51 protein-coding genes and 1 pseudogene (1 of these 52 running past the window's edge) are annotated in these 55909 nt (G+C 59.8%); 28 read left to right on the top strand and 24 right to left on the bottom strand.

Going from position 1 to position 55909, the window contains the following annotated elements; translation table 11 throughout:
* Nucleotides 1–3: 3 nt before the first annotated feature.
* Nucleotides 4–2235, bottom strand: a complete 2232-nt coding sequence (locus ACYZT0_RS13270) for a C1 family peptidase (RefSeq protein ID WP_462046219.1) — start codon at nucleotides 2233–2235, stop codon at nucleotides 4–6.
* Between the two features lie 375 nt (nucleotides 2236–2610).
* Here ACYZT0_RS13270 and ACYZT0_RS13265 point away from each other — a divergent pair, with 375 nt between their 5' ends.
* Nucleotides 2611–2979 carry a DUF427 domain-containing protein gene (locus ACYZT0_RS13265; protein WP_462046218.1) on the top strand — a complete coding sequence of 123 codons (369 nt, stop codon included), beginning with the start codon at nucleotides 2611–2613 and terminating at the stop codon, nucleotides 2977–2979.
* A gap of 67 nt (nucleotides 2980–3046) precedes the next feature.
* On the opposite strand, the gene lldD is transcribed toward ACYZT0_RS13265, so the two are convergent.
* Nucleotides 3047–4189: an FMN-dependent L-lactate dehydrogenase LldD gene (lldD, locus tag ACYZT0_RS13260; RefSeq protein ID WP_462046217.1), complete on the bottom strand. Its 1143-nt coding sequence runs from the start codon at nucleotides 4187–4189 to the stop codon at nucleotides 3047–3049.
* 471 nt (nucleotides 4190–4660) lie between these two features.
* Between lldD and ACYZT0_RS13255 the strand changes: the two genes are divergently transcribed.
* Complete coding sequence (locus ACYZT0_RS13255) at nucleotides 4661–4963, top strand: hypothetical protein (protein ID WP_462046216.1); 303 nt, start codon at nucleotides 4661–4663, stop codon at nucleotides 4961–4963.
* 67 nt (nucleotides 4964–5030) lie between these two features.
* Here ACYZT0_RS13255 and ACYZT0_RS13250 read toward each other — a convergent pair whose 3' ends face one another.
* Nucleotides 5031–6653 carry an MFS transporter gene (locus ACYZT0_RS13250; protein ID WP_462046215.1) on the bottom strand — a complete coding sequence of 541 codons (1623 nt, stop codon included), beginning with the start codon at nucleotides 6651–6653 and terminating at the stop codon, nucleotides 5031–5033.
* Between the two features lie 80 nt (nucleotides 6654–6733).
* Nucleotides 6734–8383, bottom strand: coding sequence for a GMC family oxidoreductase (locus tag ACYZT0_RS13245; RefSeq protein WP_462046214.1), 1650 nt, complete (start codon nucleotides 8381–8383; stop codon nucleotides 6734–6736).
* Nucleotides 8384–8503: 120 nt separating this feature from the next.
* Here ACYZT0_RS13245 and ACYZT0_RS13240 point away from each other — a divergent pair, with 120 nt between their 5' ends.
* Nucleotides 8504–9400 carry a LysR family transcriptional regulator gene (locus tag ACYZT0_RS13240; protein ID WP_462046213.1) on the top strand — a complete coding sequence of 299 codons (897 nt, stop codon included), beginning with the start codon at nucleotides 8504–8506 and terminating at the stop codon, nucleotides 9398–9400.
* A gap of 89 nt (nucleotides 9401–9489) precedes the next feature.
* Here the strand turns inward: ACYZT0_RS13240 and ACYZT0_RS13235 are convergent, their stop codons facing one another.
* On the bottom strand, nucleotides 9490–10587 hold the full coding sequence (locus ACYZT0_RS13235) for a DNA alkylation repair protein (protein ID WP_462046212.1): 1098 nt from the start codon (nucleotides 10585–10587) through the stop codon (nucleotides 9490–9492).
* Nucleotides 10588–10617: 30 nt separating this feature from the next.
* A complete protein-coding gene (locus ACYZT0_RS13230) occupies nucleotides 10618–12426 on the bottom strand; it encodes a monovalent cation:proton antiporter-2 (CPA2) family protein (RefSeq protein ID WP_462046211.1) in 1809 nt (602 codons plus the stop codon).
* Nucleotides 12427–12583: 157 nt separating this feature from the next.
* Here ACYZT0_RS13230 and ACYZT0_RS13225 point away from each other — a divergent pair, with 157 nt between their 5' ends.
* Entirely contained in the window at nucleotides 12584–12892 is a 309-nt protein-coding gene (locus tag ACYZT0_RS13225) for an RcnB family protein (RefSeq protein WP_462046210.1), read from the top strand.
* 12 nt (nucleotides 12893–12904) lie between these two features.
* Here ACYZT0_RS13225 and ACYZT0_RS13220 read toward each other — a convergent pair whose 3' ends face one another.
* Entirely contained in the window at nucleotides 12905–13978 is a 1074-nt protein-coding gene (locus ACYZT0_RS13220; RefSeq protein ID WP_462046209.1) for a diguanylate cyclase domain-containing protein, read from the bottom strand.
* A 185-nt stretch (nucleotides 13979–14163) separates the two neighbouring features.
* Here ACYZT0_RS13220 and ACYZT0_RS13215 point away from each other — a divergent pair, with 185 nt between their 5' ends.
* Nucleotides 14164–14502 (top strand): FKBP-type peptidyl-prolyl cis-trans isomerase, encoded by a 339-nt coding sequence (locus tag ACYZT0_RS13215; protein ID WP_462046208.1) that lies wholly within the window; start codon nucleotides 14164–14166, stop codon nucleotides 14500–14502.
* Between the two features lie 200 nt (nucleotides 14503–14702).
* Here ACYZT0_RS13215 and ACYZT0_RS13210 read toward each other — a convergent pair whose 3' ends face one another.
* Complete coding sequence (locus ACYZT0_RS13210) at nucleotides 14703–15602, bottom strand: LysR family transcriptional regulator (RefSeq protein ID WP_462046207.1); 900 nt, start codon at nucleotides 15600–15602, stop codon at nucleotides 14703–14705.
* A 139-nt stretch (nucleotides 15603–15741) separates the two neighbouring features.
* Between ACYZT0_RS13210 and ACYZT0_RS13205 the strand changes: the two genes are divergently transcribed.
* Nucleotides 15742–16356 carry an FMN-dependent NADH-azoreductase gene (locus ACYZT0_RS13205; RefSeq protein WP_462046206.1) on the top strand — a complete coding sequence of 205 codons (615 nt, stop codon included), beginning with the start codon at nucleotides 15742–15744 and terminating at the stop codon, nucleotides 16354–16356.
* Between the two features lie 174 nt (nucleotides 16357–16530).
* On the opposite strand, the pseudogene ACYZT0_RS13200 reads toward ACYZT0_RS13205, so the two are convergent.
* Together ACYZT0_RS13200 and ACYZT0_RS13195 are read right to left on the bottom strand one after the other, a co-directional pair.
* Nucleotides 16531–17190 (bottom strand): annotated as a pseudogene (locus tag ACYZT0_RS13200) (pyridoxal-phosphate dependent enzyme); the annotation flags it as partial.
* Nucleotides 17191–17264: 74 nt separating this feature from the next.
* Nucleotides 17265–18386 (bottom strand): cytochrome P450, encoded by a 1122-nt coding sequence (locus ACYZT0_RS13195; RefSeq protein ID WP_462046205.1) that lies wholly within the window; start codon nucleotides 18384–18386, stop codon nucleotides 17265–17267.
* 82 nt (nucleotides 18387–18468) lie between these two features.
* Here ACYZT0_RS13195 and ACYZT0_RS13190 point away from each other — a divergent pair, with 82 nt between their 5' ends.
* Nucleotides 18469–19233 (top strand): ArsR/SmtB family transcription factor, encoded by a 765-nt coding sequence (locus ACYZT0_RS13190; protein ID WP_462046204.1) that lies wholly within the window; start codon nucleotides 18469–18471, stop codon nucleotides 19231–19233.
* Here ACYZT0_RS13190 and ACYZT0_RS13185 read toward each other — a convergent pair.
* Nucleotides 19230–19838, bottom strand: a complete 609-nt coding sequence (locus tag ACYZT0_RS13185; protein WP_462046203.1) for a LysE family translocator — start codon at nucleotides 19836–19838, stop codon at nucleotides 19230–19232. The two genes, ACYZT0_RS13190 and ACYZT0_RS13185, sit on opposite strands and share 4 nt — an antisense overlap.
* Before the next feature lie 105 nt (nucleotides 19839–19943).
* On the opposite strand from ACYZT0_RS13185, the gene ACYZT0_RS13180 reads away from it, so the two are divergent.
* From ACYZT0_RS13180 to ACYZT0_RS13170, 3 genes are all read left to right on the top strand, one after another.
* Complete coding sequence (locus ACYZT0_RS13180) at nucleotides 19944–20843, top strand: LysR substrate-binding domain-containing protein (protein WP_462046202.1); 900 nt, start codon at nucleotides 19944–19946, stop codon at nucleotides 20841–20843.
* Nucleotides 20844–20922: 79 nt separating this feature from the next.
* Nucleotides 20923–22143, top strand: a complete 1221-nt coding sequence (locus ACYZT0_RS13175; RefSeq protein ID WP_462046201.1) for a putative DNA modification/repair radical SAM protein — start codon at nucleotides 20923–20925, stop codon at nucleotides 22141–22143.
* Nucleotides 22140–22982, top strand: a complete 843-nt coding sequence (locus tag ACYZT0_RS13170; RefSeq protein ID WP_462046200.1) for a TIGR03915 family putative DNA repair protein — start codon at nucleotides 22140–22142, stop codon at nucleotides 22980–22982. Before ACYZT0_RS13175 ends, ACYZT0_RS13170 begins: the two co-directional genes overlap by 4 nt.
* A gap of 56 nt (nucleotides 22983–23038) precedes the next feature.
* On the opposite strand, the gene ACYZT0_RS13165 is transcribed toward ACYZT0_RS13170, so the two are convergent.
* The 5 genes from ACYZT0_RS13165 to ACYZT0_RS13145 form a co-directional block, all read right to left on the bottom strand.
* A complete protein-coding gene (locus tag ACYZT0_RS13165) occupies nucleotides 23039–24058 on the bottom strand; it encodes a branched-chain amino acid aminotransferase (protein ID WP_462046199.1) in 1020 nt (339 codons plus the stop codon).
* 235 nt (nucleotides 24059–24293) lie between these two features.
* Complete coding sequence (gene lpdA / locus ACYZT0_RS13160) at nucleotides 24294–25676, bottom strand: dihydrolipoyl dehydrogenase (protein ID WP_462046198.1); 1383 nt, start codon at nucleotides 25674–25676, stop codon at nucleotides 24294–24296.
* 18 nt (nucleotides 25677–25694) lie between these two features.
* The gene (locus ACYZT0_RS13155; RefSeq protein WP_462046197.1) at nucleotides 25695–26969 is read right to left on the bottom strand and encodes a dihydrolipoamide acetyltransferase family protein; all 1275 of its coding nucleotides are present in this window, start codon (nucleotides 26967–26969) and stop codon (nucleotides 25695–25697) included.
* On the bottom strand, nucleotides 26970–28028 hold the full coding sequence (locus ACYZT0_RS13150) for an alpha-ketoacid dehydrogenase subunit beta (RefSeq protein ID WP_048394689.1): 1059 nt from the start codon (nucleotides 28026–28028) through the stop codon (nucleotides 26970–26972).
* A 1-nt stretch (nucleotide 28029) separates the two neighbouring features.
* The gene (locus ACYZT0_RS13145) at nucleotides 28030–29265 is read right to left on the bottom strand and encodes a thiamine pyrophosphate-dependent enzyme (protein WP_462032247.1); all 1236 of its coding nucleotides are present in this window, start codon (nucleotides 29263–29265) and stop codon (nucleotides 28030–28032) included.
* Nucleotides 29266–29450: 185 nt separating this feature from the next.
* On the opposite strand from ACYZT0_RS13145, the gene bkdR reads away from it, so the two are divergent.
* Nucleotides 29451–29936 carry a Bkd operon transcriptional regulator BkdR gene (bkdR, locus tag ACYZT0_RS13140; RefSeq protein ID WP_008149727.1) on the top strand — a complete coding sequence of 162 codons (486 nt, stop codon included), beginning with the start codon at nucleotides 29451–29453 and terminating at the stop codon, nucleotides 29934–29936.
* Between the two features lie 130 nt (nucleotides 29937–30066).
* On the opposite strand, the gene ACYZT0_RS13135 is transcribed toward bkdR, so the two are convergent.
* Nucleotides 30067–30930 (bottom strand): MBL fold metallo-hydrolase, encoded by an 864-nt coding sequence (locus ACYZT0_RS13135; protein ID WP_462046196.1) that lies wholly within the window; start codon nucleotides 30928–30930, stop codon nucleotides 30067–30069.
* A gap of 162 nt (nucleotides 30931–31092) precedes the next feature.
* Here ACYZT0_RS13135 and ACYZT0_RS13130 point away from each other — a divergent pair, with 162 nt between their 5' ends.
* The 5 genes from ACYZT0_RS13130 (at nucleotide 31093) to ACYZT0_RS13110 (ending at nucleotide 38464) form a co-directional block, all read left to right on the top strand.
* A complete protein-coding gene (locus tag ACYZT0_RS13130) occupies nucleotides 31093–31899 on the top strand; it encodes a sulfite exporter TauE/SafE family protein (RefSeq protein ID WP_462046195.1) in 807 nt (268 codons plus the stop codon).
* Nucleotides 31900–32107: 208 nt separating this feature from the next.
* Nucleotides 32108–33292, top strand: a complete 1185-nt coding sequence (locus ACYZT0_RS13125; protein ID WP_462046194.1) for a porin — start codon at nucleotides 32108–32110, stop codon at nucleotides 33290–33292.
* 155 nt (nucleotides 33293–33447) lie between these two features.
* Nucleotides 33448–34611, top strand: a complete 1164-nt coding sequence (nosP, locus tag ACYZT0_RS13120) for a nitric oxide-sensing protein NosP (protein ID WP_462046193.1) — start codon at nucleotides 33448–33450, stop codon at nucleotides 34609–34611.
* Complete coding sequence (nahK, locus tag ACYZT0_RS13115; RefSeq protein WP_462046560.1) at nucleotides 34580–37174, top strand: hybrid sensor histidine kinase/response regulator NahK/ErcS'; 2595 nt, start codon at nucleotides 34580–34582, stop codon at nucleotides 37172–37174. The genes nosP and nahK overlap by 32 nt, the downstream gene beginning before the upstream one ends.
* A gap of 120 nt (nucleotides 37175–37294) precedes the next feature.
* Nucleotides 37295–38464: an IS4 family transposase gene (locus ACYZT0_RS13110; RefSeq protein WP_462041955.1), complete on the top strand. Its 1170-nt coding sequence runs from the start codon at nucleotides 37295–37297 to the stop codon at nucleotides 38462–38464.
* Nucleotides 38465–38595: 131 nt separating this feature from the next.
* Here the strand turns inward: ACYZT0_RS13110 and ACYZT0_RS13105 are convergent, their stop codons facing one another.
* The 6 genes from ACYZT0_RS13105 to ACYZT0_RS13080 form a co-directional block, all read right to left on the bottom strand.
* The gene (locus ACYZT0_RS13105; RefSeq protein ID WP_140679198.1) at nucleotides 38596–39258 is read right to left on the bottom strand and encodes a response regulator transcription factor; all 663 of its coding nucleotides are present in this window, start codon (nucleotides 39256–39258) and stop codon (nucleotides 38596–38598) included.
* Nucleotides 39259–39314: 56 nt separating this feature from the next.
* On the bottom strand, nucleotides 39315–39872 hold the full coding sequence (locus tag ACYZT0_RS13100; RefSeq protein ID WP_462046192.1) for a PQQ-dependent catabolism-associated CXXCW motif protein: 558 nt from the start codon (nucleotides 39870–39872) through the stop codon (nucleotides 39315–39317).
* Nucleotides 39873–40038: 166 nt separating this feature from the next.
* A complete protein-coding gene (locus ACYZT0_RS13095; protein ID WP_462046191.1) occupies nucleotides 40039–40830 on the bottom strand; it encodes an ABC transporter permease in 792 nt (263 codons plus the stop codon).
* Entirely contained in the window at nucleotides 40827–41567 is a 741-nt protein-coding gene (locus ACYZT0_RS13090; protein ID WP_462046190.1) for an ABC transporter ATP-binding protein, read from the bottom strand. Before ACYZT0_RS13090 ends, ACYZT0_RS13095 begins: the two co-directional genes overlap by 4 nt.
* Entirely contained in the window at nucleotides 41564–42523 is a 960-nt protein-coding gene (locus ACYZT0_RS13085; protein WP_462046189.1) for a YVTN family beta-propeller repeat protein, read from the bottom strand. Before ACYZT0_RS13085 ends, ACYZT0_RS13090 begins: the two co-directional genes overlap by 4 nt.
* A gap of 39 nt (nucleotides 42524–42562) precedes the next feature.
* A complete protein-coding gene (locus tag ACYZT0_RS13080; protein WP_462046188.1) occupies nucleotides 42563–43747 on the bottom strand; it encodes an ABC transporter substrate-binding protein in 1185 nt (394 codons plus the stop codon).
* 158 nt (nucleotides 43748–43905) lie between these two features.
* On the opposite strand from ACYZT0_RS13080, the gene ACYZT0_RS13075 reads away from it, so the two are divergent.
* A complete protein-coding gene (locus ACYZT0_RS13075; protein WP_462046187.1) occupies nucleotides 43906–44028 on the top strand; it encodes a hypothetical protein in 123 nt (40 codons plus the stop codon).
* A gap of 122 nt (nucleotides 44029–44150) precedes the next feature.
* Here ACYZT0_RS13075 and ACYZT0_RS13070 read toward each other — a convergent pair whose 3' ends face one another.
* The gene (locus tag ACYZT0_RS13070; protein ID WP_462041955.1) at nucleotides 44151–45320 is read right to left on the bottom strand and encodes an IS4 family transposase; all 1170 of its coding nucleotides are present in this window, start codon (nucleotides 45318–45320) and stop codon (nucleotides 44151–44153) included.
* A gap of 306 nt (nucleotides 45321–45626) precedes the next feature.
* Here ACYZT0_RS13070 and pedF point away from each other — a divergent pair, with 306 nt between their 5' ends.
* The 11 genes from pedF to pqqE all read left to right on the top strand — a co-directional run.
* A complete protein-coding gene (pedF, locus tag ACYZT0_RS13065; protein ID WP_462046186.1) occupies nucleotides 45627–46088 on the top strand; it encodes a cytochrome c-550 PedF in 462 nt (153 codons plus the stop codon).
* A gap of 3 nt (nucleotides 46089–46091) precedes the next feature.
* Nucleotides 46092–46967, top strand: coding sequence for a substrate-binding periplasmic protein (locus ACYZT0_RS13060; protein ID WP_462046185.1), 876 nt, complete (start codon nucleotides 46092–46094; stop codon nucleotides 46965–46967).
* Complete coding sequence (locus ACYZT0_RS13055; RefSeq protein ID WP_462046184.1) at nucleotides 46967–47728, top strand: quinoprotein dehydrogenase-associated SoxYZ-like carrier; 762 nt, start codon at nucleotides 46967–46969, stop codon at nucleotides 47726–47728. Before ACYZT0_RS13060 ends, ACYZT0_RS13055 begins: the two co-directional genes overlap by 1 nt.
* A 16-nt stretch (nucleotides 47729–47744) precedes the next feature.
* On the top strand, nucleotides 47745–48683 hold the full coding sequence (locus tag ACYZT0_RS13050) for a quinoprotein relay system zinc metallohydrolase 1 (protein WP_462046183.1): 939 nt from the start codon (nucleotides 47745–47747) through the stop codon (nucleotides 48681–48683).
* Between the two features lie 254 nt (nucleotides 48684–48937).
* Nucleotides 48938–50713: a PQQ-dependent methanol/ethanol family dehydrogenase gene (locus ACYZT0_RS13045; protein ID WP_462046182.1), complete on the top strand. Its 1776-nt coding sequence runs from the start codon at nucleotides 48938–48940 to the stop codon at nucleotides 50711–50713.
* Nucleotides 50714–50936: 223 nt separating this feature from the next.
* A complete protein-coding gene (exaC, locus tag ACYZT0_RS13040) occupies nucleotides 50937–52457 on the top strand; it encodes an acetaldehyde dehydrogenase ExaC (protein ID WP_462046181.1) in 1521 nt (506 codons plus the stop codon).
* Nucleotides 52458–52681: 224 nt separating this feature from the next.
* Nucleotides 52682–52753: a pyrroloquinoline quinone precursor peptide PqqA gene (gene pqqA / locus ACYZT0_RS13035; RefSeq protein ID WP_003253598.1), complete on the top strand. Its 72-nt coding sequence runs from the start codon at nucleotides 52682–52684 to the stop codon at nucleotides 52751–52753.
* Between the two features lie 55 nt (nucleotides 52754–52808).
* The gene (gene pqqB, locus ACYZT0_RS13030; RefSeq protein ID WP_462046180.1) at nucleotides 52809–53723 is read left to right on the top strand and encodes a pyrroloquinoline quinone biosynthesis protein PqqB; all 915 of its coding nucleotides are present in this window, start codon (nucleotides 52809–52811) and stop codon (nucleotides 53721–53723) included.
* Between the two features lie 131 nt (nucleotides 53724–53854).
* A complete protein-coding gene (pqqC, locus tag ACYZT0_RS13025; RefSeq protein ID WP_462046179.1) occupies nucleotides 53855–54607 on the top strand; it encodes a pyrroloquinoline-quinone synthase PqqC in 753 nt (250 codons plus the stop codon).
* Nucleotides 54604–54876, top strand: a complete 273-nt coding sequence (pqqD, locus tag ACYZT0_RS13020; protein ID WP_462046178.1) for a pyrroloquinoline quinone biosynthesis peptide chaperone PqqD — start codon at nucleotides 54604–54606, stop codon at nucleotides 54874–54876. Before pqqC ends, pqqD begins: the two co-directional genes overlap by 4 nt.
* A protein-coding gene (gene pqqE, locus ACYZT0_RS13015) for a pyrroloquinoline quinone biosynthesis protein PqqE (RefSeq protein WP_462046177.1) crosses the window boundary here: on the top strand, nucleotides 54854–55909 show its 5' portion. The gene runs 87 nt beyond the window's last position; 1056 of the gene's 1143 nt are visible here — the first part of the coding sequence; its start codon is at nucleotides 54854–54856; the stop codon falls past the right edge of the window. The genes pqqD and pqqE overlap by 23 nt, the downstream gene beginning before the upstream one ends.

Here is a 55909-nt window from a genome sequence, read left to right as displayed (position 1 = left end):
TCCTCAGTAGTTCAGGTTAACCACGGGTTGGTCCAGCTTCGCGTCGGGTTCTCGTCTGAGAATGGTCAGCAAGGCTGCGGTAATGACGTTCACATCATTGTCGAACCCATCGTGGGAGGTGTCCGCTTTGGTGCCCGCGCCGTAGTTCATTTTCGGATCGTTGAAGATATGCAGGGTTTTCGCGAATGCTTCGGGAAGCCCACGGCCTGTTACGGCAAAACCGGCCGGAATGGTGTTACCCCAGTAAAACTGGTTCCACTGCTCGGTCATGTTTTTGGCGGCAATGTTCCACTCCGCCAGATCGGGATCGCTGAAGTCCTGGAAGTTCTTGTCCAGACTCTTGGCCATGCCCAGCAGTGGCATGCGTTGCAGTTCTTCATAGGCACGAGAGACGAGGTACAGCAGCGACTTGTGGTACACGCCGATGACGTCGTCATCCTGTTCGCGGTTGTCGGACATCATGTAGAGGTGGAAGTCCTTGCGCTTGAGTCCTCCACCTTCGATGACTTTGCGGTAGGTCTGGTTGGCGAAATCGAGGGTGCAGGCCGGGGCCATCAGCGTCGATGTTTCGATGGCCAGGCCTCTGGCCCACAGCAGTTGAATCAAGTGGCCATTGATTAAGGACCCGGCGGAATGACCGATCAGATGAAGCTCGACGTTTTTCTTGCCCATGTCGGCGACCAGTTTTTTCAGGTTCTCCGCCATTTCCACTAGTCCGCGCGGGGTAAAGCCTGCCACTGAGGCGGCAGCGGCGTTCTGCTTCATCTGGCTCCACTGATCGCCGCCGAGTTTTTTGGTGGCCAGTTCCACCGTGCGATCAAAGCCTTCCAGGGCCTTGTCCTTGATGGCCTTCAACACATCGCTGATGCCACCCGCCTCGGGAAACAGACCCGGGAGGGCGTCCTGGACGATGTCGACAAACGTCTCCAGCGCCCCGGTGCGCCAGGTGACAAACAGTGGATAGACGCCGTTTTCAAGAAAGTAGGGCGCCATCGCACAAATTCGATTGATGGAGTCCTGCTCGGAATTGAGCCCGCCGTGGGCAATGATGGCGATGCGCAGCACGGCGGGTTTGTTTGCCGCCGGCAGCTTGTCGTACCAAGCACGAGGCGTCTCATAGACGATTCGCTTGACGCCCGCGCGGACGTTTTTGACGTCGGTGAGTCGGGGGCCGATGCTGCCGTTGTTTTCCATCACGACGGTCAGTCCATACGCCTGATCCATGGTCAACAGGGCAAGCCCTTTGCGATCGGTATCGCGGGCACCGGCGGTGAACAGCGAGAAACCTTCGCGCTTGGCGCTGGAGCTCGACAGCGCGTTACGAAACGCTGATTGAACATCGGCCCGGGAGCGTGAAGGGCGCGCGTTGTGCGATAACGCGCCGTGTTCGATCGGCACACCGAGGGCGACGGTCCAGGCGTCGGTGCCGTTGGCCAGCCAGTCCTCGAATGTCAGGATGGCGAAGCCCGAGTATCCCCAGGCGGTTGACCAGGAATTCTGCACGATGAACCCCTGGCGGGTGTACCCGATCAAGGCAAAGGCGTGGCCGCCCTGGCGGGTTGTCGGCCATTTGATAACGGGCAGCTGAGACATGCTCTGAAAGACCGCCGGCGGACGTTTTTTGCCTTTGGGCTGCAGCAGTGCCCAACCCTGATGCACATTGGCGCAAACGTACAGCGCGCCCGCTTCGTACAGGGCCGCCATCATGGCGGTGATGTCGTCTTTCTCGACGCGGTAGTAAACCCCCAGCGGCCGGGTCACGGCGTCCATGGCCCAATCCTCGGCGGGTGCTTCAAACGCCGGAACCGATCCGTCGGACTTGACGGTATAGGGCCACAATTCCTCTGCGCAGACACCGTGCTTATGCCATCCCTTCAGTGCGCCGCGACAACTGGAACCGGTGTAGTCCTCTCCTGGCCATTCGTCATAGAGTTTGGCCAGGTGATAAAGCTGACGCGGGCTCGTCTTGATGGAGGCCCGGTCCCGCAGCCACAACAGATAGTTGACCACCGCCGCCAGCCCGAACCCTGTGCACGCGCCTTCGTTGCCCTGGTAGAGAATCATGCCTTTGCCCAGGTACGCCGAGAGCTCGGTGGCAATGTCTTTGTCTGCGGGCCAGGAGGGCGGAAGTGACTGGACGCGTGGGGTGAATATCCGATCACGCAGATCCAGGCGATCGGGACGGGCATCCAGGGTGATGATTTTCTGGTCGAGGGAAAACTGTGTGGCGGGCATGTGGGGACCCTCACGTTTCTGAGACTCGACCCCCACGTCACGACTGCTTGACTGCGCAGCAGGGGTGTCAACGGTGCTATTGATCGTAGACGATGTTTCGCTCCATTTGAGCCGTTGGTCTGTTCATCATCGATGTGCCCGTTGGACCAGCGGTTGAGACCTTTGCCGACAATTCGCAGGACGCTGGTTTCACGGGCCCGAGGGGGCTTGTCGGAACGCCGCACCGCCCCGTTCGGCTGCGAAGCAGTCGGGGTTGCGAAATCTGGGTTATACCTGACAGTTCGCAGTCTCAGATTTTGGGGCCGCTGCGCAGCCCAACGGGAGCAAGCTCCCTCGCCACAGGAGAGTGGGCTCCCGATAATCCAGGAGAATCCGATGAAAAGCTCCGGTCCTAGTCCTGTCATCACCATCGCAGAGCAGCCGGGCTGCCTGCTTGTAAAGTTTCACGGTATTCAGGTGGCCGCGTCCGCACGGGCGCTGGTGTTGCTCGAGGCCAACTATCCTCCGGTGTATTACGTACCCCGGGAGGACATCGATGAAAAGTACTTTGCCCGCACCGATCACACGAGTTATTGCCCCTACAAGGGCGATGCCAGCTATTTCAGCCTGCAAATCCCGGGACATGAAGGCGCTAATGCGGTGTGGAGTTATGAAGACCCAAAACTGTCGGTAGAACAGATTCGGGGCTACATGGCGTTTTATCCCGATCAAGTGATTTTTGAGGTTCTCAAAGACGTCGAGTGATGGCCGCGTTTCAGACATCTACGAAAACGCCGCGCATTGGCGCGGCGTTTTAAGTCAGGCATTCAGTTCATCGGACAGCATCCACCAGCGTGGATTCATCAATCTGACTAATCGAGGTCACCCCGGTCAAGGTCATGGCGACGCGCATTTCCTTGGCGAAGATATCCAGCATATTCTCCACTCCGCGTTGACCATCGGCGGCCAGTGCATAGGCCATGGAACGCCCCAGCAATACGCCTTTTGCTCCCAGCGCCAACATCCGTACGACATCAAGCCCCGAGCGGATTCCCGAGTCGACCAGCACCGTCAGATCATTACCGATGGCTTGCATGATGGGCGGCAATGCCTTGGTGGTGGAAAGCACGCCATCCAGCTGTCTCCCACCGTGGTTCGACACGACAATGCCATCCGCGCCAAAGCTGACCGCGTCCCTGGCGTCCTGAGGATCGAGAATGCCTTTGATGATCATCGGGCCTTTCCAGAAATCACGAATCCACTCCAGATCGCTCCAACTGATCGAAGGGTCGAAGTTATTGGCCAACCAGCCCATGTAGTCTTCGAGTGTCACGGCTTTGCCAAGGTACTTCGAGATATTGCCCAGGTCGTGTGGACGCCCCATGACACCGACGTTGAATGCCCAGTCGGGTTTGGTCATGGCCTGAAGCATTCGCCGCGATGATGCAAAAGGACCTGACATGCCCGAGTGTGCGTCCCTGTAGCGGGCGCCGGGCGTGGGCATGTCCACGGTAAACACCAGGTTCTGCACCCCTGCGGCCTTCGCACGTTCCAGTGCATTTTTCATGAAGCCCCGGTCTTTCAACACATACAGTTGAAACCAGATGGGTTGTCGGGTTTGAGCCGAGACCTCTTCGATCGAGCACACCGATACCGTTGATAGGCAGAGTGGGATGCCTTTATTTTCCGCCGCTTTGACAGCCTGCACTTCACCACGACGGGCGAACATGCCCGTCAGTCCTACCGGGGCCAATATGATCGGCATTGAAAGTCGTTGGTCGAAGAGGGTGGTTTCCAGGCTCAAGGTTTCGACGTTTTTCAGAATGCGCTGACGAAGGCTGATGCCAGTCAGATCAGCGCTATTGGCCCTCAGCGTATGCTCTGCATAAGCCCCGCCATCAATGTAATCAAACAAAAAACGCGGGAGTTTTTGGCGTGCTGCCTCGCGATAGTCAGATGCGGATGAAATGATCATGATGCCTCGGTCGGGTGAGTGGCGGGGCGGTGGTTGCGTCGAGCGTCGGGTCAGATTAACGAAAACGACCTGCATTGCGGTAATGCTGTTCACTTAAGAAAAGTTTGGGATGAGATGGGGTACATATCCATTTCTGCGGTGGCGGCTGCTGGCGGTTTCGCTTTTACAGCGAGTCACTTGGAAAAGCCCCAAGTAACCAAGGGCTCTTGCCCCTTTCGTTCGGTGCCTCGCTAAGGCTCGGCATGCCCGCGCTCCGGTCCTGCTCCGTGGGCCCGCCGCCATCGGCCATCCATGGCCGGGGGCGGCTAACCCGGCATCCATGCCGGGTTGCCCACTGCGCAGAACCTGCGCTCGGCCTCTCGATGGGGCGTGCACTGCAAATGCCGAAGCGAGGCGGCCTACCGGCCGGCCTGGCTTCAAGTGAACGCATTTCCCTGTAGGAGCTGTCGAGCGAAGCGAGGCTGCGATCTTTTGATCTTGCTGTTGCTGTTGCTGTTGCTGTTGCTGTTGCTGTTGCTGTTGCTGTTGCTGTTGCTGTTGCTGTTGCTGTTGCTTTGGCTTTTGATCTGCCCCGTCGGAAGGCCGAGTGGAGGTTCTGCGCAGTGGGCAACCCGGCATGGATGCCGGGTTAGCCGCCCCCGGCCATGGATGGCCGATGGCGGCGGGCCCACGGAGCAGGACCGGAGCGAGGGCATGTCGAGCCTAGGCGAGGCACCGTACGTCAGGGGCAAAAGCGTTTGGTTACTTGGGGCTTTTCCAAGTGACCCGCTGTAAAAGCGGAACCCTAAGCCGCCGTTACCGCAGCAACGGATATACACCCAATCGCTCGACCACCAAAACGTCAGTTGGTATCCAGGTCCACGTTCTTGGTCTCACGCAAACAGATCATCCCGACCACCAGGCTCACCCCGGTAATCACCACCGGGTACCACAACCCGTAGAAGATGTCCCCGGTGTACACCACCAAGGCAAACGACACCGTCGGCAGGAAACCACCGAACCAGCCATTACCAATGTGGTACGGCAGGGACATCGAGGTGTAGCGGATGCGGGTCGGGAACAGTTCGACCATCAACGCTGCCAACGGGCCGTAGCACATGGCGGAGATGATGATCAGCGCGACGATCAGCGCCACGATCATCGGTTTGTTGATCTGCTGCATGTCGGCTCGTGACGGATACCCAGCCAGGGTCACGGCGCCACGCAGGGCCGCTTCATCGTAGCCATCGAGTTTCACTTCACCGACGCTCACCTGCACACCGCTGCCGGCAGGTAGAGCCTCGCTCTTGTAAGGAAGGCCCTGTTTCACCAGGAAGGTTTTGACCTTGTCGCAAGGGCTATCAAATTTCGCCTTGCCCACCGGGTCGAACTGGAAGGTGCAGGTGGCCGGGTCTGCCAGTACGGTGATCGGTGCCTGACGGCTGGCCTGGTCGATGGCTGGGTTGGCGTAGTGGGCGATGGACTTGAAGATCGGGAAGTACAGCGCGGTGGCTAGTAACAGGCCGATCATCAGCACCGGTTTGCGCCCAACCTTGTCCGACAGCCAGCCGAAGAAAATAAAGAACGGTGCGCCGATGATCACGCTGACGATCAGCAGACTGTTGGCCAGTGCCGGGTCCATTTTCAGAAACTGGGTGAGGAAGAACAGCACGTAGAACTGCGCCGCGTAGAAGGTCACGGCTTGCCCGGCGTTGATGCTGAACAGGGCGATCAGTACGACTTTAAGGTTTTCCCATTTGCCGAAGGAATCGCGCAGTGGCGACTTGCAGAGCTTGCCTTCCTCTTTCATTTTCACGAACGCAGGCGACTCGTGCAGGCTCATGCGAATCCAGGTTGAGATGCCCAGCAGAATGATCGAAAACAGAAACGGAATCCGCCAGCCCCAGACTTCGAACTGGTCACCGGTGAAGTAGCGGCAACCGAGCACCACCAGCAGTGACAGCAGCAAACCGAGGGTCGCGGTGGACTGAATCCAGCTGGTGTGGAAACCGCGTTTACCCATCGGCGCATGTTCGGCCACGTAAGTGGCAGCGCCGCCGTATTCACCGCCCAGGGCCAGGCCCTGAAGCATGCGCAGCACCACGAGGATGATCGGCGCGGCGATGCCGATGCTCGCGTAGGTCGGTAGCAACCCGACGCAGAACGTCGCCAGCCCCATGAGGATGATGGTGGCGAGGAAGGTGTATTTACGCCCGATCATGTCCCCCAGCCGTCCGAACACCAGCGCGCCGAACGGTCGCACGATGAAGCCGGCGGCGAACGCCATCAGCGCAAAGATGAATGCCGTGGTGTCGTTGACCCCGGCGAAAAACTGTTTGCTGATCACCGCCGCGAGTGCGCCGTAGAGGAAAAAGTCGTACCACTCGAAGACTGTCCCAAGCGACGACGCGAAGATAACTTTCTGGGTCTCGCGGCTGGTGCCCGCGCTGCGCACGGCTTCCAGAGGCTGAACATGTTCTGACATATCGGTATCCCTCACAGTGATTGTTTTTTTTGTTCCACTGTCGGCGCCGGGCTTATGGACTGGCGCCGCTATTCCTTTGCTCAAGAGACTGCGGTCAGTGCTTTTTCGTCGGGTGCAAAACTCCTTGTGGGTGTGTCCAGGATCAGTTGCGCGGCTTTTTCGGCAATCATCAGCGTAGGCGAACACGTGTTGCCCGAGGTGATGCGCGGCATGATCGAAGCGTCGGCGATGCGCAGGCCGGGGATGCCGTGGACGCGCAACTCGGCGTCGACCACGGCGTCCGCGTCGTTGCCCATGCGGCAGGTGCCGACGGGATGGAAAATCGTGGTGCCGATACGGGCGGCGGCTTCGTGCAATTCTGCTTCACTCTGCAAGCTGTCGCCGGGCAAGTATTCGACCGGTTTGAAGGCTTGCAGGGCCGGCGCGGCGACGATGCGGCGGGTCAGGCGAATGGCATCCGCTGCCACCCGCAAGTCCTCCGGATGGCTCAAGTAATTGGGCTGAATCAGCGGTGCTTCCTGCGGATCGGTGGAGCGAATCTCTATGCGACCACGGCTTTGCGGGCGCAGATCGCACACCGACGCTGTGAACGCGGGGAAGGTATGCAATGGCTCGCCGAAACGCTCCAGCGACAGTGGCTGCACGTGGTACTCGAGATTCGCTGACGTCTGCTCCGGTCCTGATCGAGCGAAGGCGCCGAGTTGACTGGGCGCCATGGACAACGGGCCGCTGCGGTCATACAGGTAACGCAGGCCCATGCCCATTTTGCCCCACAGGCTGCCGGCAATTTGATTCAGCGTGCGGGCGTTTTCCAGTTTGTAGATCAGGCGCAGTTGCAGGTGATCCTGCAGGTTGCCACCTACGCCGGGCAGTGCATGGGCAACGCCGATCCCCAGTCGTTGCAGCAGCGGGCGAGGGCCGATCCCGGAACGTTGCAGGATGCTCGGTGAACCGACGGAGCCGGCGCACAGCACGATCTCTTTACGCGCCTTGAAGGTTTTCGCCTGACCCTGCCAACGCGCGCTGACCGCAGACGCACGGCCGTTTTCCAGCAGAACGCGATCGACTTCGACGTCGGTCAGCACGGTGAGATTGGGGCGATTGCGGATCGGTTTGAGAAACGCCTTGGCCGCGTTCCAGCGAATACCGGCTTTCTGATTGACCTGAAAGTAGCCGCAGCCTTCATTGTCGCCCTGGTTGAAGTCATCGACGCTGGCGATGCCGCTTTGCTCGGCAGCGCTGCGGAAGGCATCCAGAATTGGCCACGACAGACGCTGGCGTTCGATCCGCCATTCCCCGGCGGCGCCGTGAAATTCCGAGTCGCCGGCAAAGTGGTTTTCGCTTTTTTTGAACAACGGCAGCACGTCGTTCCAGCTCCAGCCAGGATTGCCTTGGGCGGCCCAGCCGTCGTAGTCGCCCGCTTGTCCGCGCATGTAGATCATGCCGTTGATCGATGAACAGCCGCCGAGCACCTTGCCACGCGGATAACTCAGGGACCGACCTTGAAGGCCGGGTTGTGCTTCGGTCTTGAAGCACCAGTCGGTGCGCGGGTTGCCGATGCAGAACAGGTAACCCACGGGAATGTGAATCCATGCATAGTTATCGCGGCCGCCGGCTTCAAGCAGCAACACGCGATGTTGCGGGTTGGCCGACAATCGATTGGCCAGCAAACAACCGGCCGGCCCGGCCCCGACCACGATGTAGTCGTATTCATCCAGAGAAGTCTGCATGCGTGACCTTATGTTGTTGTTCTTGTTGTCGGTCATCCTAGTTGTTAGCTTTCGTCAAAAGAATGTTAGTTTTTGCGCAGCCGCTGTGCGTTTTTAAACACCTCGCTTCAAGGACGACTCATGTTTGACTGGAATGACTTGCGGTTTTTTCTCGAGTTGCAGCGTAGCGGGCGTCTGCTGACCGCTGCGCGCCGTTTGAACACCACCCACGCCACCGTGGCCCGGCACATCGAGGCGATTGAAAAGAGCCTTGGCACGGCGTTGTTCGTCCAGCATGCCCAGGGCTATGAGCTCACCCCGGCCGGCGAAGCGCTGCTCAAACACGCCGAAGCCATGGAAAACGTCGCGCTGCTTGCTCAAGAGGAAATCACCCAATCCACCGCGCCACTGGGCAAGATTCGCGTCGGGGCGACGGAAGGCCTGGGCATCATGTTCCTCGCCAGCCGCATGAACGGCCTGTTCGAGCGCTATCCCGGGCTGGAAGTGGAACTGGTGGCGGTGCCGCGGTTTGTCAGCATCCTCAACCGCGAAGCCGAGATCAGCATCCACCTGGAGCGCCCGGCCGCCGACATGCTGGTCACCCGCAAACTGACTGACTATCGCCTGGCGCTGTATGCCAGTCAGGAATATCTGGACCGTTCGCCACCGCTGCGCAGCCGCGAGGACCTCGGTCGCCACGCCTGGATCGGCTACGTCGATGACTTGCTGTTCAGCCAGGAACTGATGTTCCTCAATAGCTTCTGTCGCAACCCGCAAGTGGTCTTCCACAGCACCAGCGTCATCGCCCAGCAACAGGCTGCGCGCTCAGGCCTGGGCATCGCCGTGTTGCCGTGCTACATGGCCAGTGCCGATCCCGGCCTGGTGCCGTTGATGCCGGATGAGAGCATTCAGCGCAGCTACTGGATCAGCACGCGGCGTGAGTTGCACAAATCCGTGCGGTTGCGCGTGTTGTGGGATTACGTGGTGGAGTTGTGTGAGCGCGAGCAGGGGTTACTGCTCGGCCCCAATCCCCTGTAGGAGCAAAGCTTGCTCGCGATGAACGAAGACGTGGTGTGCCAGACCTGACGCCATCGCGAGCAAGCTTTGCTCCTACAGGGGGTCGTGTTTCAAGGGAGAATGTTGAATGAGGTGCTCGCCAGGCGCTCCCCATTCACCAGAATGTGCACGGCGTGTTTGCCTGTGTAATGCCGGCGGGTGGTGAGCTCCTTGATGTGCTGACCCCGGGCAATGGTCTCGGTCGCCTTGCCGGGAAGGGTCAGCGCCTTGAGCTTGAACACCTTCGCCGACGTGCTGCCGTTGGCTTTGACGTAATCGATGGCGTAGTCGATCACCAATCGCTGACTGTCCTCGACCCTGGATTTGACGCCAAAGGACAGGGTGATTTTTTCACCCAGGCGAATCACCGCTGGTTCCACCTTCACATCGATGATCTCGACCTCAGGCTTGCCGCCCGCGCCAATGATCGTCAACGCTCGCCGGTTGCCCTGTTTGATCAGGCTGCGCAGAGCGTGTTTGGCGATCCACGCCGTGTGTTTGTTGTCCAGCGACCAACGTTCGATCAGGTCCAGCACCCATTCAGGATGGTCCTTGGTAATGTCGTTGAGGTGGTTGGCCACGGACTTGCGCACGTAGAGGCTGTCGTCGGCCTTGAGGTTGTCCAGGATCTCGGCGGCCAGTGTCGGGTCAGCTTGCACGTGTTCCAGTCGAAACGACCATGGCAGGCGCGGCCGGCTACCTTCGCTGGCCAGACGCCGGACGTGTTCGTTTTCGTCCAGCGACCAATCGTGCATGACCGCCAGTGAACGTTCGATGTTGCTGCGCAGGAAATAGCGGATCGCAAACTCCGATGAGCCGAAGGTGGTGAAGTATTTCAGCGCTTCCATCGATTGCTCGAATGCATGTCCGCCATACGTCGCGACGTAATGCGGCAACGAGATGCTGACGAAGCCGCTGTTCAGGCGCGGAGCGAGGGCGCGCAGCACCTCAAGCGTTTCTTCATAACTCAACGGCAGTACCGCGTGCAGGCACTCGCTGACCCGGGCCATGCGCTGCATGATCGATAATTGCGCAAGCCCGTCGTTGGCCATTTTCAGGAAGGCCTTGGCGTTGAATCCGGGGTAGACCTCGGTCATCTCGGTGGCGATGTGTTTGAGGCGATCGGCGTTGAAGATTTCTTTTAGGGCAGGGGCGGGTTGGTCAGCCATGGTGAGTTCCTTATGTCAGTTAACGATCAGTTACGCCTTGCCTGATTCTTCTTCCAACTGATCCGCCTCAAACAACCGTGCCAGTTCCGTCCGGGCTTCCTGCGCCGTCTGCAAGACCTTCGCCGCATCGTCATAAATCGCATGCTGGGCTTCCAGCACCTGCTCGTCGTGATGCTTGAAACGCTTGATCCGCGCATCCGCCTGAGCCTGGGTCAGGCCCAACCCAACCAACGTGCGCCGGCTCATTTCCAGGCTCGAATAATAGGTTTCCCGAATGGCCTCGGCGCCAAGGTCCACCAGCCGATGCACATGCTGACGGTTACGGGCCCGGGCGATGATTTTGAGGTGCGGATAGAGTTTGTGCACCAGTTCGGCGGTTTTGATGTTGGTGTCCGGGTCGTCGGTGGCAATCACGAAATACTCGGCTTGCTCGACCTTGGCCGCACTGAGGATCTCCGGGCGCATCGGGTCGCCATAGAACACCGGTACGCCGCCGAAGCTGCGCGACAGTTCGATGGTTTCCACCGAAGTATCGAGGGCGACGAACTTGATGTTTTGCGCGCGCAAAATCCGCGCAATGATCTGCCCCATACGGCCCATGCCGGCGATCACCACGCGCGGCGTGTCGGTATCGATCTCGCGGAATTTCTCCGGCACCACCACGGGTTGAACCTTGGGGCTGACCAGTCGCGCGCACAACAGCAATAGCAGCGGCGTCACCGCCATGGACAACGTGATTGTCAGCACCAGCAAGTCGTACAGGTGCGGCTCGAACAGTCCTCGGTCGCGGCCAATCTTGAATACAACAAAGGCAAACTCACCACCGGCGGCCAGCACGATGCCGAGGCGAATGGCACTGACCTTGCCCAGGCCACCCGCCAGCCGACCGACGACAAACAGCAGCGGCAATTTGATTGCGATCAGCAACAGGGTCAGGCCCAGCACCGTGATCGGCGCGCTCAGTAGCAGACTCAGATTGGCGCCCATGCCGACACTGATGAAAAACAGCCCCAGCAGCAATCCCTTGAATGGCTCGATTTGCGCTTCCAGTTCGTGGCGGTATTCGGAGTCCGCCAGCAGCAACCCGGCGAGGAACGCCCCCAACGCCATGGACACGCCGACCAGGTCCATCAACCACGCCGTGCCGATCACCACCAGCAACGCGGTGGCGGTGGAGACTTCCGGCAAACCGGTCTTGGCCACCACCCGGAACACCGGTCGCAGCAGATACCGCCCACCGATCACCACCACCGCGATGCTGCCCAGCACGCGCAAACCGTGATTGAGATCTTCGGCAGTGCTGGTGGTGTGATCGCCGCCCGCCAGCAACGGCACCATCGCGATCAACGGGATGGCGGCGATGTCCTGGAACAACAGAATCGCGAATGCCAACCGCCCGTGAGGGCTGGTCAGTTCCTTGCGTTCGGCCAGACTTTGCAACCCGAACGCGGTGGACGACAGTGCCAGGCCCAAGCCCAACACGATCGCGCTGTTCAGCGGCTGGCCAAACACGAACAACGCCAGCACACCTATCACCGACCCCGTCAGCAGCACCTGCGCCAGACCTACGCCAAACACCGATTTGCGCATCACCCACAAACGTCGCGGCGACAATTCAAGACCAATGATGAATAGCAGCAACACCACCCCGAGTTCGGAAATGTGGCTGACGCTTTGCGGATTGCCAATCAAGCCCAGCACCGATGGCCCGATGATCACCCCTGCAAACAGATAACCCAGCACCGCCCCCAGTTGCAGGCGCTTGGCCAAGGGAACGGTGAGCACCGCCGCGAACAGAAACACGACAGCGGCTTGCAACAGGTTGCCTTCATGTGGCATGGCGAAACTCCAGGAACTCGGTGCGGCGGGGCGTTAAGGATAAAGGCTTGAGAAGCGTGCGTCAGCCAATGCAATCGCAATCATTGCAGCAATAAGGAATGAATCAGCGCCAGCGCAGTCGGATTTCAGGTACCACGACATCAATGGAGGTTCACCGATGAACAGCAAGACCCTTATCGCCAGCCTCGCCCTTGTCGCAGGCATTGCCGGTATCAGCCCAATCGTTCAAGCGGCTGACCCACCGCAAAAAACCGTCCAGCCCGGGGTTAACAATTCCCGCCAACTGGTGGTCGGCGACCGCGCCCCCGACGTTTACCAGCGCAGCGAAAAAGCCCTGGTCAACTGGAAGCAGAAAGGCCTGAAAGCGCCAAAGGCTCAGGCGCAGTGGGTGCAGATCAATGACAAGTACATGATGGTGATGATCACCAACGGGACGATTGTGGATATCACGCCGGTGGAGCGTTAGGCCGCCGAAAGGCTATTCGCTGTGAGCGCGCACCGGGCTTTCAGTGCCCAACCGATACTGATTATTCCCACTGCGCTTCGCCTCATACATCGCCAGATCCGCAATGTGAATCAACCGGTCCATGCTCGGCGCATGGTCCGGGAACACCGCGACCCCCAGGCTGGTGCCGATGTGTCGCTGATCATTACCGATGGTCACCGGTGGTGACAGTTCGACGAAGATTTTCTGGCAAATGCTGCGGGCTTCGTCTTGCAGGTTGTTGCCCTGGGACAGACCTTGAAGGATGACCACAAATTCGTCGCCACCGATCCGGGCGACGGTATCGGTTGAACGCAGGAGTCGCTTGAGTCGGGTGGCGGTGGTGATCAGTACCCGGTCGCCCGCTGCATGACCGTAATGGTCGTTGATTGCCTTGAAACCATTGAGGTCGACAAACACCAGCGCAACCCTCGTGGCGCTGATGCGGGCCTGTTCCAGCGCTTCGGACAGGCGTTCTTCGAGCACCAGGCGATTGGGCAGACCGGTCAGCGGATCGAAGTGCGCCAAGTGTTGCAGGTAGCTGGCGGAGGCTTTCTCCTCGGTAATATCGCGTACCACGCCCATCATCTTGATCGTTGCATCGTGGTCGTTCTTGACCACATTGCCGGTTTCCCGAAGCCAGCGGAGGGTGCCGTCGGGCCAGACGACCCGGTACTCCTCGTCATGGTTTTCGCCGGTTTCCAGGCAGCGCAACTCCCCGGCCCGGACCTTGGCCCGATCGTCAGGGTGAACACATGAGCAAAACAGCGCGTAGGAGGGCGTTACTTCGTCGATCTTGAAGCCGAACATGCCGTAGATCGCGTCCGACCAATAGAGCTGGTCGGTGTCGACGTCCCAGTCCCAGGTACCGATGCGAGCGAAGTATTGGCTACGTTTGAAGCGTTCGGCGTCGCCGTCCCGCCGGATATTTTGTCCGTCAGTCAGGCTGGTGATCAGCACGCGATACTCGGCCAGCTGCTTTTGCAGCGAGCGCTCGCGACAGATTAACGCGATCATCAGGGCAAGCATCACTGAGCCGATGGTTGCGCTGGTCCAGACCTCATTCATTCAGGAATTGCCATCATTGGGTATTGAACCGTGCGGGTAGGTGTTGCTTATCTTAGTTCACGGTCACCGCAGGAAACAGGTTTCAACCCCTCGCCTGGCGATCGGAGTGGTTGCCAATCGGCTGCAAATCTGGGAAAACGGCGCCCACAAAGCCTTCTGGGCAAACGAACGCGCGAGTGCATGCAATGAGTGACGAACTTCAAGTAATCGACCTCCAACCGGGCGACGGCAAAGCCGCCGTCAAAGGCGCGCTGATTACCACGCAGTACCGTGGCTGGCTGGAAGACGGCACCGAGTTCGATTCTTCCTACAGCCGTGGCAAGCCTTTTCAGTGCGTGATCGGTACTGGAAGGGTGATCAAGGGTTGGGATCAAGGGATTATGGGCATGCAGGTCGGCGGCAAGCGCAAGCTGTTGGTGCCTGCGCATTTGGCTTATGGCGAGCGGACGATGGCGGCTATTCCCCCCCATTCGAATTTGATTTTTGAGATTGAATTGCTGGAAGTGCTGACGCGCGATGATTGACTACTGTCTTGGGTTTGAAAGTCAAAAGATCGCAGCGTGCAATCTTTTGATGGTAAGCGGGCAGGCATCACACCTTGGCTTGCGAAATACGCACAGACGATCACGGCCCGGGCAGTCCCTGCACAACCGGTTCGATTAACCGCATCAGCCCTTTGGCCAACGGGATAACCAAACCGCTGACGTTAGTCGTCTTCGTATCATCACCTGCACAGACGACGGGTCAGATCATTCAGAAGCCATCGGCCTGCTTTCCCTAAAGAGCGATTTTGCATGTGCGCTGCGTAGATCGGAAGTGTGTCTGGTGTGCGCTGAAGTTCGGCGGTTAACTCAAGCGGTAGGAGGCGTCCTGAAGCCAGATGATCCGCAATCAGATGCTCTGGCATTCGGCACCAACCGAACCCGGCGAGCAAAAAATCCAGCCGCCGTGCCAAATCTACAAACCGCCACTGGTGACTGCCCGTCACCCCATAGCTAGGGCCGTCGGGAGAAACCGGATCGGAAAGTACCAGTTGCACATAAGGCTTGAGGTCTGCACTTGTTGCCCGACGGCCTAACATAGCCAGGGGATGCCCGCTGGCTACTACTGGCCTCAAGTCGACGCTGAGCAGCGGCAGTGCGGTGACATCGTCGGGCACTGTCGGAATCAATGTGCAAAGCGCCAGTGCCGCATCGCCGTTGCGCAATCGACGCTCTGCGCCGCCTAAGCCTTCTGTAGAAAAACTCACTGCCAGATGCGGAAAAGCCTCACGGATAGCGCGCAGGCTTTCGATGAGCGGTGCGCTCGGGACTAAAGGGTCTATGGCGAGAGCCAACTCCGGTTCAACCCCTGCTGCCGTACTTGCGGCCATTGCTTCAAACTGGGCAGCGCTTGCCAGCACTGCGCGCGCTTGAACCACTAGCACTCTACCTACCTCAGTGAGCGTTGGACGATGGCCGCTCCGATCAAACAGCCTCACACCTTGAACTGACTCAAGTGTGGCAATCGACTGGCTAATGGCAGATTGAGCACGCCGCAGGTGACGTCCCGTTGCCGAGAAACTGCCTGTATCAGCAATGGATACAAGGATCCGCAACTGATCCAAGCTTAGATTTCCGATCATGACCCATCACTTAAACAGATGGACTCAATCATATTTACATCACTCCTGCATAGAGATCGCATTGGGTAGAGTGTGTCGCACATCGCCTAAAGCGACAACGCAAAACATACCGCCGCGTCACCGCGCAGGAGTTACTTTCATGTCCAGGCTTCTCACCATTGAAACCAGCTCACGTGGGGATGCTTCAATCTCCCGGCAGCTCACTCGCCAATTTGTGTCCGCGTGGGAAGCTGCACACCCTAGGGGCGCCATCAAAATACGGGATCTAACGGACACTCCGCTTACGTTCGTGACGGCCCCCTGGTTACAGGCTTACTTCACCCCAGAAACCCAACATTCGCCTGAAATGAAAGCCGTGTTGCAGTTATCCGATGAGCTTGCGGCCGAGTTGCTGGAAACCGATCACGTGGTTATTTCAACGCCGGTCTACAACTATAACGTCCCTGCGGCGCTCAAGGCGTGGGTGGATCACGTGGTACGTAAAGGCCTGACCTTGGGCTTTGATGGTAAAGGGTTGGTGACCGGTAAAAAGGCAACGGTGCTGCTCGCCTCGGGAGGTGTATACACCAACGACTCCCCGATTAGAGACCGTGACATTGCGACCCAATATTTGAAACTGATCCTGAACGTCCTGGGTATCACTGATGTCACCTTTATTGCGGCCGGCGGCGCTAAAGCTGTAGATCTCGGAGAAATCAGCATGCACGATTTTCTAGATACATTTGATCATCAAATTCAAAAGTCGCTGGTTTAAACAGCATTTCTCCTAGCCCATACGATTCTGGTATGCCTGTTTTGCGAGCCATGAGCGTCCTTGTTTCATCTTCTGAAAACGATGCGGACGCTATATCAAAGGGCATTTGATAGATGTAGGACGGGTCTGAAACTCTATGAATTGCTGGAAGTGCTGACGCGCGATGATTAACCGCTAGGCCTGAAAGGTGTCCCGGTAGGCATACAAACCCGGTGTTCCGCCGGTCATCACGAACAGCACGTTGTCGCCGGAACGGTAGCGTCCTTGCCTGAGATCGGCCAACAGCCCGGCGAACGCTTTGCCGGAGTACACCGGGTCGATCAACAGGCCTTCGGCGCGGGCCATGAGGCGTACCGCTTCCTGCATGGCTTGCGTCGGCAGACCGTAACCGTCGCCCAACTGACTGCCGTCAATGGCAATGTCTTCAACCTGAACGACTGCGTTGCTGCCCAATAGCGCCAGTGCGTCCTGGGTCAATTGGCGGGTTCTGGCTGCTGATGTGTCCCTGTCGGATAAAACCGAATACGACTTGACGATCGAGGTGCCTCGGCCCAGCAACTGGAAGCCGACCGCGAGCCCGGCGTGGGTGCTGGCGCTGCCGTTGGGCACCACGACCTGATTGAAGGTGAGGCCCAGTTCCGTCTCCTGCTGCACGATCTCCGCCGCGCAGCGCGCATAACCGAGACTGCCGAGCGGCGTTGACCCACCCGTAGGAATCACCAGCACGTTGCGTCCCGAATCCCGAAGTTGCGTGGCCCGTACCTCAGCGGCGGCGAGTGAGTCGCTGCCTCCGGCAAGCACCTGCATTTGCGCACCGAACAGCTGGTCGAGCACCGTCCGCTCTTGGGACGCAGAGCGCCCCTGGCTGCATTCCTTTGCTGCGCGTGGGAACGATCAGATGACACGGTCTACGGCAAATCGCTAAAGAGCGCAATTCGCCCGTTCAGCGAAGGCCGGTAGTGCCAGGTCAGGCGATCCAAAGCAGGTTTCATCGCTAGAGTTTCCTTCAATATAGCGCTGGCAATGCTCAGGGCCAGAACCTGCCCCGGACATTGATGCCGCCCGGCACCGAACGTGAAACTGCGCCGGTCTGGACGATCCAGAAGAAAGACTTCGGGATGGTCATTGAGCTGCGGATCACGATTAGCCGAAGCCAGCAGCACCAGAATTACATCGCCAATTTTCAGGCTTACCCCCTCGATTTCACAAGGCGCAGCGACAAACCGGCTAGTGTTCTGCACCGACGGATCGAAGCGCTGAACTTCAGCAATCAAGTCGTCAATGCATGTCGATTCGCTCCGCAACGACGGATTTCGAATCAACGCCAACAGCGCATTGCCGATCAGCCCGGCGGTGGCTTCGTAGGTCTGGGAGAACAGGCCGATCAGGTTGGCGATCAACGTTTCAGGGTCGTCAGATGTCGCCGCGAAGCGCTGGCGGATCCCGGCGAGCAGGGCGCTCTGATGGCTCGGGTCATCCAACAGCTCAACGAAATAACCGCTCAATTGTTCGGCGGCAGCCTGTGCAGCGTCCAATTGCACCTGATCGCTGAGGGGCGACAAACAGGCCACAAAGTCGGCGGTCAGCTCGCAAAGGGTGCGGCCCAGAGCAGGGGGAAACCCGAGCAATGCAGCCACCACGCAAACCGGCCCGCGGAACATCGCGTTGTACAGCCCATCGGCGCCTGAAGTGGTCAGACGAGCGCCAACCAGCAAATTGACTTCATCGACATCAATCAACGCCAACCCTGTTTGAATCGACGACCTCGGGCAACGCTGCCGTTCGCCCTCATTCATCCGCATCAACTGACCAAAGACCTTGCCGGCCATGCCGCCAACAATCCCCTTGGGCACCGGTTCGTGGGACGGCCGGACATGACAGTCTGGATGCGCCAGCACGGCCGCAACGGCTCGGGCGCTACTCGCCACCCACACGTTCAGTCCTTCGTGAAAAACCAGCCCGCCCTCCGCGCGCAGTTGCGCGTAATAGGGATAAGGATCGGCAAAAGTCGCAGCGATGATCGGGTCCATGGGTCGCAGCCTTGTTCGTGGTTGGAAAAGTGTTGCTACTATCTCCAGTCCGAAAGGGCCTTGATTCGTCCGGGAGCGAAATATGAACGTAGAACAGCACGACATCGGCGTTTCTCACGTGGCCGCGGCCATCGCGGAACCGGCTCGGACGAAAATCCTCTGCTCGCTGATGGACGGCCACGCCCGTACCAGCACCGAGTTGGCGGCGATTGCCGAAGTCAGCGCCTCCACCGCCAGCGCGCACCTGGCCAAACTCAAGGAACTGGCGCTGGTGCGATTGCATGTTCAGGGCCGCCATCGCTATTACAGCCTGGCGGACAAGCGCGTCGCCCAGGCGCTGGAGGCGTTGATGGTGATCGGCCAGAACGCCACGCCGACCTTTAACGCGCGTACCCCGGATCGCCTGCAATTTGCCCGCACCTGCTACGACCACATGGCCGGCACGTTAGCGGTGCTGCTGCATGACCGGATGATCGAAGCGGGGTGGTTGTTGGAAACCGATGAACAGGTCTATCAGCTGAGCGACAGCGGTGAGGCGTTGTTCGAAGGATTGGGTATCGAGGTCAAGGATCTGAATACGCTGCGCCGCCGCTTCGCCTGCCCATGCCTGGACTGGAGCGTGCGCCGGCCGCATTTGGGCGGTTCGTTGGGGGCGGCGTTGTTGCAAGTGGCGATCAAGCGTAAATGGGTGACTCAGGGCCTGGACAGCCGCGCGCTGGCGTTGACGGCGACGGGGCGCAAGGAACTCAGCAGCCGGTTCGCCGTTGAGCTGCCGATTCAGGTATCGACAGCACAAACCACGTCCACCGAGACCAGGCGTCGCGCGATCGCCAGTTCTGCGCCTTAGCGACTGGCCGAGGCCATCAGCACGCCGAAACCGGCGAAGGTGACGCCCGAGATTTTCGCCGCGAGCCAGGAACCCTTCGGACTCGACAACCAGCCTTTGGCGGCATTGGCGAGCAAGGCATAGCTGCCATGCACCAGGATCACCAGTACGCCGTAGGAGGCGACGAGCGTGAAAAACTGTGTGGAGAAGTGCGCGGAGGTGTCGATGAATTGCGGGAACACTGCCAGAAAGAAAAACACCGCTTTTGGGTTCAAGAACTGGATCGAAGCCGCTTCGAGGAAACGATAACCCGGGCTTGATGGGCGCGTTTCAAGCAGCGTGCTGAAACGATCCGAGCGCCAGCTTTTGTAACCCAGGTACAACAAATAGGCGGCCCCTGCGTATTTCAACGCGGTGAAGGCGTTGGCGGAGGTGCTGAGGATCAGGCCAACACTGGTGGCGCTGATGGCGGCGACAACAAACGCCCCCGACGCGATCCCCAGAATGCCCGGCACTGCCCCTGTCCATCCGTGGCGCACCGCGTTGGACAGGGTCAGGACCACGCCAGGTCCCGGGCTCAAAATGGTCAGGGTGGCGAAAAGTAGAAAGAGTCCATAGTTGTTCATGTCTTGCTCCGTCAGGTGGCGCTGGCTGCATGCGGGCAGATTGGCGTGACTACGAGGGTGTGACAAACGCTTTAATTACCGGGCATAGGTGACTAAATTAGACGCATGATCAATCAACTTCCCCCGCTTAATGCTGTTCGCGCCTTCGCTGTTGCTGCTCGTCATCAGAGTTTCAGTCTGGCGGCCGAAGAGCTGCATGTCAGTCATAGCGCTGTCAGCCGGCACATCAAATTGCTTGAGGAGCACCTGGGCGTGCTGCTGTTCGAGCGGCGTATCCGTCAATCGGTGCTGACACCGGTCGGCCAGCGCTTTTATGAGCAAGTCAGTGCCGGGTTGTCGCAAATCGCCAATGCCGCCGCTGCGCTCAAACAACATGCTTCGCTGCCGACCGTGAAGATCAATGTCCGTCCGTCCTTTGCCATGCTTTGGCTGACGCCCAGGCTGGCGGATTTCATTGCGCTGCACCCGGACATCAATCCGCAGGTGATCACCCAGACCCAGGCACCCGATCATGCACGCGACGGGTTCGACATCGTCATTCGCCGTGGTCGTGACGATTGGGCACCGGCGATTGAGGCGCGACCCTTCTTCGAAGACGAACTGTTATTGGTCGCCGCGCCTTCGCTGATCGAGCGCCTGGCCCTTGAAGACCTCGCGTCCCTGAGCCGGCACACGTTACTGACCGCCAAGGCGCGTCGCGAAGACTGGCACAACTGGGCCATGCACTTTGGTCAAACCCAATCAGCCACTCAGGTCACCCGACAGTTTGATCACATGCACCGGGTGCTTGAGGCCGCCGTGGATGGACAGGGCATTGCCTTGTGCCCGACCTCTTTACTGGGCACCCACCTCTCGAGCGGACGCCTGATCTGCCCGTTGCCCGAGTTGCGCATGCCGCTGCCGCGTTATTACTACGGGGTTGCGCCGGATGTGACGGCGCAGACACGGGTGTTTGTGGAGTGGTTGTTTGCGCGGATTGCTCAGGAGGCGGCTCTGGTTCTGTGACCCGACCAAGGGTTCGATGGTGACTTGAACCGGAGGCGTTGACTCTGTACTGTATATCCACACAGTATAGGCATGCCCCATGGAACTCATCGATAAGCTCAGCATCCTTGCAGACGCCGCCAAGTACGACGCCTCATGCGCCAGCAGCGGCGCGCCGAAGCGAAGCTCCGAGGGCAAGAGCGGGCTGGGTTCGACCGATGGCATGGGCATCTGTCACAGCTATACGCCAGACGGACGTTGCGTCTCGTTGCTAAAGATTCTGCTGACCAACTTCTGTCTCTACGACTGTCAGTACTGCGTTAACAGACGCTCCAGCGACGTGCCCCGCGCCCGCTTTACGCCGGAAGAGGTGGTGACGCTGACCATGGATTTCTACCGGCGCAACTGCGTCAGCGGGCTGTTTCTCAGCTCCGGAATCATTCGATCGGCGGATTACACCATGGAACAGCTGATTCGCGTGGCCAAGCTGTTGCGTGAAGACCATGAGTTTCGGGGTTACATCCACCTCAAGACCATTCCCGAAGCCGACCCTGCGTTGATCGAGGAAGCGGGGCGTTATGCCGATCGCTTGAGCGTCAACATCGAGTTGCCCACTGACGCAAGTCTGCAAACACTGGCCCCGGAAAAACACCTGGGCTCGATCAAGCAAGCGATGCAGACGATCTACACCGGCGAGCAAACGGTGCTCAACGAACCGCGCGCGCCGAAATTCGCCCCGGCCGGGCAGAGCACGCAGATGATCGTCGGCGCCGATGACACCGACGACAGCACCATTCTTCACAGCGCCCAGGCGCTGTACGGCAACTTCCGTTTGCGTCGGGTCTACTACTCCGCGTTCAGTCCGATCCCCAATAGCCCGAAGAGCGTGCCGCTGGCCGCGCCGCCGTTGATGCGCGAGCACCGTCTGTACCAGGCTGATTTCTTATTGCGCAGCTACGGCTTCACAGCGGGCGAATTGTTCCAGGGGCCGGGACATCTGGCGCTCGACATCGACCCGAAACTGGCCTGGGCGCTGGAAAATCGTGAGGTCTTCCCGCTGGATCTCAATCGCGCCGAGGCGTCGCTGATCGCCCGTATTCCCGGCATCGGCCTGCGAACCACCGAGCGTCTGGTGGAACTGCGTCAGCAGCGACGCATTCGTTATGAGGATCTGGCACGGATGCGCTGTGTGCTGGCCAAGGCCAAGCCGTTCTTCATCACCAGCGATTACCACCCGCATCAGGCTGAGGTCACCAGTCATCTGTTGTATCAGCAACTGCGCGACCGTCCGCAACCGCAGCAAATGGGATTGTGGGGATGATTAATCTGGACTGCGACGACCTGTTCGACACCTGGCGTCAGCAGGCGCGTTGGTTGCTCAGTCATGAGGTCGATCCCAGTGTGGTGAGCTGGGCCAGTGAAGGCGTGGCAGACCTGTTCGCCAGTGACGATGTACCACCCCAAACGCAGGGGCCGTATCAGGCACGCGTTCCGAGAGCGCTGTTGGACACGCTTGAGCGCGCCGCCTGTTATCGAGGCGATCAGCGCTGGAGTCTGTTGTACGAGGTGCTGTGGCGGGTTAGTCACGGCGATCGCACAGCAATGCTCGCGGGTGACAAACTCGGCAGTGAATTACAGAGACGAATCAAACAGATACAGCGTGAATCTCATCATTTACATGCATTTGTCCGGTTTGTCGCGATGCCTGAAAACGAGGGTCCGCAATACGTGGCCTGGTATGAACCGGCGCATGAAATCCTGCACAGCGCCAGTGAACACTTCATCGGCCGAATGGGCCGTCACCGTTGGCTGATCGCCACGCCGCGGGACGGGGTGTACTACGATGGCGAGCAGTTGATTCACCAACGGCAATGCCCGGTTGAATGGCAGCAGCTGGCGCAAAATGTCGACGATCCGCACGGCGAGATGTGGTTGACCTACTACAGCCACATCTTTAATCCGGCGCGGTTGAACCCGAAAGTCATGCAGGGACATTTGCCGGCCCGGTTCTGGAAAAACCTGCCTGAAGGCGTGCTGATTCCGGGGTTGATCACTCAGGCTCGGACGGGCAAGCAACAGGACGGTCAGGCCAGCGGCATCAAGGGCAGGGGTGGCAAGCGCATTGCGCTGGGAGAGGGGGAACGTGGCCAAGGCTCATAAAAAAAGCCCCCCATCGCCAAGGCAATGGAGGGCTTCGATGCAGCGGGGGTGTCAGATCAAACCTTGACGATCCAACCTGCTGGTGCCTCGACGTCGCCAGTCTGTACACCGGTCAGCTCTTTGTAGAGCTTCTGGGTGACCGGGCCGACTTCGGTTTCGCTGTGGAACACGTGCAGTTTGTCGTTGTAGCTGATGCCGCCGATTGGTGTGATCACCGCGGCAGTACCGCAAGCGCCGGCTTCTTTGAAGTCAGACAGCTTGTCGATGAACACGTCGCCTTCAACTACTTCCAGGCCCAAACGCGATTTTGCCAGCTCGATCAACGACAGACGGGTGATGCCCGGCAGTACCGACGGCGAGTTCGGGGTGACGAACTTGTTGTCGTGGGTGATCCCGAAGAAGTTGGCCGAACCGACTTCTTCGATTTTCGTGTGGGTCATCGGGTCCAGGTAGATGCAGTCGGCGAAGTGGGCTTTCTTGGCCTGGGAACCTGGCATCAGGCTGGCCGCGTAGTTGCCACCGACCTTGGCCGCACCGGTGCCTTGTGGCGCGGCGCGGTCGTAGCTGGAGATCAGGAAGTTGTGCGGGGTCAGGCCGCCCTTGAAGTAGGCGCCGACCGGGATGCAGAAGATCGAGAAGATGAACTCGGGCGCGGTACGCACGCCGATGTTGTCACCCACGCCGATCACAAACGGACGCAGGTACAGCGCGCCGCCGGTGCCGTAAGGCGGGATGAAACGCTCGTTGGCGCGGACTACTTCTTTACAGGCTTCGATGAACTGCTCGGTTTCCACGAACGGCATCAGCAGGCGCGCGCAGCTGCGTTGCATGCGTGCGGCGTTCTGATCCGGGCGGAACAGGTTGATCGAACCGTCCTTGCAACGATAGGCCTTCAGGCCTTCGAAGCATTGCTGGCCATAGTGAAGGGCAGTGGAGCCTTCGCTGATGTGCAGCACATTGTCTTCGGTCAGGGTGCCTTTGTCCCACTCGCCATTACGCCAGTGCGACAGATAGCGCTTGTCTGTCTTGATGTAGTCAAAACCCAACTTGTCCCAATTGATGCTTTCGTTACCCATGACACCCTCTATCACTTAACAACCGCCGAAACGGTTCAAGGCTTCTGACGTTTTTCTGGATGGGGACAACAATACTTCATTCCGCTGCTATTTCGCAGCCCGGAATGCGTTCCTTTGATCGTTCCCACGCTCTGCGTGGGAATGCAGCCCGGGACGCTCTGCGTCCCTAAAGCGGACGCGGAGCGTCCGTTGAGGCATTCCCACGCGGAGCGTGGGTACGATCATGCGTCCGGTTTTACAAGTGCAACGCGTGACCGAGGGCACGCAACGCTGCTTCCTGCACCGCCTCGCCGAGCGTCGGATGCGCGTGGATGGTGCCGGCGATGTCTTCCAGCCGAGCGCCCATTTCCAGGCTCTGACCGAACGCGGTCGACAATTCCGACACGCCCACCCCGACTGCCTGCCAGCCGACAATCACATGATTGTCACGCCGCGCCACGACCCGTACGAAGCCGCTTTTGGACTCCAGGGTCATCGCCCGGCCATTGGCCGCGAACGGGAAACTCGACACGATGCAGTCCAGGCCAGCAGCCTTGACGTCGTCCGGGGTCTTGCCGACCACCACCAGTTCCGGGTCGGTAAAGCACACGGCGGCAATGGCAGTTGGGTTGAACTCGCGCGATTTACCGCTGATCAGTTCGGCAACCATTTCGCCCTGAGCCATGGCCCGGTGGGCGAGCATCGGTTCGCCGCTCAGGTCGCCGATGGCATACACGTTGCGCATACTGGTCTGGCAGCGGTTGTCGATCTTGATCGCTGAGCCGTTCATGTCCAGGTTCAGCGCTTCGAGGTTCCAGCCCTGAGTGTTCGGTTTGCGACCGACGGCTACCAGCACCTGATCGGTTTCCAGGTTCAGGGTGTCGCCATTCGGGTCAAGGACTTGCAGTGTATTACTAGAAGAATCAAAGCCTTGAACGCTATGCTTCAAGTAAAGCTTCATGCCAAGTTTTTTCAATTCGTCATGCACAGGCTGCGTGAGTTCAGCGTCGTAGGCCGGCAGGATACGATCCTGAGCCTCGACCACGCTAACCTCGGCGCCGAGCTTGCGATAGGCAATCCCCAGCTCCAGACCGATGTAGCCACCACCGACCACGATCAGCCGTTTCGGCACGGACGTCGGCGCCAGGGCTTCAGTGGAGGAGATGATCGGACCGCCAATCGGCAGCATCGGCAGGTTCACACTTTTCGAACCGGTGGCCAGCACCAGGTGCTCGCACTGAATGCGCGTGTCGCCGACGTCGACGGTCTTGCCGTCGATGACTTTCGCCCAGCCTTTTATGACCAGGACCTTGTGCTTCTTCATCAGCGCCGAAACACCGGTTGTCAGGCGATCAACGATGCCGTCCTTCCACTCGACGCTTTTGCCGATGTCCAGTGTCGGCGCCGACACACTGATGCCCAGCGCCGAATGCTGGCTGTGGTGCTGCGTCTGGTGGAACTGTTCGGCAACGTGAATCAACGCCTTCGACGGAATGCAGCCGATGTTCAGGCACGTACCGCCCAGTGATTCGCCTTCCACCAGAATGGTCGAAATGCCCAGTTGACCGGCACGAATCGCCGTCACATAACCGCCAGGGCCGCCGCCGATGATCAGCAGCGTGGTGTTCAGAGTTTGCATGCCTTGCTCCACAAATGCTTATTCCACAAACAGCGTGGCGGGTTGTTCGAGCAAGCCGCGAATGGCCTGGATGAATTGCGCCGCGTCCATGCCATCGACCACGCGGTGATCGAAGGAGCTGGAGAGGTTCATCATCTTGCGGATCACGATCTGGCCTTTGACCACCATCGGGCGTTCAACGATTTTGTTGACGCCGACGATCGCCACTTCCGGCAGGTTCAGCACCGGCGTACTGACGATACCGCCCAAGGCGCCGAGGCTGGTCAGGGTGATGCTTGAGCCCGACAGTTCGTCGCGGCTGGCCTTGCCATTTCGCGCAGCGCTGGCCAAGCGGGAGATTTCGGTCGCGCTGTCCCACAAGCTGCGGGCTTCGGCGTGACGTACGACCGGCACCATCAAACCGATGTCGGCTTGCGTGGCGATGCCCACATGCACCGCGCCGAGGCGGGTGATGACCTGGGCTTCGTCGTCGTAACGGGCGTTGATCTGCGGGAATTCGCGCAGGGCGACGACCAGCGCGCGGACCAGGAACGGCAGCAAGGTCAACTTGCCACGGGTCGCGCCGTGTTTTTCGTTCAGGTGCGCACGCAGTTCTTCCACGGCGGTAACGTCGATTTCTTCGACATAACTGAAGTGAGCGGCGCGCTGAGTGGCGTCCTGCATGCGCTGGGCGATCTTGCGGCGCATGCCGATGACCGGGATTTGTTCTTCGTCGTGACGCTGGGCGTAAGCGGCGGCAACGGTCGATTGCGGTTGTTGACCCTGGGCCAGATAGGCATCAAGGTCTTCGTGCAGCACTCGGCCGGCAGGGCCGGTGCCACGCACCAGACGCAACTGGATGCCGAGGTCCAGCGCATGTTTGCGCACGGCCGGAGAGGCCAGTGGGCGCTCATCGGCCTCGCGGGCGACCATCGGACCTTGGCAAACGGCAGCCGGACGAGGCGCTGCAACCGGTTTGCTGACGACTGCAGCTTCAGCTTTCGTTGCCGCAACCGGCACTTCTTTCACGGCAGCGGCTGCCGGTTGAGCGGACTCTCTAACGTTGCCCGCGCCTTCGACTTCGATGCTGATCAGGATGCTGCCGACGGCCATGACTTCGCCCGGCACACCGCCCAGCGCGATCACCTTGCCGTGAACCGGTGACGGAATGTCGACCATCGCCTTGTCAGTCATGACATCAGCCAGTACCTGATCTTCGACGACCATGTCGCCGACTTTGACGTGCCATACCGACAATTCAACTTCGGCAATGCCTTCACCAATGTCCGGCATCTTAATAACGTGCGTGCCCATTCAGACCTCCATAACCCGATGCAAAGCCGCGCCCACTCGGGACGGGCCAGGGAAATACGCCCACTCTTGTGCGTGCGGGTAGGGAGTGTCCCAACCGGTGACGCGCTCGATAGGCGCTTCCAGGTAGTGGAAGCAGTGCTCTTGCACCAGGGCGACCAGTTCGGCACCGAAACCGCACGTGCGAGTCGCTTCGTGAACGATCACGCAGCGTCCGGTTTTCTTTACCGACTTGACGATGGTCTCCAGGTCCAGCGGCCACAGGCTGCGCAGGTCGATGACTTCGGCGTCGATCCCGGTTTCTTCAGCCGCGACTTGCGACACATAAACGGTGGTGCCGTAAGTCAGGATGGTCACGTCCTTGCCGGGACGCGCGATGGCGGCAACGTCCAGCGGCACGGTGTAGTAACCGTCCGGCACTTGCGCGGCCGGGTGTTTCGACCACGGGGTTACCGGGCGATCGTGGTGACCGTCGAACGGGCCGTTGTACAGGCGTTTTGGCTCGAGGAAGATCACCGGGTCATCGTTTTCGATGGAGGCGATCAGCAGGCCTTTGGCGTCGTAAGGGTTGGACGGCATGACCGTGCGCAAACCGCAGACCTGGGTGAACATCGCCTCGATGCTCTGGCTGTGAGTCTGGCCGCCGTAGATGCCGCCGCCACAAGGCATGCGCAGGGTCATCGGGGCGGTGAACTCGCCGGCCGAGCGATAACGCAGGCGAGCGGCTTCGGAAATGATCTGGTCCGACGCCGGGTAAACGTAATCGGCGAACTGGATTTCGGCCACTGGCCGCAGGCCGTAAGCGCCCATGCCCACCGCCACACCGACGATGCCGCTTTCGGAAATCGGTGCATCGAACACCCGGGAGGTGCCGTACTTGTTCTGCAGGCCTTCGGTGCAACGGAACACGCCGCCGAAGTAGCCGACGTCCTGGCCGAACACCACGACGTTGTCGTCACGCTCAAGCATCACATCCATGGCCGAGCGCAGGGCCTGGATCATGGTCATGGTGGTTGTGGTCATGGCGGTTTCCAACTCGATTTTATTGTTGTGATCGTTCATGTCAGATCCCCAACTCTTGACGCTGGCGCTTCAAGTGCTCCGGCATCTCTTTGTAGACGTCTTCGAACATCGTCGCGGCGCTTGGAATCTGGCCGCCGGCGAGGGTGCCGTATTGTTCGGCTTCTTTCTGCGCGGCGATCACTTCAGCTTCCAGCTCGGCGCTGACGGCGACGTGTTCCTCTTCGGACCACTGACCGATTTTCACCAGGTGCTGCTTGAGGCGCGTAATCGGGTCGCCCAACGGGAAGTAGCTCCAGTCGTCGGCAGGACGGTATTTGGACGGATCATCGGATGTCGAGTGCGGGCCGGCACGGTAGGTGACCCATTCGATCATGGTCGGGCCGAGGTTGCGGCGGGCACGTTCGGCGGCCCAGGCAGAGGCGGCGTAGACCGCGACGAAATCGTTGCCATCGACCCGCAAGGAGGCAATGCCGCAACCAACGCCGCGACCGGCAAAGGTAGTCGCTTCACCACCGGCAATGGCCTGGAACGTGGAGATCGCCCACTGGTTGTTGACCACATTGAGGATCACCGGCGCACGGTAAACGTGGGCGAAGGTGAGGGCGGTGTGGAAGTCGGATTCAGCGGTGGCGCCGTCGCCGATCCAGGCCGAGGCGATTTTGGTGTCGCCCTTGATCGCCGAGGCCATGCCCCAGCCCACGCCTTGTACGAATTGGGTGGCGAGGTTGCCGGAAATGGTGAAGAAACCGTGATCGCGCACCGAGTACATGATCGGCAGCTGACGGCCCTTGAGAGGATCGCGCTCGTTGGACAGCAATTGGCAGATGAGGTCCACCAGCGGCACTTCGCGGGCCATCAGAATGCTTTGCTGACGGTAGGTGGGGAAGCACATGTCGTCGATGTTCAAGGCCAGGGCCTGGGCGCTGCCGATGGCTTCTTCGCCAAGGCTTTGCATGTAGAACGACATTTTTTTCTGACGCTGTGCGACCACCATGCGGTTGTCGAAGATCCGCGTCTTGAGCATGGCGCGCATGCCTTTACGCAGGATCTCGACCGGTACGCCTTCGGCCCATGGACCGAGGGCATTGCCCTCGTCATCGAGCACGCGAATCAGGCCCTTGGCCAGGTCGGCCGTGTCGGCGGGTTCAACGTCAATTGGGGGTTTGCGCACCGTGCCGGCGTCGGTGAGACGCAGGTAGGAGAAGTCGGTTTTGCAGCCGGGGCGGCCCGAAGGTTCGGGAACGTGCAGACGCAGCGGTTCGTACGCTTGGTTCATGGCTTCTACGCTCGATCTTGTGAATTTTTTGTAGTGAGCTGACTGTCATTCTTCTGTGGAAGAAATCTTGTCCTACAACAATCATAGTCCCGGCCAAGAAGAATATTTCTCTCTGTTTCGTTGCGCTTCGGATCATTTGAGGATAAAAAATCTGCATAAACATAAAAAACAGGTGGTTTTGTCTCATGCGCAAACTGGACCGTACCGATATCGGCATTTTGAACAGCCTTCAGGAGAACGCGCGCATCACCAACGCCGACCTCGCACGCTCGGTCAATCTGTCGCCGACGCCGTGCTTCAACCGGGTCAAGGCTATGGAAGAATTGGGGTTGATTCGCGAGCAAGTGACGCTGTTGGATGCCGACCTGTTGGGGCTGCACGTGAATGTGTTCATTCATGTGAGCCTGGAGAAACAGGTGGAGGAGGCGCTGCAACATTTTGAAGAGGCGATCTCGGATCGCCCCGAAGTGATGGAGTGCTATTTGATGGCCGGCGACCCGGACTATTTGATTCGGGTGCTGGTGCCGACCATTCAGTCGCTTGAGCGCTTCATGATGGATTTTTTGACCAAGGTACCCGGGGTCGCGAACATCCGTTCGAGCTTTGCGCTCAAGCAGGTGCGCTATAAGACCGCGCTGCCATTACCCGCCAACGGCCTGACCCTCGCGTAAATGTTGATCGTTCCCTCGCTCCGCGTGGGAATGCATCCCGTGACGCTCTGCGTCACATTCCAAAGCGGAACGCGGAGCGTCCCTGGCGGCATTCCCACGCGGAGCGTGGGAACGATCGACGAGGGGGACGTTAGAGTTTATTCAGGGGGATTTTCAGGTAGCTCACGCCATTGTTCTCGGCCGGCGGCAAATTCCCCGCCCGCACATTCACCTGAATCGCGGGCAGCAACAGCGTCGGCATGCCCAGCCCCGCATCACGCTGGGTGCGCATGGCGACGAACGCGGCTTCGTCGATTCCGTCATGGATGTGAATGTTGCTTTTACGCTGCTCGCCCACCGTGCTCATGCACTGAGGTTCGCGGCCCTCGGGCGGGTAATCGTGGCAGACATAGAGTCGCACGCTGGCAGGGAAGGCCAGCAGTTTGCGAATCGAGGCGAACATCTGGTTGGCGTTGCCGCCGGGAAAATCACAACGAGCAGTGCCCACGTCCGGCATGAACAATGTATCGCCCACCAGAATCACATCGCTGTCGATCAGATAGGCCATGTCCGCTGGCGTGTGCCCGGGAACATGCAGGGCCGTGGCCTTGAGGGTGCCGATCATGAACGATTCGTCCGGCGCAAACAGATGGTCGAATTGCGAACCGTCACTGCGAAACTCCGGCTCAAGGTTGAACAGGGTTTTGAACACGCCCTGAACCTTGCTGATCGACTGACCAATAGCAATCTCGCCCCCCAATTCCCGACGCAGATACGGCGCGGCCGACAGGTGATCGGCATGGGCGTGAGTTTCCAGCAGCCATTGCACGCGCAGCTGGTGGTCGCGAACGAAGGCGATGACCTTGTCGGCCTGGACGGTGGCGGTTCGCCCGGCGGCGGGGTCGTAGTCGAGCACCGGGTCGACGATCGCGCAGTACCCGCCATCGGCTTCGTAGATCACGTAACTGTAGGTCGACGAGGCAGGGTCTAAAAAAGCTTCAATCAGGGCGGGCATGGTGGCCGTTTCTTACGGGATAAGCCATGAGGGTAGTTTCATTTTCCCTGCGCTGACCAGCCCCCAGTCAATTCAAAGAAGGAAAAAAGCTGTGCGGGCTCTATCCTGTCTGTCATCGATACCGGGCGTTCCCGGCTTTTTTCCGCAGATCACGAGCGTTTTATGTTGCTGGCAAGTTTTTTTGGCGTGGTGATGGGGCTTGTGCTCGGTTTGACCGGTGCTGGCGGCGGCATTCTTGCGGTGCCGGCACTGGTGCTGGGGTTGGGTTTGACCATGACCCAGGCTGCGCCAGTCGCACTGTTTGCGGTGGGCAGTGCCGCGGCGATCGGGGCCATCGACGGTTTGCGCCATGGTCTGGTGCGCTATCGCGCCGCGGTGCTGATCGCATTGTTGGGGGCGATTTTTTCACCGATCGGCATCTACTTCGCCCATCAATTGCCGGAAAAAATCCTGATGATTCTGTTCAGTCTGCTGATGGTCATGGTGGCCTGGCGGATGCTGCGTCGTGAGCGCCAGGAAGAAGGTCCAAGCGACCACGGCCACGCCAACTGGGGCCAGAAGAACTGCATGCTCGATCAGCACACCGGGCGCTTTTCCTGGACCGCCAAATGCACCGCGACCCTCGCGGCACTGGGCGCGGTGACCGGGGTTGTCTCGGGGCTGCTCGGGGTGGGCGGTGGCTTCCTGATCGTCCCGGCGTTCAAGCAGCTGACCGATGTGCAGATGCGTGGAATCGTCGCCACCTCCTTGATGGTGATCAGCCTTATTTCCGCCATCGGCGTGATCGGCGCGTTTCAGGCCGGCGTGCGAATCGACGGTGTGGGCGTGTCGTTCATTGTCGCGAGCATCGTAGGCATGATCATCGGCCGCAGGCTTTGCGCGCGATTACCGGCCCGGGGATTGCAGATCGGCTTCGCCAGCATCTGTGTCGTGGTCGCTGCTTACATGCTGTTTAGAGCGGGCGTCTAGCCAGTACCGATGCTTGTGGACGCCAGTCCGTTCCGCAGGCGTACACCCTAAGTTCCGGGCCTGCCGACGCGCGGTCTTACACCGAACTTGCCGCGCATGACCCGCCACTCCAAAGCACTTCAAAACCGCCTCCAAGGCAGCGTATGACGCCGCTTGTCAGCTTTCGATAATCGCCTCCGACATCCAGTCCCCCGCTGCGGAGCGCGTCATGCACAACAATAAGAACATCAAGCATCGTTTCTTGCCTGCCTTCATCGCCAGCCTGTCGACCCTCGGTTTGAGCGCGATGGCCGAAGCCGAGATCATGCTGTACGACAAGGACCAGACCACGTTTTCCACCGATGGCTACATCAACGCCTTCTACGTGAACAGCGATGTGGACCGTGCCGGCGACCAATTCGACCGACGCCAGGCGCGGGTCAAAATGGGCTTTCTGCCCAACTACCTGGGCTTCAACATGAGCAAGCAGATCGATGACCTCAAGCTCGGTGCCCGGACCTCGTTCTGGGTGACCATCAACGACAGCGAAACCAACGGCACGGACACCGCCATCGACGTGCGGCAATTCTATGGCACCGTGGCCAATCCTGAGTGGGGTGAGGTGTTGATCGGCAAGGACTTTGGTCTGTTCGCCCGCTCCAACATCCTACTGGATGAAATGCTCGCCGGTTACGGCCAGGTCAGCGATTCCCTGGGGCTGGTGGACGGTGGCGGGGTGTCGTTCGGCAACATCGGCACGGGTTATCCGTACCCGTTTCCTACGTCGCAGATTACCTATCGCACGCCGGTGATGGACGGCTTGCGGGTGGCAGTGGGGATCATGGACCCGGTGGACACCAACGACAGCAGTCCATTGGGCAAGGCCTATCAGGAGAACCCGCGCACCGAGAGCGAGATCACCTATCAGTTCGACGTGGCCGGGGCGAAGATCTACAGCTGGGTCAACGGCAGCTACCAGACTTCCGACAATACCGATTCCACTGTCCAGTCCGTCACCTCCAAAGGCGTCGGCTACGGTGTGCAAGCGAAGATGGGTGGGCTGTCTCTTACCGGCTCCGGTTTCCAGGCCAAGGGCATCAACCCGTTCTTCACCAACAACGCCGGCGAACCGACCCTGCGCAATGTCGACAGTGACGGTTACCTGCTGCAGGGCTCCTACAAACTGGGCAAGAACCGACTGGCCTTGTCTTATGGCAAGACCAACGACGACGGCAATGGCGTGGTCGGCAGCGGCGCGGATTACGAGACGCGCGGCATTGCGCTGTTCCATGACGTCAACGACAACCTCAAGCTGGTGGCCGAGTACAACCAGTTCGCAATCAACGGCCACGACACCAGCGACCAGAACGAAGACACCGACACCTTTGCGGTGGGGGCGGTGCTGACCTGGTAACCCTTTGGTGGTGACTCCGGCTGCGCGCATCGCGGCGAGGGTCGCCACCGCTCTCATCCCATCGAAGCGGCTACCCGCTACCCAAGTAGCATACGTCGCGACTCTCAGGCTTCGTACACTCGTGCCTCACACATGCGCACCTGCGGGAGGCGACGATGCAGCAGGTCCAGAACGAAGGTGTTGTCAGTGCGATGTCCCAGGCTACCGATGCCCAGGAGGCTGCCCAGGCGTTGGCGCGGCAGTTGTTGCACCCGCATCTGGGATTTGTGCTGTTCTTCTGTTCCGCCGAGTACGACTTGCAGGCGCTGGGCCAGGCCTTGCAACAAAGCTTCGGTGGCATTCGCCTGGTGGGTTGCACCAGCGCCGGTGAAATCACGCCGTTGGGCTACGGTCGCAACTGCGTGACCGCGGTGGGCTTCGACCATCGGCATTTTTCCATCGATGCCGAACTGATCTCCGAGATGGAACGTTTCAGCCTGATCGACGCCCAGCAAATGGTCGAGCGACTGGTCAGTGGCTGTCGCAGCAACACCCAGGCACCGATCAAAGGCAACAGCTTTGCCCTGACCCTGCTCGATGGTTTGTCCAGCCGTGAAGAAATGGTCCTCGCGGCCCTAAGTGCGGCGTTGGGTGACATCCCGCATTTTGGCGGTTCGGCCGGCGACGACAATTACCTGACCCACACCCACGTCTATTTCAATGGCGAGTTCCACAGCGGCGCGGCGGTGGTGGTGCTGGTCAACACCTGGCTGGATTTCGAGGTGTTCACCACTCACCACATCTTGCCGAGGGCGGAAAAACTGGTGGTCACCGGCGCCGACAGCGCCTCGCGCCGGGTCTTTGAACTCAATGCCGAGCCGGCCGCCGAAGAGTACGCCCGGCACATCGGTGTGCCGGTAGCGGAGCTCGATCATCGGATCTTCGCCGCACACCCATTGGCCGTACGGATCAACGATCAGTATTACGTGCGGGCGATCCAGCAGGTTCATCCGGACCTGAGCCTGAGTTTCTACTGCGCAGTGGAAAACGGCATCGTCCTCACGGTCATGACGCCAGGCCCGATGCTGCCGAATCTGCAAACGCTGTTTGAAGGGCTGCAGGAGCGCCTCGGCGATCTGCTGCTGACCATCGGCTGCGACTGCTTTCTCAGGCGTCTGGAGCTGGAAGACGGCGGGAGTCTGGAGCAGATAGGGGCTTTTTTGCGTGACCAACGGGTGATGGGTTTCAACACCTACGGAGAACAGTTCAATGGCATGCATATCAACCAGACCTTCACCGGGGTTGCCATTGCCCGAGGCCGGTCCCCTGGACACCGCTGAGCTTCAGGCACAGATCGCCGGCCTGCAGCGCGACAACCAAAAACTGCAGCGCATCAATGGCGCACTGATCGAGCGGATCGAGTCCGGCATCACTCGTGGTAACGACCCGTACGCGGCGTTCCAGCATTCGGTGGTGCTGGCCGAACAGGTGCGTGAGCGCACCGACGCCTTGAACCAGGCCATGGCTGAACTCAAGTCAGGCAATCACTTGCTCAGCGAAGCACGCCTGCGCGCGGAAACCGCGCATCAGCATTTGATCGATGCCATCGAGAGCATTTCCGATGCTTTTGTGCTGTTCGATGCGGACCAGCGGATCGTGCTGTTCAACAGCCGCTTCAAGGCTTTCTGGGGCAACAGCCGGGTGCGGATCAACGCCGGCATGCGCCTGGCCGAGGTCAAGCGACTGATGTCCGCCACGGGCCTGTTCACCGAAGAACCGCGCGGGCACGCCGACGAAAATCTGCTTTATCGCCTGCAGGACGGTCGCTGGTTGCAAGTCAGCGAACGGCCGACCCAAGAGGGCGGACGGGTGATCCTGTTCACCGACATTACCGACGTCAAACTCAGCGAAACCGTGCGCCGCGAGCAGGCGGTGGCGCAGAAATCGCATCTGTTGCAACGGGCGGTCGACAACCTTTCCCAAGGGGTGGCCATGGTTAACGCCGAGGGCATTCTGGAACTGTGGAACCGGCGTTTCCTTGAGCTGAGCGGCCTGGCGCCGGTGGCGGCCCATCGTCCGTTCGCCGAGGTGATCGCCGACAGCGAGTTGCACTTGCTGACGCCGGCCAGCCGTGATCTGAACGGGCGGCACGTGCAGGAATGCGAGCAGCGGCTCGACGATGGCCGGGTGCTGGAAATTCGCACCCATCCGTTGCCCACCGGCGGTTTCGTCAACACCTTCACCGACATCACCGAACGCTACCAACACGCCGAGGCGCTGAGCGAAAGCGAGCGCTGGATTCGCTTGATCACCGACCATGTGCCGGCGCTGATTGCCTACCTGAATGCCGATCTGGTCTACGAGTTCACCAACAAGGTGTATGAGGAATGGTACTGCTGGCCTCGGGGCGTGATGCTTGGGCAGAGCCTGCGCGAAGTCCACAGCGAACAGCATTACCAGCGTCTGGAAGCCTATGTGGCTCGGGCGTTAGCCGGTGAGAGCGTGACGTTCGAGTTCGCCGAAACCAACATCAACAACCAGGAGCGCTACATGCTGCGTTCCTACGTGCCTAATCGCCTGGCCACCGGGGAAGTGGTGGGGATTTTCGTGTTGATCCGCGACATTACCGAGCGCCGCCGCACCGCCGAGGCGCTGCACCAGGCCTATCAGAATCTTGAGTTGCGGGTGCGCGAGCGGACGGCGGAACTGACGACGCTCAACGACCAATTGCTGCGCGAGATCGACGAGCGTCGGCGCGTGGAGTCTCGCCTGCGTGAAGCCAAACTCGAGGCCGAGCAGGCCAATCTGTCGAAGACCAAGTTTCTCGCCGCCGTCAGTCATGACCTGCTGCAACCGCTCAATGCCGCGCGGCTGTTCACAAGCGCATTGCTGGAACGACGCGAACCGGTGGCCAATGCGATTTTGGTGCGTAACGTCAGCAATTCCCTTGAAGACGTGGAAAACCTGCTGTGCACCCTGGTGGACATTTCCAAACTGGATGCCGGGGTGATCAAGGCCGACATTGCGCCTTTTGCCCTGAGCGAACTGCTGGAAAACCTCGCGGCCGAGTACACCCAGGTGGCTCGCAGTGAAGGCCTGGAATTGCATTTCATCCCCTGTTCCGCTCTGGTGCGCAGCGACATTCAGTTGCTGGCGCGAATCCTTCGAAATCTGTTGAGCAACGCCATTCGTTATACCTACAGCGGTCGTGTGGTGCTCGGTTGCCGGCGTCATCACCAGCGCCTGTCGATCGAGGTCTGGGACAGCGGCATGGGCATTGCCGAAAACCGTCTAGAAGAGATTTTTCAGGAGTTCAAGCGCGGTGACGTGCAGCGTCCTGATCAGGATCGCGGGTTAGGTCTGGGCCTGGCGATCGTGGAAAAGATTGCCGGGATTCTCGGTCACCGCATTCACGTGCGTTCGTGGCCGGGCAAGGGCTCGATGTTCTCCGTCGAAGTGCCGCTCAGTGCTACGGCACCCAAGGCGCTGCCGAGTCTGCTGATGAGCGAACCGATGCTTGAACGTCTGCGTGGGGCGCGGGTGTGGGTGCTGGATAACGACGCGGCCATTTGCGCCGGCATGCGCACATTGCTCGAAGGGTGGGGGTGTCTGGTGGTCACGGCGCTGTCCGAGGAGGACCTGGCGCGGCAAGTGGACAACTATCACGAAGAAGCAGACTTGCTGATCGCTGACTATCACCTGGATGACGATCAGAACGGCGTCGATGCCGTGGCCCGGATCAACGCCCGTCGCGGCTCGGCCATTCCGGCGATGATGATTACTGCCAATTACAGCAATGAACTCAAGTTGCAGATCCGTGAGTTGGGGCACACCTTGATGCACAAACCGGTGCGGCCGATGAAGCTCAAGACGGCGATGAGTCATTTGCTCGGCAGGCCCTGAGATGATCGTTCCCACGCTCCGCGTCACTAGTGTCCGGTAAAAAACGAGGGGGGAGCTTGCTCCCCCTTGCTGTTGGCGGCTGTGAGGCATAATCGGTTTTTTCAGACTCGATTTTGACTTATGTTTTCCAGCACCCGTTTAAGCCAACTACTCAGTGCGATCCCGCGCCAGTTTTTCCAGCAATCCATCGAAACACACCAAGCTGATCGCTACGTCAAACGCTGCACGACCTGGCAATTGCTGGTGACACTGATCAGCGGCCATTTGACCCGAGCCTCAAGCCTGCGATCCTTGGCGACTATCTCCGAAAATTTCGGCCCGCATAGCTACCATCTTAATGCCGGCCCTATTGCCCGCTCGACAATGTCCGATGCCTTGAACAAGCGTGACTACCGGCCATTACAGGACCTTTGTGGGTACCTGATGAGCGCCGTCAGCCGCCAGCAGCGCAAGGAGGTCGGGGCCATGGTTAGCCTGATTGACTCCACGTCGATCACCTTGCGCGGACCTCACTTCGATGGCTGGACAGCCGCGACGAAAACCCGCATCACCCAAGGCCTCAAAGTGCATGTCGGACTGGATCTGGCGCAGCTGGCCCCGGTGTACGTGAACATTACGCCTGCCAACGTCAACGACCTGAGCGATGCACTGGAAATGCCGATCCAGACCGGCATGACGTATGTTTTCGACAAGGGCTACTGCGATTACAACTGGTGGCACGAGTTGCAGACCAAAGGTGCTTTTTTCGTCACCCGCCTGAAGAAAAACGCCAATATCAAAGTGCTGCATGAGCACTCGACCGTGACTGAGCAAAGCTCGGTCATGACCGATGAAGTCGTCCAGTTTGGCAAAAAGCATTTGGCCGGCAAACGCCTGAACGACTATTGGGAAAAGTCGGTAAGACGCGTCGTGGTTGAGCGCGAGGGGCATGCGACGCCGTTAGTTCTGGTGACCAACGACTTCACGAGGACAGCTGAAGAAATCGCGTCCTTGTACAAAGATCGTTGGCAGATCGAGCTATTTTTCAAGTGGATCAAACAACATCTGAAGCTCAAACGCTTTTATGCCTACTCCGAAAATGCGGTGCGTTTGCAGATTTACAGTGCCTTGATCAGCTATCTGTTACTGCAAATACTCCATCGTCGCTCAGGATTTACCGGCTCGTTGTTCGAACTGACGGTTCGCATAGTTCATGTCCTGTTTGAACGGCCCGGAACCCCAGTATTGAGGGATCGACGAAGGCAGGAGCGAGAAAAGTTGAAGGCTGCCCAAGGCAGCCTTCAACTATGAAGCATGTTTACCGGACACTAGTGACGCTCCGCGTGGGAATGCAGCCAGGGACGCTCCGCGTCCAAAAAGCGGACGCAGAGCGTCCGGTGAGGCAATTCCCACGCAGAGCGTGGGAACGATCAGTGTAGGTCTCAGCGCCGCAGATAAGACCCGAAATCAATGTCGCCGGCACTCAAAATTGCCTGCACCCGATTGTGCACGTTGAGTTTGCGCAGGATCGCCGAGACGTGCGCCTTGACTGTGGTTTCGGCGATTTCCAGGGTGTAGGCGATCTGTTTGTTCGACTCGCCCTTGGTCATGCGTTCGAGTACCAGCAACTGCTTGCGGGTCAAGGCCTGGAGCAGTTCCGGCGGAAAGCTCGGGGCATCGTTCATGCGCCTTGAACCGCATTTTTGCGTGCGGATGATGTCCGGCGGCAAGTAGACATTGCCGTTGAGGATCTGCTGGATGGCCTCGGTCATTTGCACCCGTGGCGAGGATTTGGTGATGAAACCCACCGCGCCATAGGTAATGGCTTGCAGCACGACTTGTTTGTCCTGTTCGGCCGAGACGATCACCACCGGAATGGTCGGCGCCTCGTTGCGCAGGTTGATCAGGCCATTGAGGCCGTGCATGCCGGGCATGTTCAGGTCGAGCAGGATCAGGTCCAGGTCGTCGTGTTCCTGAGTCAGCACCAGGGCGCTGTCCAGGTCGGCGGTTTCCATCACCTCGCTGCCCGGAAAACCATCGCTGATGACGTTATGAATGGCTTCGCGAAACAGCGGGTGATCGTCGGCAATCAGAATTTTGTACATAGCCTTTCACCTCATTATTTTGATTAGGGTGTGGCAACAACGCGCCCGCGTAAAGGTCAAGGAAAGGGCTCGGGCTGGGCCGGCGTTACGGGCAAGTTGGCTGCCTGCCAGGCGTCCAGGCCGTCGCGATACCAGTACAACGTCTTATAGCCCATGGCGGCGGCGCGTTTCACGGCGTTCCAGCTCAGCCAGCAATCGGAGCGGCAATAGAAGACCAGCGGCTGCGCGAGATCGCCATCGGTCAATGTGTTCAGCTTACGCACAAAATAGTCCTGCCAATCGGGCGTCAGGTCACCGTCGCCGATATTGGCCAGCCAATGGCTGCCGGGCAGGTTTTCGTGGGGCTGGTCCTCGATGAAACGTCCTTGCAGCCATTGCCGGCGGTAGACGTCGATCAGCACCGGACGGGGCGTCTGGGTCAGCAGGGTTTGCAGGGCCGCGGTATCGATGATGCCGGCGCCCTGTACTTGATTCGGGGTCGGGCTGCGGTAGAGGCCGATGCGGTAGCCGTCGGCTGAGAACAGCGGTGTTTCGGCCTGCGCGACGCCCAGCAACAGGCTCAGCGATAGCGCAGCGAGAGAAGGGCGCAGCAGACGACGTCGGGCACGCGGCATGGGGTTCAATCCTTATAGTTATGAACCCATTACATGCCAGTCTCGGTGCGTTGGGAATGCGACGATAGACAGGTAAAGCAGTACTAAAGTAGTAATTTCACCCGAATTGATCGTTCCCACGCGGAGTGGTCTGCACCCCAAAAGTTGGACACAACTGATGGGGTAGTCAGCTGGTTTTGCGCAACGCGGCGTGTTGCGGGTTGAAAGTGAGCACGGCGAGCAGAGCGAATACCAGTGTGAGCCCCACACACACCGCCAATGCCAACGGATTGAAGCGTTCATACAGGGCAAACCGCACCAGCTCCACCGCATGGGTGAACGGGTTCAACGCGCATAACCCGTACAGCCACTCGCTGGACTCGCGCATTTTCCACAGCGGATACAGCGCCGACGACAGGAAAAACAGCGGGAAGATCACGAAATTCATTACCCCGGCAAAGTTTTCCAGCTGACGGATGGCGTTGGACAGCAACAAGCCCAGTGCGCTGAGCATCAATGCCACCAGCAGCAACGCCGGTAATGCAATCAACAAGCCCATGGCCGGTGGTTGCACACCGTACAGCCAGGCAATCGCCAGGAAGGCATAAACCTGCAACAGCGAGATCAGCGAGGTGGCCAACAACTTGCTGCACAACAGGAAGGTCCGGGGCAGGGGGCTGGTCAGCAGCACGCGCATGCTGCCCATTTCCCGGTCGTAGACCATCGACAGCGAACCTTGCATGCCGTTGAACAGCAGGATCATGCAGGCCAGCCCGGGGATGATGTAGACCTCATAGGGAATGTAGGTGTCGTAGGGCTCGATGATCGCGATCCCGAGTGCGGCGCGAAACCCGGCGGCGAACACCAGCAACCACAGCAACGGCCGTACCAGCGCGCTGAGAAACCGCGTGCGCTGCAACACAAAGCGCAGCCATTCACGCAGCACGATGCCGCTGAAACATTGCCAGTAGGCATTCATCGGACGGCTCCTGAAGTGGAAGGCGTGGTCAGGCGAGCGAAGGCCGAACCGAGGTCGCCGCCGTGTTCTTCGCTGAGGGCGTGGGCCTGTCCGCTGGCCACCAGTAACCCTTGATGGAGAATCAGCAAATCGTCGCTGGGCTGCACCTCATCCAGCAAATGGGTGGTCCAGAGCACGCTGATGTTCTGCTCGCGGCACAGATTGCGGATGTGCTGATTGAGCGCCAGCCGACTGGCCGGGTCGAGGCCGACGCTGGCCTCGTCGAGCAGCAGCAGGCGCGGCTCATGCAGTAAGGCGCGGGCGATTTCCACTCGGCGACGGTGGCCGCCATTGAGTTCGCGGACCCGCTCGCGACGGCGTTCAGTCAGGGACTGACGGGCCAGTTCGGCGTCGACCCGGATTCCGGTCTGACGCCGGGACATCCCATGCAGCGCGGCGTGATAACGCAGGTTTTGCTCGACGCTGAGGTCCAGGTCCAGGGTGCTTTGCTGAAACACCACACCCAGTTGCTTGAGCGCCGGACGCGCCGTGTTACGCAGTGAACAACCGCCGACGCGGATGTCACCGCGCTGCACATCGTAAAGACGGGTGAGCAGGGCGATCAGCGTCGATTTGCCCGCGCCATTCGGCCCGAGTAGCGCCGCGAAACGCCCGGGTGCGAGGTTGAAACTCACCTGATGCAACGCCTCGCGCGCGCCATAGGCGAAGCTCAGGTCGCTGACTTCCAGTGCGTTCATGGGGTCACCACCACGCCCCACGGATAGCGCCCGACCTTGATCGATTGGGTGACCTTGAGGCTGTCGACATCGATCACCGACACGTCGCCGCTGACACCGTTAGTGGCCAGCAATTGTCGTTGATCCGGGGTGAACGACATCTGCCAGACCCGTCGCCCGACCAACAGGTAATCAAGAATCTCGAAGGTCTTGGCGTCGATCACCGCCACATGATTGGCCGGGCCGAGGGCGACGAAACCGTACTTGCCGTCGGCGCTGAGTTTGATGCCCACCGGTTGAACCTTGTCCGGGTGCACGCCCTTGATCTGGAAGGTCACGGTCTTGAGGATCTTGCGCGTTGCCACGTCAAGAATGGTCACCGTGCCGCCGATTTCCGCCGAGGCCCAGAGCTGTGAACCGTCCGGCGAAAATTCGACGAAGCGCGGCCGCTGATTCACTAGCGTGCTGTCGGCCAGGGTCTGGGTGCTGGTGTCGATCCAGTGCAGCATGTTGGTGGTTTCGCTGGTGTTCACCGCCCACTTGCCGTCGGGGCTGACGGCCATGCCTTCGGGTTCGACGCCGACGTTGATCTGGCTCAGCACCTTGGAGGTTTCCGTGTCGATCACCGTCACCAGTGCATCGTCTTCGTTGGAAACGTACAGCCAGCGATTGTTCGGGTGCAGGGCGAACTGCTCAGGATCTTTGCCCGAGGGCAGCTCTTTGATGATCTTGCGCGTGGCGACGTCCATCACCTGGACCCGGTCCGAGTCGCTGGCGCAGATGTACAGCAACTTGCTGTCATGGGACAGCAAGAGACCGCGAGGGCGCTGGCCGACAGGTAATGTGTCGGTGACTTGCAGGGTCTGCAGGTCGATCAGGCTCAGGCTGTTGTCCTTTTCGTTGGAGACCCAGGCGGTGCTGGCCGCGGCGTGCCCGGCGGCAAGCAGCAGGGCGCAAGAGAGCAGGGTGCGGCGCATGGCGGATTCCTTTTCTGTTGTAGTTGTTGTGGAGGGGGATCAGGGAAAGCGGCAGCTGACCTCGGGCTTGTCGTAGCCCAGGCTGTCCATCTCGTTAAAGGGATGCAGAAAACCGTCCTGCGGCGAGGTGCTGACCAGCGCCCGGGGCTGGACGATGGGAATCGGTTGGCGCAACTGGCCGTTCCACGGCCGATAACTGAGCTTGCGGCCCTTGAAACCGTCCAGCGGCAATTGATCGCTGATTTCAAGTGTACGGATCGCCATCGGATCGACCTGACGTGACTTGCTCACGGCACTGGCGATGCTGCGCACGGCGATCCAGGCGGCGAAATCCCGGTCGTTCATCCAGCGCCCGGCCATGGCTTCGAAGCGCTTCTGCAACTGCGCGGCGCCGTAGGTTTCCACGGTTTTGTGCCAGCCCACCGGGGTCAAGCCTTGAGTGCCGGCGACCGGCCGTGGGTACCAGGTCTGGTAGGGCACGTATTCGCCGAAATCACCGCGTTCATCCGCCACCAGCACCACGTCGTACTCGGCGGTCTGGGTGAACAGCGGCATGTCGGCCTGGGCGCTGCGTCGCTGATCGTTGTCGAAACTCCAGGCTTTTTCCGCGACCAGTTTCAAACCGAAGCGTTTGGCGGCGCGGCGCAGGGCGGCGGCATAGGCTTGATCGTCCGGGGTCGGGCCGACGATCAGCAGCGCCCGTTGCCATTTGCGCACGACCAGAAATTGCGCCAGCGCATCGGCGAGCATCGCCCGGCTCGGCAGGCTGTGCAGCACGTTCGGCAGGCAATCGGTGGTGCGCAGGCTGTCATCGGGACTGCCGGCATTGAACAGCAAACTGTCGGGCAGCACGGCGCTGAGCCGGCGCAGGCTCTGCGCCGGTGCATTCACCACAAACAGGCGCAGACCTTGTTCATGCTGGGCTTTGGCCGCTTCGACCAGGGCATCCTGATTGTCGACGTTGGCGCTGACCAGGCTGTAACTCTGGTTGAGGAAACGCCCGGTGCTGTTGCTGTCAATGATCGCCAGTTCGGCGCCACGCAACCCGGCATCGACGGGCTCGGGAATGATGTTCGACAGCAACGGGCCCGGGTCGGGGCGATAGCCCAGGTAGCCGATTTTCACCTGCAACGGCGCGTCGGCGGCTTGGCTCTGGGTCGCCACCCCGGCGGCGCAGGCAATCGCCAACAGGTAGATCAGTGCGTAAGGGGCAAGCTGGCGCATAGGGCACTCCATTACTGGTAGCGCCAGCATAGGAAGCCTGCGAGGCAGAAGGAAATATGCAGAAAGTACCAGTGAGCCAGTACCAAGGTAGTAACTCGCCCCAGTCGGCGCGGTTTTAGCATGGGTAATAACGGCCATCACTCTGGAGGAGATCAATCATGCGTGTTCTCAAAGCGCTGCTCCTGCCGTTGCTGCTGATCCTGACCCTGATCGGTGTCGACAAGCTCCACGGCCCGCGCCCCGCGCCGTTGCTGGTCTTGCCCGCAACGCCAGGGCGATGATCGTTCCCACGCGCAGCAAAGGAATGCAGCCCGGGACGCTCCGCGTCCCTTCCAGAGCCGAACGCGGAGCGTCCGTTGAGGCATTCCCACGCGGAGCATCACTAGTGTCCGGTAAACATGCTTCATAGTTGAAGGCTGCCTTGGGCAGCCTTCAACTTTTCTCGCTCCTGCCTTCGTCGATCCCTCAATACTGGGGTTCCGGGCCGTTCAAACAGGACATGAACTATGCGAACCGTCAGTTCGAACAACGAGCCGGTAAATCCTGAGCGACGATGGAGTATTTGCAGTAACAGATAGCTGATCAAGGCACTGTAAATCTGCAAACGCACCGCATTTTCGGAGTAGGCATAAAAGCGTTTGAGCTTCAGATGTTGTTTGATCCACTTGAAAAATAGCTCGATCTGCCAACGATCTTTGTACAAGGACGCGATTTCTTCAGCTGTCCTCGTGAAGTCGTTGGTCACCAGAACTAACGGCGTCGCATGCCCCTCGCGCTCAACCACGACGCGTCTTACCGACTTTTCCCAATAGTCGTTCAGGCGTTTGCCGGCCAAATGCTTTTTGCCAAACTGGACGACTTCATCGGTCATGACCGAGCTTTGCTCAGTCACGGTCGAGTGCTCATGCAGCACTTTGATATTGGCGTTTTTCTTCAGGCGGGTGACGAAAAAAGCACCTTTGGTCTGCAACTCGTGCCACCAGTTGTAATCGCAGTAGCCCTTGTCGAAAACATACGTCATGCCGGTCTGGATCGGCATTTCCAGTGCATCGCTCAGGTCGTTGACGTTGGCAGGCGTAATGTTCACGTACACCGGGGCCAGCTGCGCCAGATCCAGCCCGACATGCACTTTGAGGCCTTGGGTGATGCGGGTTTTCGTCGCGGCTGTCCAGCCATCGAAGTGAGGTCCGCGCAAGGTGATCGACGTGGAGTCAATCAGGCTAACCATGGCCCCGACCTCCTTGCGCTGCTGGCGGCTGACGGCGCTCATCAGGTACCCACAAAGGTCCTGTAATGGCCGGTAGTCACGCTTGTTCAAGGCATCGGACATTGTCGAGCGGGCAATAGGGCCGGCATTAAGATGGTAGCTATGCGGGCCGAAATTTTCGGAGATAGTCGCCAAGGATCGCAGGCTTGAGGCTCGGGTCAAATGGCCGCTGATCAGTGTCACCAGCAATTGCCAGGTCGTGCAGCGTTTGACGTAGCGATCAGCTTGGTGTGTTTCGATGGATTGCTGGAAAAACTGGCGCGGGATCGCACTGAGTAGTTGGCTTAAACGGGTGCTGGAAAACATAAGTCAAAATCGAGTCTGAAAAAACCGATTATGCCTCACAGCCGCCAACAGCAAGAGGGAGCAAGCTCCCCCCTCGTTTTTTACCGGACACTAGTGACGCGGAGCATGGGAACGATCAGTGTTGCACCCGCGGTTGCCGGGAATACTTCCCGTACGGCACCTGATTCAGGTGTGCGCCACAAGCCCTACTACCAAGGAACTAGACGGCGGCCACCAAAGCAGCATGGGGCTTGCGCGAAGCCCTTCCTAAGATGGGTGCCATAGCCTCTTCAAAGAGGTTTTGCGTGCAATCAAGAGGGCATAACAATGACAACAAAACTCAACGCCTTACTCGTTGCCGGACTGCTGGCCGGTTGTATCAGCACAGGTTCCGTCTGGGCCCACGGCAACGTGGTACCTCAGGCTGTCGCCACCCCGGGCCTGACCCCGATCAAGGACGCCAGCGTACAGGTTGATGGCGATGGGTGGGCGGCGGTGAACCCGTATCGCGCCTCCCCGGAACACGATAAGGCCGTGGAAATCGGCTCTTCGGCCTACAACCAGAACTGCGCGGCCTGTCATGGCCTGGAAGCCAAATCCGGCGGCATCGCCCCCGATTTGCGCATGCTCGATGTCGCCGAAGCGGGTGATGAATGGTTCGTCGAACGCGTGCGCCACGGCGCCGTGCGTGACGGTCGAGTCTACATGCCGAAGATGGCCGACTACCTGAGCCAGGAAGCCTTGTGGGCGGTCCGCACTTACCTGGACAGCGTTCACGTCGAGGAGTAATCCATGCGCCTGCTCGCTGTGTTGATCAGCGCTGTGTTGCTGTGCTGCCAGGCAGTTCAGGCACAGGTCCGAACCTATGACGAAATGATCACCGCCGGGGAGCTGAAAGTGGCGGTCTACAAGGACTTCGCCCCCTACAGTTTTGAAGACGCCGGCCAGGCCCGCGGCGTTGATGTCGAACTCGCCGAGGCGTTGGCCAAGGCCCTCGGTGTGCACCTGACGTTGATGTGGGCGCCCGCCGGCGAGAAGCTCGATGACGACCTGCGCGATTACATCTGGCGTGCCAGTCAGTTGCACGATCTGCAACTGGCCGACCTGATGATGCGCGTGCCGTACGATCGCGATTACGCCCAGAAGCGCAATGAACTGGGTGAGTTGGAAAACGGCCATGTGGTGATGTTCGGGCCGTACCAGAACGAACAGTGGCAGGTCGCCTTCGACCGTCGCCGACTGGATAAGGTGGGCAGCGTCGCCGTGTTCGAGCACCACCCGATCGGCGTCGAAGTCGACAGTGTGCCGTCGTTCTACCTGACCTCGGTATTCAGCGGCATGCTTGCTGGCAAAACCCATCACTACCCTGGTGTGGCACAGGCTTTCGCGGCCATGAAGGCCGGTGAAGTCGACGCGGTGATGGCCATGCGCGGCGAGATTGACTGGCAAGTGCATGAAGCGGCGGACCCGCAAGTGGCGCTGGCGGAAAACGCCTACCCGAACATGGGCAAGCAGCTCTGGGAGATCGGCATGGCGGTGCATGAAAGCAACCGTCAGTTGGCCTATGCAGTGGAAGAGGCGCTGGAAACCTTGATCCGCGAGGGCGCAGTCAAAACCATCTATGGTCATTACGGCCTGCGCTATGACGTGCCCGAGATGTATCAATAGTGAACTGGCGAGCGGGTTGTCTGTTGGCCTGTTGGTTACCCATGGCCGCGCACGCGGTGGACATCGACCCGGGTAAAGACCCGGTGCCTTCGGTGATGTGGGCCTTCTATCACAAGCAGATGCTCGGCGATGCGCCGTTCGTGTTCGACGACCGGGTCAAGCTGCTGGCGCCGCCGTTCGCCGAAGACGCCCGGCAAGTACCGCTGGAAATCGACGCCCGGGCGTTCAAGGGCGAGGTGGTGAAAATCCTCGCCTGGGCCGAACTCAACCCCTTACCAAAAATCGTCGATTTCCAACCGACCGATCGCGTACTGCCCTGGCTGTCGATCCGCATCCGCATCGAGCAAGCCACGCCGTTGCGTGCGGCGGTGCTGACCCGTGACGGCCTCTGGCATGTCGGCTCAACCCTGATCGATGCGGCGGGCGGCGGTTGCACGGCGCCGAGTGTGGTGCGCACTCAGCCGGGCTGGGAAGACCACATCGGCGAAGTGCTGGGCGGTCGTTATCCCCGTGGCGAATTCAGTCGCGTGCGGCTGCAGGTGGCGCATCCAATGGACAACGGCATGGTCAGCGGCATCCCGGAATTCTTCATCAACCATGCGCAGCTGCGGGATCAAAACGATCAACTGCTGGCCCGACTTGAGCTGTTTCCCGCCGTCAGCGAAAACCCCAACCTGGCCTTCGACATCGAAGGGGCAGGGCAGACGCGCCTGTTACTGCGGGACAACAGCGGCAATCAATTCGATGCGGCCATACCCTGACCCAAAGGAGCGCGTGATGCGCTGGATGCTGCTGTTGTTTATAAGCCTGAGCCTGCCGGCCCTGGCCGATCTCGAGTATTCACTCAAGCCCCGACAGATCGCCGAAGACACCTGGCTGCTGGAAGGCAGCACTGACAATTTTGCCAAGGCCAACGGCGGCAACATCGTCAATACCGCGTTCATCGTCACCGAGCGCGGCGTGGTGGTGATCGATACCGGACCGTCGAAACGCTACGGCGAAGCGATGCGCAAGGCGATTGCCGCGACCACCGATAAACCGGTGATTGAGGTGCTGCTGACGCATCATCATCCTGATCATGTGCTCGGCAACCAGGCCTTCAGTGACGTGCCGATCGGCGCGCTGGCCGGCACGACCGAGCTGTTGCATCAGCAGGGCGATGCCATGGCCGAGAACCTGTATCGACTGGTGGGTGACTGGATGCGCGGCACCGAAGTGGTGTTGCCGACCGAAACGCTGACGCCCGGCGGGCGAAGTTTTGGGGATCACGATTTTCGTCTGCTGGGCCTGGGTGGGCACACTGGCGCGGATCTGGCTATTCTCGACCAGAAAACCGGCGTGTTGTTTGCCGGGGATCTGGTGTTTTATCAACGGGCGCTGACCACGCCCAACAGTCCGGGGCTGTCGGTGTGGCTGGCGGACATTGCCACACTTCAAGGCTTGCCCTGGACGCTCATCGTTCCCGGCCACGGCCCGGTGGCCACGGATCAACAGCCGCTCGAACAGATGCGCGACTACCTCACCTGGCTCGATCAGCTCATGCGCGACGGCGCCGCCAACGGCAGCGACATGGCCGAGATGATCCGCAGCCCCATCCCCGACCGTTTCGCTGGCATCAGCCTGAGTCGTTACGAGCTGATCCGCAGCGTCAGCCATTTGTATCCGCGTTACGAGCGCGGGCAGATGACCCGGGTCGATTCCGCCGCAGGAAGATGAGCAAAACAAATCCCCTGTGGGAGCGAGCCTGCTCGCGATGGCGGTGGTTCAGGCGACATCAATTTTGAATGTGAGGGCCTCATCGCGAGCAAGCTCGCTCCCACAGGGATCGGTGTTCATCTCCTCCGACCCGGTACTAAGGAACTAGCAATCTCAGCACTGCGGGCAATTGTTCCAAGGGCGGTGGCGCCCAAGAATCTGCACCAGACCGGGAAAATTTCCCGGGTATAACAAAAACCGCAGAGGTAGCCGTCATGACCCAACCCGCACGTCGCCAACCCTTCGTCTTGAGTGTGCTGCTCAGTGCCATGCTGTTGTCTGGCCCGGCATTGGCCGGCGTCACTGATCAAGACATCCTCCAGGACCCCAAGAACCCGGAGCAGATCGTCACCAACGGTCTGGGCGTCCAGGGTCAACGCTACAGTCCGCTGGACACCCTCAACGTCAACAACGTGAAGGACTTGCGGCCGGTCTGGGCGTTCTCCTTCGGCGGTGAAAAACAACGCGGTCAGCAAGCACAGCCGATGATCAAGGACGGCGTCATGTACATGACCGGTTCTTACTCGCGGGTGTTTGCGGTGGATGCGCGCACCGGCAAAAAACTCTGGCAATACGATGCGCGCCTGCCCGATGACATCCGTCCCTGCTGCGACGTGATCAACCGTGGTGTCGCGCTGTACGGCGACCTGGTGTTCTTCGGCACCCTCGACGCCAAGCTCGTGGCCCTGAACAAGGACACCGGCAAAGTCGTCTGGAGCAAGAAAGTTGCCGACCACAAGGAAGGCTATTCGATCAGCGCCGCGCCGTTGGTGATCAACGGAAAACTGATTACCGGCGTGGCCGGTGGCGAGTTCGGGGTGGTCGGCAAGATCGAAGCCTACGACCCGAAAAACGGCGATCTGCTGTGGACCCGACCCACCGTTGAAGGCCACATGGGTTACGTCTACAAGGACGGTAAAGCGGTAGAAAACGGCATCTCCGGCGGCGAAGCCGGCAAGACCTGGCCCGGCGATCTGTGGAAAACCGGCGGCGCGGCGCCTTGGCTCGGCGGTTACTACGACCCGGAAACCAATCTGCTGCTGTTCGGCACCGGCAACCCGGCGCCGTGGAACTCGCACCTGCGTCCTGGCGACAACCTCTACTCGTCGTCGCGTCTGGCGCTGAACCCGGACGACGGCACCATCAAATGGCACTTCCAGAGCACGCCTCACGACGGCTGGGACTATGACGGCGTGAACGAGCTGGTCTCGTTCAACTACACCGAAGGCGGCAAAGAGATCAAAGCCGCCGCGACCGCTGACCGCAACGGCTTTTTCTACGTACTGGATCGCACCAACGGCAAATTCATTCGCGGCTTCCCGTTCGTGGACAAGATCACCTGGGCCACCGGCCTGGATAAAGAGGGCCGGCCGATCTACAACGAAGCCAGCCGACCAGGCGCACCGGGTACCGAAGCCAAAGGCAGTTCGGTATTTGTAGCCCCGGCATTCCTCGGCGCGAAAAACTGGATGCCGATGGCCTACAACAAGGACACCGGGCTGTTCTACGTACCGTCCAATGAGTGGGGCATGGACATCTGGAACGAAGGCATCGCCTACAAAAAAGGCGCGGCGTTCCTTGGTGCCGGTTTCACCATCAAGCCGTTGAACGAAGACTACATCGGCGTGCTGCGCGCCATCGACCCGAAAACCGGCAAGGAAGTCTGGCGCCACAAGAACTTCGCACCGCTGTGGGGCGGAGTGCTGACCACCAAAGGCAACCTGGTGTTCACCGGTACGCCGGAAGGTTTCCTGCAGGCATTCAACGCCAAGACAGGTGAGAAAGTCTGGGAATTCCAGACTGGCTCCGGCGTACTCGGCTCGCCTGTGACTTGGGAAATGGACGGCGAACAGTACGTCTCGGTGCTGTCCGGTTGGGGTGGTGCTGTCCCGCTGTGGGGCGGCGAAGTGGCCAAGCGCATCAAGGACTTCAACCAAGGCGGCATGCTCTGGACCTTCAAGTTGCCGAAAGACCTGGTGGCCAAACACTGATCAGAGCAAACCTGTATCCCTGTAGGAGCGAAGCTTGCTCGCGAAGAATGCGCCGCGGTCTGACTGGATGACCGCAGTGTCCGGATCGCGGGCAAGCCTCGCTCCTACTACCAAATAACGAGAGTCCCCCTGCCAACGGCGCATTCGTCTGACGCGCGGGGCTCTCTACTATCGGTTCATCGCCTGTTTGCCCGACAGGTATCGACCCAGACAGAGGCCCACCATGATTTACGCACAACCTGGAACACCCGGCGCCGTCGTTACGTTCAAAGCGCGCTACGGCAACTTCATCGGCGGCGAGTTCGTCGCCCCGGTCAATGGCGAGTACTTCACCAACACCTCACCGGTCAACGGTGAAGTGATCGCCGAGTTCCCTCGGTCCAGCGCCGCCGACATCGAAAAAGCCCTCGATGCGGCCCATGCCGCCGCCGATGCCTGGGGCAAGACCTCCGCGCAGGACCGCTCCCTGGTGCTGCTGAAAATTGCCGACCGCATCGAACAAAACCTCGAAATCCTCGCCGTCACCGAAACCTGGGACAACGGCAAAGCCGTGCGCGAGACCCTGAACGCCGACGTGCCGCTGGCCGCCGACCATTTCCGTTACTTCGCCGGGTGCATCCGCGCACAAGAGGGCGGCGCCGCCGAGATCAACGAGTTGACGACGGCCTATCACTTCCACGAGCCATTGGGCGTGGTCGGGCAGATCATTCCGTGGAACTTTCCGCTGCTGATGGCCGCCTGGAAACTCGCCCCGGCCTTGGCTGCCGGTAACTGCGTGGTGCTCAAACCTGCCGAGCAAACGCCGCTGTCGATCATGGTTTTCGCCGAACTGATCGCCGACTTGTTGCCGGCCGGTGCGCTGAACATCGTCCAGGGTTTCGGTCGCGAAGCGGGTGAGGCGCTGGCCACCAGCAAGCGCATCGCCAAGATCGCCTTCACCGGTTCCACCCCGATAGGCGCGCACATCATGAAATGCGCGGCCGAGAACATCATTCCGAGCACTGTCGAACTGGGTGGCAAGTCGCCGAATATCTTCTTCGAAGACATCATGCAAGCCGAGCCACAGTTCATCGAGAAGGCCGCCGAAGGTTTGGTACTGGCTTTCTTCAACCAGGGTGAAGTCTGCACCTGTCCGTCCCGGGCCCTGGTTCAGGAATCGATCTACGACGACTTCATGAAAGTGGTGATGCAGAAAATCGTCAAGATCAAGCGCGGCGACCCTCTGGACACCGAAACCATGGTCGGCGCCCAGGCGTCCGAGCAGCAATACGACAAGATCCTCTCATACCTGAAAATTGCTCAGGAGGAGGGCGCCGAATTGCTCACCGGCGGCGCGGCCGAGCGTCTCGAAGGCGACTTGTCCAGCGGCTATTACATCCAGCCGACCCTGCTCAAGGGCCACAACAAAATGCGCGTGTTCCAGGAAGAAATCTTCGGCCCGGTGGTGGGTATTACCACCTTCAAGGACGAAGCCGAAGCCCTGGCGATTGCCAACGACAGCGAGTTCGGCCTCGGCGCCGGTCTGTGGACCCGCGACATCAACCGCGCTTACCGCATGGGCCGGGCGATCAAGGCCGGGCGTGTCTGGACCAACTGCTACCACCTGTACCCGGCCCACGCCGCGTTCGGTGGCTACAAGAAATCCGGTGTCGGCCGTGAAAACCACAAGATGATGCTCGACCACTATCAGCAGACCAAAAACTTGCTGGTGAGCTACGACATCAATCCGATGGGGTTCTTCTGATTCGACACGAGACCGTGTAACGGCCTTCGCGGGCAAGCCTCGCTCCTACAGGTTTATGTGATCTGTAGGAGCGAGGCTTGCCCGCGAATGGTCGTGTCTGACACACAACAACACCCCCTACCAATGCACGCCGCCACCTCGTTCGAAAGTAGCATTCGGGCACCTGGCACCCCGTGCATTAATGGCTTTACCGGAATCGTCCGGCACAAGAAAAGGATTGACCCATGTGGACTAAACCCGCGTTTACCGATCTGCGCATTGGCTTCGAAGTGACGATGTATTTCGCCAACCGCTGATTGTTCACCCGGCCAGCTGTTGCGTTGGCCGGGCCTGCCTTCTGGAGCATTGCCCATGCACATTCGCGTTCTCGGATCCGCCGCTGGCGGCGGTTTTCCGCAATGGAATTGCAACTGCCGCCAGTGCGCCGCGATGCGCAATGGCAGCCTGCGGGCGCAACGACGCACGCAGTCCTCGATTGCCCTGAGCGACAACGGTGTGGATTGGGTGCTGTGCAATGCTTCACCGGACATTCGCGCGCAACTCGAGAGTTTCGCGCCACTGCAACCGGCGCGCCGGGTGCGTGATACCGCGATCGTCGGCGTCGTCCTGCTGGACAGCCAGATCGACCATTGCACCGGCCTGTTGAGTCTGCGCGAAGGCTGCCCGCATTCGGTCTGGTGCACCGAACGCGTCCATGAAGACCTGAGCAGCGGCTTCCCCTTGTTCACCATGCTCAAGCATTGGAACGGCGGGTTGCAGTGGCAACCGGTCGGACTGGACCGCGAGCCGTTCAGCATCGCGGCCAGCGAACACCTGCAATTTCGTGCGATCCCCTTGGTGAGCAACGCACCGCCGTACTCGCCAAATCGCGGCAATCCGCAGCCGGGTGACACCATCGGACTGTTTGTAGAAGACCGGCGCACCGGCGCCTCACTGTTCTATGCGCCAGGCCTGGGTCAAATCGACGACGAAGTCCTGAGCTGGATGCAACGCGCCGATTGCCTGTTGCTGGACGGCACCTTGTGGCGCGACGACGAGATGCGAATCTGCGAAGTCGGCCAGAACCTGGGCAGTGAAATGGGTCACCTGTCGCAAAGCGGTCCTGGCGGAATGCTCGAAATCCTTGAAGGCTTTACCCGCCAGCGCAAGGTGCTGATCCACATCAACAATACCAACCCGATCCTCGATGAAGACTCGGCCGAAAGGGCATTGCTGGAGCGACGCGGGATCGAAGTGGCCTATGACGGCATGAGTATTGTGCTGTAGCGGAGGGCCCTTTCGCGGGCAAGTCGGATCGCCGCACCGCTCGCTCCTACAGATCACATCGAATTTGTAGGAGCGAGGCTTGCCCGCGAAGGCGCTGGACCAAAAACAGCAGAGCTTCCAGGAGAACCGCAATGACTGACACCGCAATGACCCCCAGCGAATTCGAAGCGGCCCTGCGCGCCAAAGGCGCCTATTACCACATTCATCATCCGTTCCACCAAGCCATGTACGCCGGGCGCTCCAGTCGCGAGCAGATTCAAGGCTGGGTCGCCAATCGCTTCTATTACCAAGTCAACATCCCCCTGAAGGACGCAGCGATTCTCGCCAACTGTCCAGACCGCGACGTGCGCCGGGAATGGCTGCAACGGATCCTCGATCACGACGGCGCACCCGGCAGCGAAGGCGGCATCGAAGCCTGGCTGCGACTGGGCGAAGCGGTGGGGCTGGAGCGCGATCAAATCCTCTCACAGGAATTGGTGCTGCCCGGTGTACGTTTTGCCGTGGATGCCTATGTCAACTTCGCCCGTCGCGCCTGTTGGCAGGAAGCCGCCAGCAGTTCGCTGACCGAGCTGTTTGCGCCGCAGATTCACCAATCCCGGCTCGATGCCTGGCCGACCCATTACCCGTGGATCGACGTTGGCGGTTACGACTATTTCCGTACTCGCCTGAGTCAGGCGCGGCGCGACGTAGAGCATGGTTTACGCATCACCTTGGCGCACTACGTCACGGTCGAAGGCCAGCAACGCATGCTGGAAATCCTGCAGTTCAAACTTGACGTACTGTGGAGCATGCTCGACGCCTTGAGCATGGCCTACGAGCTGGAACGCCCGCCGTATCACACCGTCACCCCCTCGAACGTCTGGCACCGGGGGATTGCCCTGTGAGCCTGATCAACCGCGAGCAATCACCGTCGCTGCGCCGGGGTTTTCGCCTGCAATGGGAGCCCCGTCAGGATTGCCACGTGCTGCTGTACCCCGAAGGAATGATCAAACTCAACACCAGTGCCGGGCAGATTCTCGATCTGGTGGATGGCCAGCGCAGCGTCGCGGCGATCATTGATCAACTGTCCGCGAGTTTTCCCGGTGTGCCGGGGATCGACGAGGATGTGCTGGCGTTTCTGGAGGTGGCCCATGCTCAATTCTGGATCGAGTGATTCGCGCCCGGGGCCGCCGCTGTGGCTGTTGGCGGAGCTGACCTATCGTTGCCCGCTGCAATGCCCGTACTGCTCCAATCCGCTGGACTTCGCCCAGCAGGGTGAGGAATTGAGCACCGAGGAATGGATTCGGGTGTTCCGCGAAGCCCGGGAGATGGGCGCCGCGCAACTTGGCTTCTCCGGCGGCGAGCCGTTGGTGCGTCAGGACCTGGCCGAGCTGATCAAAGCCGCCCGGGACATGGGTTACTACACCAACCTGATCACCTCGGGCATCGGCCTGACCGAGCAGAAAGTCCGCGATTTCAAGGTCGCGGGGCTGGACCACATTCAGATCAGCTTCCAGGCTGCCGACGAAGCGGTGAACAACATGCTCGCCGGTTCGCGCAAAGCCTTCGCCCAGAAACTGACCATGGCCCGCGCGGTAAAGGCGCAGGGCTATCCGATGGTGCTGAACTTCGTCACCCACCGGCACAACATCGACCAGATCGCGCAGATCATCGACTTGTGCCTGGAGCTGGAAGCGGATTTCGTCGAATTGGCGACGTGCCAGTTCTACGGCTGGGCCGAGCTCAACCGCGTTGGCCTGTTACCCACCCGCGAACAATTGCAGCGTGCCGAACGCATCACCCACTCATACCGCGAGCGTCTTGAAGCGCAGGGCCACCCGTGCAAGCTGATTTTCGTCACCCCGGATTACTACGAAGAGCGCCCCAAGACCTGCATGAACGGCTGGGCCAATCTGTTTCTCGACATCACCCCGGACGGCACGGCGTTGCCGTGCCACAGCGCCCGACAGTTGCCGGTGCAGTTTCCTAACGTGCGCGAGCACAGTATCGAGCACATCTGGACTGATTCTTTCGGCTTCAATCGCTTTCGTGGCGATGACTGGATGAAAGAGCCGTGCCGCTCCTGCGATGAAAAGCACAAGGATCTGGGCGGCTGCCGCTGCCAGGCATTCATGCTGACCGGTGATGCCGCCAACGCGGACCCGGTGTGCAGCAAGTCCCCGCACCACGGCATGATTCTCAAGGCC

Source organism: Pseudomonas sp. ZS1P83, assembly GCF_054897825.1.
Note: the sequence above shows the minus strand (reverse complement) of the source record. Positions and strands in the feature narration are given on the sequence as shown.

What these genes read in the sequence shown, in the direction of transcription:
- ACYZT0_RS13165 (WP_462046199.1), bottom strand. Translation starts at nt 24,058, where the DNA reads ATGGGTAACGAAAGCATCAATTGGGACAAGTTGGGTTTTGACTACATC.
- lldD (WP_462046217.1), bottom strand. Translation starts at nt 4,189, where the DNA reads ATGATCATTTCATCCGCATCTGACTATCGCGAGGCAGCACGCCAAAAA.
- ACYZT0_RS13145 (WP_462032247.1), bottom strand. Translation starts at nt 29,265, where the DNA reads ATGAACCAAGCGTACGAACCGCTGCGTCTGCACGTTCCCGAACCTTCG.
- ACYZT0_RS13050 (WP_462046183.1), top strand. Translation starts at nt 47,745, where the DNA reads ATGCGCTGGATGCTGCTGTTGTTTATAAGCCTGAGCCTGCCGGCCCTG.
- ACYZT0_RS13135 (WP_462046196.1), bottom strand. Translation starts at nt 30,930, where the DNA reads ATGCCCGCCCTGATTGAAGCTTTTTTAGACCCTGCCTCGTCGACCTAC.
- ACYZT0_RS13225 (WP_462046210.1), top strand. Translation starts at nt 12,584, where the DNA reads ATGAACAGCAAGACCCTTATCGCCAGCCTCGCCCTTGTCGCAGGCATT.
- ACYZT0_RS13180 (WP_462046202.1), top strand. Translation starts at nt 19,944, where the DNA reads ATGATCAATCAACTTCCCCCGCTTAATGCTGTTCGCGCCTTCGCTGTT.
- ACYZT0_RS13125 (WP_462046194.1), top strand. Translation starts at nt 32,108, where the DNA reads ATGCACAACAATAAGAACATCAAGCATCGTTTCTTGCCTGCCTTCATC.
- pqqB (WP_462046180.1), top strand. Translation starts at nt 52,809, where the DNA reads ATGCACATTCGCGTTCTCGGATCCGCCGCTGGCGGCGGTTTTCCGCAA.
- ACYZT0_RS13130 (WP_462046195.1), top strand. Translation starts at nt 31,093, where the DNA reads ATGTTGCTGGCAAGTTTTTTTGGCGTGGTGATGGGGCTTGTGCTCGGT.
- ACYZT0_RS13150 (WP_048394689.1), bottom strand. Translation starts at nt 28,028, where the DNA reads ATGAACGATCACAACAATAAAATCGAGTTGGAAACCGCCATGACCACA.
- ACYZT0_RS13045 (WP_462046182.1), top strand. Translation starts at nt 48,938, where the DNA reads ATGACCCAACCCGCACGTCGCCAACCCTTCGTCTTGAGTGTGCTGCTC.
- ACYZT0_RS13090 (WP_462046190.1), bottom strand. Translation starts at nt 41,567, where the DNA reads ATGAACGCACTGGAAGTCAGCGACCTGAGCTTCGCCTATGGCGCGCGC.
- ACYZT0_RS13240 (WP_462046213.1), top strand. Translation starts at nt 8,504, where the DNA reads ATGTTTGACTGGAATGACTTGCGGTTTTTTCTCGAGTTGCAGCGTAGC.
- ACYZT0_RS13100 (WP_462046192.1), bottom strand. Translation starts at nt 39,872, where the DNA reads ATGCCGCGTGCCCGACGTCGTCTGCTGCGCCCTTCTCTCGCTGCGCTA.
- ACYZT0_RS13190 (WP_462046204.1), top strand. Translation starts at nt 18,469, where the DNA reads ATGAACGTAGAACAGCACGACATCGGCGTTTCTCACGTGGCCGCGGCC.
- ACYZT0_RS13205 (WP_462046206.1), top strand. Translation starts at nt 15,742, where the DNA reads ATGTCCAGGCTTCTCACCATTGAAACCAGCTCACGTGGGGATGCTTCA.
- ACYZT0_RS13185 (WP_462046203.1), bottom strand. Translation starts at nt 19,838, where the DNA reads ATGAACAACTATGGACTCTTTCTACTTTTCGCCACCCTGACCATTTTG.
- ACYZT0_RS13070 (WP_462041955.1), bottom strand. Translation starts at nt 45,320, where the DNA reads ATGTTTTCCAGCACCCGTTTAAGCCAACTACTCAGTGCGATCCCGCGC.
- bkdR (WP_008149727.1), top strand. Translation starts at nt 29,451, where the DNA reads ATGCGCAAACTGGACCGTACCGATATCGGCATTTTGAACAGCCTTCAG.
- ACYZT0_RS13095 (WP_462046191.1), bottom strand. Translation starts at nt 40,830, where the DNA reads ATGAATGCCTACTGGCAATGTTTCAGCGGCATCGTGCTGCGTGAATGG.
- ACYZT0_RS13060 (WP_462046185.1), top strand. Translation starts at nt 46,092, where the DNA reads ATGCGCCTGCTCGCTGTGTTGATCAGCGCTGTGTTGCTGTGCTGCCAG.
- ACYZT0_RS13270 (WP_462046219.1), bottom strand. Translation starts at nt 2,235, where the DNA reads ATGCCCGCCACACAGTTTTCCCTCGACCAGAAAATCATCACCCTGGAT.
- ACYZT0_RS13230 (WP_462046211.1), bottom strand. Translation starts at nt 12,426, where the DNA reads ATGCCACATGAAGGCAACCTGTTGCAAGCCGCTGTCGTGTTTCTGTTC.
- ACYZT0_RS13075 (WP_462046187.1), top strand. Translation starts at nt 43,906, where the DNA reads ATGCGTGTTCTCAAAGCGCTGCTCCTGCCGTTGCTGCTGATCCTGACC.
- ACYZT0_RS13110 (WP_462041955.1), top strand. Translation starts at nt 37,295, where the DNA reads ATGTTTTCCAGCACCCGTTTAAGCCAACTACTCAGTGCGATCCCGCGC.
- ACYZT0_RS13080 (WP_462046188.1), bottom strand. Translation starts at nt 43,747, where the DNA reads ATGCGCCAGCTTGCCCCTTACGCACTGATCTACCTGTTGGCGATTGCC.
- ACYZT0_RS13265 (WP_462046218.1), top strand. Translation starts at nt 2,611, where the DNA reads ATGAAAAGCTCCGGTCCTAGTCCTGTCATCACCATCGCAGAGCAGCCG.
- ACYZT0_RS13250 (WP_462046215.1), bottom strand. Translation starts at nt 6,653, where the DNA reads ATGTCAGAACATGTTCAGCCTCTGGAAGCCGTGCGCAGCGCGGGCACC.
- ACYZT0_RS13245 (WP_462046214.1), bottom strand. Translation starts at nt 8,383, where the DNA reads ATGCAGACTTCTCTGGATGAATACGACTACATCGTGGTCGGGGCCGGG.
- exaC (WP_462046181.1), top strand. Translation starts at nt 50,937, where the DNA reads ATGATTTACGCACAACCTGGAACACCCGGCGCCGTCGTTACGTTCAAA.
- pedF (WP_462046186.1), top strand. Translation starts at nt 45,627, where the DNA reads ATGACAACAAAACTCAACGCCTTACTCGTTGCCGGACTGCTGGCCGGT.
- ACYZT0_RS13195 (WP_462046205.1), bottom strand. Translation starts at nt 18,386, where the DNA reads ATGGACCCGATCATCGCTGCGACTTTTGCCGATCCTTATCCCTATTAC.
- ACYZT0_RS13085 (WP_462046189.1), bottom strand. Translation starts at nt 42,523, where the DNA reads ATGCGCCGCACCCTGCTCTCTTGCGCCCTGCTGCTTGCCGCCGGGCAC.
- ACYZT0_RS13175 (WP_462046201.1), top strand. Translation starts at nt 20,923, where the DNA reads ATGGAACTCATCGATAAGCTCAGCATCCTTGCAGACGCCGCCAAGTAC.
- ACYZT0_RS13105 (WP_140679198.1), bottom strand. Translation starts at nt 39,258, where the DNA reads ATGTACAAAATTCTGATTGCCGACGATCACCCGCTGTTTCGCGAAGCC.
- ACYZT0_RS13235 (WP_462046212.1), bottom strand. Translation starts at nt 10,587, where the DNA reads ATGGCTGACCAACCCGCCCCTGCCCTAAAAGAAATCTTCAACGCCGAT.
- ACYZT0_RS13210 (WP_462046207.1), bottom strand. Translation starts at nt 15,602, where the DNA reads ATGATCGGAAATCTAAGCTTGGATCAGTTGCGGATCCTTGTATCCATT.
- ACYZT0_RS13170 (WP_462046200.1), top strand. Translation starts at nt 22,140, where the DNA reads ATGATTAATCTGGACTGCGACGACCTGTTCGACACCTGGCGTCAGCAG.
- ACYZT0_RS13215 (WP_462046208.1), top strand. Translation starts at nt 14,164, where the DNA reads ATGAGTGACGAACTTCAAGTAATCGACCTCCAACCGGGCGACGGCAAA.
- nosP (WP_462046193.1), top strand. Translation starts at nt 33,448, where the DNA reads ATGCAGCAGGTCCAGAACGAAGGTGTTGTCAGTGCGATGTCCCAGGCT.
- ACYZT0_RS13155 (WP_462046197.1), bottom strand. Translation starts at nt 26,969, where the DNA reads ATGGGCACGCACGTTATTAAGATGCCGGACATTGGTGAAGGCATTGCC.
- ACYZT0_RS13220 (WP_462046209.1), bottom strand. Translation starts at nt 13,978, where the DNA reads ATGAATGAGGTCTGGACCAGCGCAACCATCGGCTCAGTGATGCTTGCC.
- lpdA (WP_462046198.1), bottom strand. Translation starts at nt 25,676, where the DNA reads ATGCAAACTCTGAACACCACGCTGCTGATCATCGGCGGCGGCCCTGGC.
- pqqC (WP_462046179.1), top strand. Translation starts at nt 53,855, where the DNA reads ATGACTGACACCGCAATGACCCCCAGCGAATTCGAAGCGGCCCTGCGC.